Here is a 55,662-nt window from a genome sequence, read left to right as displayed (position 1 = left end):
ACCATCTATTAGCCCGTATGCATTTAAAATTGGACCGATTGCTGTACATTGGTACGGAATTTTTATGGCTTTATCTATAGCTGCTGGTGCATATTACTTGTACGTTAGGTCGAAAGAGCTTAACTACGATGAAGATTTCTTGTTAAATCTTTTGATGATTGTGGTCATATCCGGAATAGTAGGAGCAAGATTGATGTTTGTATTGGCGAATGACATTGATTGGTTTTACAAAGATCCGATACAGATTCTTAAGATTTATCAAGGTGGACTATCATGGCATGGAGCTGTATTGGGAGGATTTCTTGCAGGCCTTTATTACTGCCGTAAGAAAAACGTCAAGATAAATCCATTGGAAGATTATGCTGTCATAGGATTGGCTATAGGGAATATGCTTGTAAGAATAGGAAATATATTTAACCAAGAGGTTTTGGGAAGGCAGACTGACTTTGCTTTTGGAAGATGGCCTGCACAATTAGTTGGTGTAGCAATGGGACTTATTCTTTTAATACGTTATTTCTACATCGAGAGAAAGCACATGCCGTACGGGTATCAGTTTTGGTCTTTTATATTTTATTATCAGCTTATGAGAGGGCTTATTGAAGAAACTGTAAGGGACAATCCACTGTTTTGGCCAGTTTATCTGAATAAGCACCTTGGAATTGGATTTTTTACTTTGACGCAGATTGCAACTCCTTTCATACTTATATTGGCATATTGGATGATGAGGCGTGTATTAAATGATCCAGAAAATAAGAAAGTAAATTATTGACCTGCTTTACGCGGGTTTTTTATATAATGAAAAATGAGAGAGGGAGATTGTGATGGAGAAAAAAGAATTATTTAAAAGATTGCTTTCGATGATAGAGAAATCATCAAGTGAGATAGATGATTTAAACTATTTTTACCATGAGGTTGTGAAAATATTGGACAGCAATTTGTCTTACTACAATTGGACAGGTTTTTATTTCATGGAAGATGGAATGTTAAAACTTGGTCCATACATAGGAAGGCCCACAGAACATGTGAAGATAAACGTTGGTCAAGGTATATGTGGCAGAGCTGTGGCTGAAAATGCTACAATTGTCGTTGACGATGTGACAAAAGAGGACAATTACTTGGCTTGTAGCATTGAGACAAAGTCTGAGATAGTAGTGCCTATAAGAATTGGTGATGAAATAATCGGCGAAATTGACATAGACAGCGATGAAAAAGCGGCTTTTGACGATGATGATAGAGCATTTTTAGAAGCTGTGGCAGAAATAGTCAGCAAAAAAATAAAAAATGATCATATAATATCAGAGAAAACAGAGAAAGGAGAGACAACATGAAAAGATCTTCTGTTGTGTTGATATCAGTAGCAGCAGTAGTGCTATTAATAGTTGTTTACTTTTTTTCAAGTTATAACGGGCTTGTAAGTCAGCAGGAAAATGTAAATAGCAAGTGGAGTCAAATAGAAAATCAGCTACAAAGGAGGGCTGATTTGATTCCTAATCTCGTTGAGACTGTAAAAGGTTATGCTGCTCATGAACAGTCTGTGTTTGATAGCGTAAATAAAGCCAGAGAGAAGCTTCTTGCTGCAAATACGGTTCAAGAAAAAGCCAACGCCAATGATGAGCTTGGAACAGCTTTAGGAAGGCTTCTGGCCATATCAGAAAACTATCCTAACTTAAAAGCCGATCAAAATTTCAGGCAGTTAAGCGATGAATTGGCAGGTACAGAAAATAGGATCGCTGTTGCCAGAATGGATTACAACAATGCTGTTCAACAGTATAACACCAGCATAAGGCAGTTTCCTAACGTCATCATAGCAAGGATGTTTGGATTTACGGAGAAACAGTATTTTAAAGCACAAGCATCAGCATCAGAAGTTCCAAAAGTCGATTTTTCGAAATAGGGAGGTTATGTGGTGTTAAAATATGCTAAAACATTATTTTTGCTGATATTTTTTCCTATACTAATTTTTGGTCAAATATTTGCTGCTACAATTCCTCCTAAGCCTTCCCAGTACGATTATGTGTACGACTACGCAAAACTTATGAGCCAAAACGATATTGATACAATAAGAAACATAGGGAAAGAGATAGAAAACTTAACTGGTGCTCAGATCATCGTAGTGACGGTTGACGATATAGGAGACTATCAAATATCAGATTATGCATTAAACTTATTTAGAAACTGGGGAATTGGACAGAAAGACAAAAATAATGGCGTACTTCTTTTAGTAGATAAAAAAAGGCTATTGGAGGGATTAAGCGGCAAAGTATTTATATCTGTCGGATATGGATTGGAAGGCGCTATTCCAGATTCTGTAGCAGGAAGGATTTTGGACGATTACGTACTGCCTAAATGGAATGATAAAGATTATTCCGGGGGCATCGTAGAAGGATATAAAGCAATAGCCACATTGGTTGCCAAAGAATACAATGTGGATTTAAAAAATGTTGACCAAAGCCAGTATACTCAGCAAAATGACAGTAGCAGTAAAAAAGCGGAAGGAATAATTTCTGTAATTGCTCTAATAATATTGCTTATCATTTTTTCTAATATACGTGGATGGTGGTGGCGTGGTCCTGGCGGGTTTGGCCCTGGAGGATTCGGTGGCTTTGGCGGATTTGGAACCGGCGGTGGTGGCTTCGGAGGAGGCTTTGGCAGCGGAGGAGGTGGAAGTTTTGGCGGCGGATCCACCGGTGGAGGTGGAGCTGGCCGCTAAACTCTGAACTTTCCCCTTTCATATTGCTTTGGCCATTCTACATCTTCTTTAAGGTCGTGGGCTGCATACAGTGGCCAATACGGATTTCTCAGAAGCTCACGGCCTAACGCTATTAAATCAGCTTTTCCGTCTTTGAGGATTTGTTCAGCCATTTCAGCTTTTGTTATTAAGCCTACTGCCGCTGTTTTAAAACCAAGCTGGCTTTTTATTTTTTCAGAGTATTTGACTTGATAGCCAGGATAAAGATCGATTTTCGCATTTAGAAGTCCACCGCTGCTTGCATCTATCACGTCTACGCCTAAAGGCTTTATGTATGATAAAATTTTTATCATTTCGTCAATGTCGATGCCGCCTTCAATGTAATCGTCGGATGAAACTCTTACAAATATAGGTTTATTTTCTGGCCATACTTTTTTTACAGCTTCTATGACTTCTTTAAGCATTCTCACTCTGTTAGTGACATCACCGCCGTATTCGTCATTTCTCTTGTTTGACAGGGGCGACAGAAATTCGTGTAGCAAATAACCGTGTGCCGCATGTATTTCAATGACATCAAAACCAGCATTCAAGGCTCTTACTGCTGCATCTTTAAACTTTTCTACGATAGCCTTTATTTCTTCTTTTGTGAGTTCATGTGGCAATTTATAATCATCGCTCCAGTTTATTGCTGAAGGCGCAACAGGCGTTTCATCTGCCACTTCTGATTTTCTTCCAGCATGGGCTAATTGTATTCCCATTGTAACACCGTATTTTTTGCACTCATCAACAATTCTTTTGAGTGGTTCTACCTGTTGGTCGTTCCAGATGCCAAGATCGCGATCAGTTATTCGCCCTCGACTTTCTACTGCCGTTGCTTCAACCATTATTAACCCTACACCGCCGACGGCTCTGCTTAAGTAGTGAACAAAGTGCCAACTGTTTGCAAGTCCATCTTTGTCAGCGGAATACTGACACATTGGAGACATCATAATCCTGTTTTTTATAGTAATGTCTTTTATTTTTATGGGTGTAAACAACATAAAAACATCTCCTTTCAAAATATATATTACCACTTAAGCTACAAAAATAAAAATTATTAAATAAAAAGTTATTTTATATGCAAAAACGTATTCATTAAGATTGTTTTATTTCTATTTTCCGCAATTCGTGTTATAATATATGTTGTAGATTTTAAAAAGGAGGGCGTAACGTGAGAGAAAGAGTAGAAGAAGTTTTAAAGCTTTTAAGACCTTCTCTTCAAGCAGATGGCGGAGATGTAGAACTCGTCGACGTTACTGACGATGGCGTAGTTCAGGTAAGGCTTACAGGTGCTTGCGGCGGCTGTCCATTTGCAGTAATGACATTGAAAGAAGGAATAGAGAGAGCAATAAAGGAAGAAATACCTGAAGTAAAGGAAGTTGTTGCTCTTTAAAGATAAAAAATCCGGAATTAACCGGATTTTTTTGTGTTAAAAAAAGGATTTTTTAAAAATACATAGAATACTATATATGGTAATATTTTACTTAATGGAGGTATTCTATGTATGATTAAAAGGATTTTTCTTTTGACTTTGACATTGGTAATGGTATTCAGCTTAAATGCTTTTTCATTTGGTTTCCCCAACGATATTCAAAATCAAGATTACTTAAAATTGTTAAAAGATAAGATGCCATTTATAAGTAATATGTCGGTAGATCAAATCAGAAAAAATAGCGATGGATCTATCCAAATAAACATGAAAAGCGATGGCGACATATATAAAACCCTTGATGCTGTATTAGACAATGGAAATATCAAAAGCGTGGATTATTATGTTGATCAAATGAAATACTTATTTGGCAAAAGCGGTAAATCAAAAATAAGGAAGGACGATGCTGTAATAATAGGCAAAGAACTTTTGGAAAATATTTTTGGAGAAAAATTTGGTTATGTATCTGAGGTTAATGATTCAACGTATATTGATGATGCTTTGGAAAGACCAATAATTTATAAATTTCGTTACAAGAATTTAGTTGACGATATACCTGTGTACAATATAGATGCTTATGTTTACATTGACTCTGAAAGTGGCGATATATTGAAATTAAAAGGACAAAGTATAGGTGTGTCATCTTATAATAAAGACATAAAGACGATTGGCAGTGTTGATGCCTTGAAAGCGTTTAATAGCAAACTTGATCCTACTCTTGTGTATTTGAAAAACAACAACGATGATTTTCCTAAATATCGGCTGTACTATGCTTTAAGCATCGATTATAATCTCGTTGGTATAGACGCAGTAAATGGTGATTTGGTAGATTTTAATGGTAATATGCTATATGATGATGTTTTAAAGATTAAGTGTGATGCCAATGATTTTAAAAAATCGTATAGCATAGTAGCTTACGATGAGGCATTGAAAATAGCAATGAATGAAATGAATAACTTTCACATAAATGATATTAAAGTATTAGACAGCAAGACAATTGAAAGGTATTTTCTCACTGAAAGAGAAACATATACATTTAATATGAACCATACTGATAGAAATTTAATAGCCAATGCAAATATAGCAGTCGACAAAGAGACAGGAAATATAATAAGCGAGAACGTAGATATTTCTGACGATGATGGGTTATTTGATACGTATGGCAATTTGGACAGAATAATCGGTTTTACAAAGGAAATTTTAAGAGGAAAAGATTGCAATTTGGATCTTTTAAAGAAACCTGCCATAGAAGATGATGATTATACATACGTATTTTATCGAGTTTACAATGGTGCAATAGTTCTGGATAATTATGTGAGAATTAAAATAGATAAAAACGGCAAAATAATAAATGTCTCATTAAATTGGGATGAGGCCCATAAACCATCAACAACAGATATTTTGAATGAAAGTATTGCAAAAAATATATTAGTAGGTGAAAAACCATCTCTTTATTATTTATACACAAGTAAATATGAGCTTATGCCAATATATCGTTTGTCTACAATGGATTCAATAGTGGATGCATTAACTGGTCAAAAGGTATCTGTAAATGAATTTGAAAAAGGCTATTAGGAGATGATACTATGGATGAAAAATTAAAGATAGAGGCGGCTAAAGAGTTGGGGCTATTAGATAAGGTACATAAGGTAGGATGGTCGAACTTGACGGCACAAGAAACAGGGAAAATTGGAGCCATTGTGAAAAAGAAAAAATATAAATCGGCCATGTAAAATTTTTGTTGTGGTGGTATACTTGTATTTGAGGTGAGACAAATGGGTCAAGAGGATGTATATGAAAAAGTTGCAAGGTTGATAGAGAATTCTAAAAAGACTGTTGTGCTGACGGGTGCTGGAATATCTACAGAAAGTGGTATTCCTGATTTCAGAAGTCCAGGAACTGGACTTTGGGAAAAGATGGACCCTATGGAAGCACTGTCAACAAGAGTTTTATACAATGACCCTAAAAAGTTTTACGACAATGGTTTTAAGATTTTGTTGTCCATGAAAGATGCAAAGCCAAACAAAGCACACTATATATTGGCGCAACTGGAGCAGGATGGGTTTGTATCATGCGTAATTACCCAAAACATAGATAATTTGCACCAAAAAGCAGGATCGAAGAAAGTATACGAAGTACACGGCCAGACGAGGACAGGAAGTTGCACAAATTGTGGTACAGTGGTACCAATTGATTTATTGGAGGTCAAAGTGTCTAAAGGGGAAATCCCGCCTAAATGCGACAAATGCAATGGGATTTTAAGGCCAGATGTTGTGATGTTTGGAGATCAGATGCCTGAAGATTTTGAAAAGGCATGGCATGAGGCTGAAGACAGCGATTTGATGATAGTCATTGGCTCATCGCTTACCGTATCACCTGTAAACTTTCTTCCGGGACTATCAAAGCATCTTGTCATAATAAATAAGTCAGAGACACCTGAAGATAGAAGGGCCGATGCAATTATAAGAGAATCGGCAGGCGAAGCTTTAAGCAAAATCGTAAGATATTTAAAGACGGCACAACAAGGCTAAAATTCATTTGACAATGTATATGTTTCAGTGCTATTATAAAGAAGTAAATTATTTATCACGTTTGGAGGAAGATATAATGGTAAGAGGTAAAGTAAAATGGTTCAATGCTGAGAAAGGTTATGGCTTCATAGAAAGAGAAGGAGGCTCAGACGTATTCGTTCATTACTCAGCAATTGAACAGGATGGTTTTAAGACGTTAGAAGAAGGACAGGAAGTCGAGTTTGATATAGTGGAGGCCGAAAAAGGGCCACAAGCCGCTAACGTTAAAAAAGTTTCCTAATGGAGAAAATCAACCCTAACAGCAATGTTAGGGTTTTGAAATATATAGCAATATATATTTTACGAGATGCGAAAAAAATTAAAAAAGGATATTGACGAATCGGCATTTTTTATGTATACTAATACTTGTCACGGAAATTGGTCGTATAGCTCAGCTGGGAGAGCACCTGCCTTACAAGCAGGGGGTCATAGGTTCGAGCCCTATTGCGACCACTGTCATGGCCCAATAGCTCAGTTGGTTAGAGCGCCAGCCTGTCACGCTGGAGGTCGAGGGTTCGAGCCCCTTTTGGGTCGCCATAAAATTTAAAAAGCCTCGATAGCTCAGTCGGTAGAGCAAGGGACTGAAAATCCCTGTGTCAGTGGTTCGATTCCACTTCGAGGCACCATTAAGTTAAGCGGACATAGCTCAGTTGGTAGAGCATCACCTTGCCAAGGTGAGGGTCGCGAGTTCGAGTCTCGTTGTCCGCTCCAAAATTTGGCGGCATAGCCAAGTGGTAAGGCAGAGGTCTGCAAAACCTTTATCTCCAGTTCGAATCTGGATGCCGCCTCCATATTTAATCAAGCGATATCAAGCCTTTCATGGCTTTTATTTTTTATTCAATTTCTAAAAATAAATCCGTGACAATCCCATGACAATCCGAGATTTTTATTGCATAATTTCTATTGATTCTATAGCTTGTTTTTGAATATCTGGTAATACATGCGAATACGTATCAAGAGTAATGCTTACATTAGCATGGCCCAATCTTTCGCTTACAATTTTAGGATTTATTCCTTTCTTTAATAACCATGTAGCGTGTGTATGCCTTAAATCATGAAAACGGATAATTTCTATAGGAGCTTTATTGTTCTCTTTGTTATAAGCTTTTTCGTATAACTGAAATCTTTTAGAAATGTACTGTGGAATAAAAGGATCTCCATTTTCATGAGTGCATACAAAATTGTTATCATTATATAATTCACCTAGTAGTAATTTATTTTCAATTTGTTTTTTCCTTTGTGCTTTAAGAGCTTCTATTGTCGTTTTAAATAATACAATTTTGCGCTTGGATTTTTTTGTTTTTGGTTCTTTTAAGGTTAATGTTCCATATAGATATTGCATATTTGATGTAACATATATAACTCCGTTAATTAAATCAACATTTTCCCATTTAAGTGCGGATATTTCGCCTTCACGCATACCTGTTTCTAATGCTATTTTAACCGGGAGATATATTTTTTCATCTTTTATAAAGTCTAAAAAGTTTTTTGCGGTATCTTCATCCCATACCTTCATTTCGTTTTTTACTACTTTAGGTGGTGTAACGGAATCAGATGGGTTGTTATATATCATTTGCCAGCCTACAGCATGTTTTAAGGCTAGATGCAACATTCTATGTATTTTCAATATTGTACTATTAGATAATGTACCTTCATCAACAAGTTTGCTATAGTATTGTTGTATGTGTGCTGGTTTTAAATCTTGAAGTTTTGCAATACCAATATGATTTTTTATATTAGTTGTAAATTCAGTATACCTTTTGTAAGTGCTATCCGTGACATTGACTTTTGCATATGTTTCAAGCCAATAATCGAGATAATCCGCTAAAGTCATGGTTTTGGAATCTACAAATTGTCCAGTTTCCAACTCTCTAATTAATTTGTTCATAGCTTTTTCGCAGTCAGATTGCCTCTTAAATGTTTTTGATTTGTATTTTTTCTTCCCAGTGATAGGATCTTTGCCAATATAAACAACATATTGCCATCCATCTCCATGCTTTCTGATATGGCCACGCATAGATAATACCTCCTTTATTTGTTTTCCCTAAAACCAAAAATTTTTTCTCCACACTCAAAACATATCAATTTTGCGTCTTCGGATTTCTCAAAGGCTTTTACTTCATCAGGCGTTAAAGAAATTTTAAACATTTTCCCGCACATACTGCATTTTGCAATTGATATAATATTGCTGGCTGATTTCTTATCTTTATCAGTCATTTTTATTACTCTCCTTTTGCATCTTCTTCTTCGATATTTTTGATTATTCTTACAATTTGTTTTATACTTTCATGCGACAATTTACTGTTTTTATCACGTAGTGTTACGCCAATTATATTAGGTCTTACAGTAAGATAGAAGTTGAGTAACTCTAGATCGTCTTGCAATGCTTCAACTATTTCCTTTTCATTTGGATAGTAGTCATACATATTATTTCCTCCATTTTTACATGATTTTATATGCTGCTATTTCTTCAGCAACATTAAAAGCATTTATGATTTGTCCGTATGTCATAAAATCTTCATTTGTTGTCTGAATTAATAAATATGTACCAAATAGATTAGCTTCTAATTCTAATCTATTTTCAAAATACGTATATGCTTTCAGAAAAGGGCAATTTTCTCTAGGATGCAGAACAGCATGTCCGAGTTCATGAGAACATACTATAATTTTATTCCTATAATCTAAGTCGCTATTAACATATATTTGTTTGTTACGATGTGTATATTTGTAAAATCCATATATATTTCCTAATGGGAATATAAAAACATCTACATTCAACCATTCTGACAGTTCAAGAGGGTTATTTGTTTTATACTTTTTAGCCAATTTCCTTGCAATTGAAGATATTTGTTCCCGTGAGTACAAAACACTCACCTCTATTTACGATATTTTTTAGGCGTATATTTCTCTTTGTTTTTTATTTTTGCCATACGCAAACCGAATTCTAAAGCCTGTTTTAGCAATTCTCTGTCTTCATCTGTAATCGGTTCATTATAAAACATCAATCCGTCTGCATGTTCCAAATCATTCATCATTTTTTCGAGATCTTTTGCAATATCCTTCTTGTCTTTTTCTGTAAGTTTGTCTTGTACTATTTTCTCTGGATTGCGAATATCAGTGCGCCCTAAAAGATAATCTACGCTAACATTAAAATAATTTGCTAATTTATTTAACGTTTCCTTGTCTGGAGAACGCAATCCTGATTCATATTTTGCTATTGTAGAATAAGAAACATTTAAAAATTTTGCTAGTTCGTAACGGTCTTTTTTGTATTCATTTCGTAAATCTTTTAGTCTATCTTTGAATTCCAAATTGTCCACCTCCTATTATTTTTTTCTTAATTTTAACACAATAAGTCCAAAAAATAAATATTTTTATCCATTTTGGATAAAAAACTATTGACATTGGACTTAAAGTCGCATATAATATAATCAAGACGTGAGACGAAAAGTCCAGTGGAGGTGAGCATATGAAAAACAAAAAAAGAATTAAATTAATAAAAATAAGAAAAGATAATGGTTTAAAGGTAAAAGATATAGCAAATTTGTTAGGAATATCTGTATCACATTATTATAAAATTGAAGAAGGTATTAGAAATCCTAATCTTAAAGTAAGTATGAAACTTTCGAAAATTTTGGGGCATTCAATCGAAGAACTTTTTTTTGATGATAAATTGGACGATTCGTCACACAACACAGAACAATCCGCATAGGAGGTGAGAAGGATGGAAGGGAACAACGGCCTTCATAAGCTGATAATCAAAAACGATGAAATGATGCTGGATGATTTCAAAATAAAAGGATTAATAAGGTATGAGCTAAAGAAAGACTCTGCCGACTTACCAACAGAGCTTCTGATAGTTTTACAAGTTAAAGACCTAACTTTGAATTTATAATTTTAGCTATTACTTCAGATGCAATTTTGGAAAGTGCACTGAGAGAGTAAGAACCAACACTTTTAGCAATTTCTTTGGTTTTGTTCCAGTTATTATCTTGTCTTATATTGGCAAGAAATTCGTGACCTGCTGGGGAGATGTCGTGTATCAAACAATTGCCACCCAGAAAATAAGTTACTTTTGTTAATAAACCAGATAATTCGCATTGTTTGATATGATACATTACTTCTTCATGACTATATTGTTTTAATCGTTCATACTCGGACTCGAGATTGTAGTCCATAAACTTACCGTATCCAGTATGTTCTTCTGCAGTTAGTAAAATATCTCTAATGCAATCAGGGTTTAATCTCAATATTATAACCTCCTCTCAAGAGAATTTTACCACTGGAGAGGAAAAAAAACAAAAAGGGGGTAAAAAGCTTATGGCACTTGTTTATACAACAAAAGAAGCAGCACAGCTTCTAAAAGTAGACATTAAAACAATATACAAATTGAAAGATGAGCATAAACTTCAAGCTGTTAAAGTTGGATCAAAGATTTTGATAACTGAACAAAGCATTAACAACTACTTGGGTATCATTCCTGCTAAAACCGAGAATGAAATCAGGCTTGAAGAAGAGAACAAAAGGTTAAAAGAAAAATTAAGGCAATACGAAAGACATTTATCACAAATAAAAGATGAGATTTTAAAAATTGATATTAAAGCAGTTTAAAGGGATGAAATAGATGTGTTGTAGACAGGCAAATGAAAAAGAAGAGATGATTATACGAACAGTAAAAAATTTAAAGCTTACAGATGACGAATTTAAAGCGATGATGTGGCTGTCAAAATGGGAAGTTGAAACGGTTTGCAATATATGCGCAATTATAAAGAAAGCTAAAGAATACGGGAGACCTTTAGCGGAAATAAGGAGGAATGAGCAATGATACAGGTACTAATGAAAGCTGTTGATACATCAGACAAAGAAGAGATGGAGAGGCAGCTAACATCTTTAGAAAATTCGATAGAATTTAGATTGCAAAGAATAAGAGAATTACAGGAACTTAAGAGACAGGCGGCAAAGGCAGATGTATTGATTGAGAAATTGAGAGATGAGATTGCAGATCTAAATCAAGAACACAAAGAATTGACAAGACTTTACTACAGTCAGATGTGAGATCTCGAAAATGTCATAAGAAGTGTTTCTGAATTCATTATAAACCAGGAAGGAGGAAAAGTGAATGAATAAATATTGCACAAATATTTATAAAGAGGCTAGAAAAAATGCTGGTATGACACAAGATAAAGCAGCGGAGCTTCTACATATCAGTACAAGATCACTTATAGATTATGAAACAAATAGAACAATACCACCTGATGATATTGTATGTGACATGGTAGAAATATACAAAGCACCTTGGCTTGGATACAAACACTTAAAACAATGCACAAAAGTTGGACAAAAATATCTGCCAGACTTAAATTTAACGATTTTACCTGAATCGGTATTGACACTGCAGAGTGAAACAGATGATTTGGAAATTGTTAAAAAAGACATGATTAAGATAGCCGCTGATGGTGTAGTTGATGAAACGGAAAAAGAAAGATGGCAGCGTGTTACAAAAGAAATAAGTGAAATGGCAGGCGCAGCACTTGCGGTTATTTTCGCAAGATGAAAGGGGGATTTAAAGATGTCAGTAAGAATTGCAATACTTTTATATAAATTATTTGGTATAACCTCAACGTTAGAAAACGGACAAGTCAGACACGGAATAGAATTTTGGAAATAAAAAAAGGCCTTTAAAAAAGGCACAAATTAAATCTTTCAATGAGAGTATACCACATTTCTGGTATACTCTCAAGACTAAAAAATGAGAGGGGATAAAAAGATGGGAAACATGGCTTTGATGAATAAGATTTGGAATATCACTAATTCACGCATACTTAAAACAGATGACAAAATTAAAATGCTTGAAGATTTAAAAAATAACACAGATGATAAGGTACTTATAAAGATTATAGAACTTGATATAGAAAATTTAAGGAGTGGAGTGTAATGGATACGCAGGAAATGAAAATAATACATCTCTACGATAAACAGCCAAAGGACATCAGTGTGAAACTTGAAAAAAATACGAAAGGATACAATTGGGAAATAAGCTATGCAGGTGAGGATATAGAAGTAGTTTTGGCGAGGATAAGAGAGGCTAATAAAAAATTGCAAGAAGAATATGGAGGGGAGAAACAATGAGCAATAGCAAGGCAATAGATAATTATCAAAGGATAAAATTTTTGCTTAGTAATGTAAATGTAAAGAAAAGATTTGAGGAAGTTCTTGGACATAGAGCAGCACAATTTATAACATCTGTATCAAACGTAGTAAATGGTAACCCTATGCTTCGCAACTGTGATGCAAACTCTATACTATCTGCCGCAATGGTAGCGGCCACTTTGGATCTTCCTGTGGATCCAAATCTAGGCTTTTCTTATATAATCCCTTATCACACGAAAGAGGGTTGGAAAGCTCAATTTCAAGTAGGATACAAAGGAATTATACAGTTAGCACTTAGAACAGGGCAATATAAGAACATAAATGTAATTGCAATATATGAAGGACAATTAAAAGGATTTAATCCTCTTACGGAAGAGATTGAGTTAAATTTTGAGAACAAGATTTCCAACAAAGTAATAGGTTATGCGGCATACTTCAGGCTGATTAATGGGTTTGAAAAGACCGTATACTGGCCTATAGAGAAGGTAAAAGCACATGCGCAAAGATTCAGTAAGACTTATAATAATGGTCCATGGAGGACTGACTTTGATGAAATGGCCAAAAAGACAGTTATTAAAAATACTTTGAGTAAGTGGGGAATACTCTCGGTAGATATGCAAACAGCTCTAAAATCTGACCAAGCCATAATACACGAAGGTAAACGTGGCGTTGATTATGAATATGTTGATAACCCAGAACCGGATACTGAAGGAAATAATAATGTAATTGATGTAGATACTGGAGAAATTATTGAAGATGATAAAAGTGACAATGATTATGCAATAGAAGAAGGTGAAAACCAACAGATGGAAATAGATGAAGAAAATTTACCAGAATTCTTGCAAGAGGAAGATGAAGAAAAATGAGAAATGAGGCGGGGATTAAACCGCCTTTCTAAAAAACTTTTTGATAGGAGTTGGTAAAGATGAAAATTCGAGTATCATATGCAGAACTTAAATCAGGCCCTGGCTACAACAATAAAAAGGCTGAAGCAGAAATTGAAGTAGATGTTGCTGGCGATATAGATAAGGCTTTCACAAGGGCATGGGACAAGGTTAAGGCTGAAGTTAGGAAACAGCTTGACGATGAGGAAATACCATTTTGAGGTTCGATTAAGAGCCTCTCTCAAAATTATTTTAGACGGAAGGATACTCATTAAGTACTAAATTGGAGGGTGAAGGAAGATGCCAAATAGAATACTTAAAGAAAGCATATGCACAAGTGATACAATTGCACAATTGGATCCAGAGGAAGAAATATTCTTTTATAGATTATTAGTTATGTGCGATGATTATGGTCGCATGGACGCAAGGCCAGCTATCTTAAGAGCAAAAGGATATCCTCTTAAAATAGATAAGGTTAAAGAATCAGATATAAATAAATGGCTTAATAAATTAGTTAAAGTGGGATTAATACATTTATATGAAGTTGACAATAAGCCATATTTATACGTAACAACATGGGAAAAGCATCAGCAAGTGAGAGCAAAGAAAAGCAAGTATCCTTCACCTGATGAAGCACAACAACAATCTGATAGCACATACAATCATATGATATCAGATGATAGCATATGTCCCCGAGAATCCGAATACGAATCCGAATCCAAATCCGAATACGAATCCGAAGATATATTGTCGTCAGAAACTGACGACACAACCTCGCAAACGCAACAAGATAAAGTACCATATCAGGAAATAGCCAATCTTTATAACGATATATGTCAGTCACTGCCTAAAATAAAGCAAATAACTAATAAGCGTAAAAGAAGCATAAAAACCGCATGGCATAATATGCATGAGAATATTTCTGCCTTTGAACAAGCCTTCAGGAAAGCCGAAACAAGCGACTTTTTATCAGGACGCAATGGTAAATGGACCGGTTGCAACTTTGACTGGTTGATTAATAACAACAACCTTGTAAAAGTGCTTGAAGGTACGTATGACAATAGAGCTGCACCTATTAATGATTTACCAGAAAACGTGCGAAATGCTCTTGAATTAGTCAAAAGAACTGAATATCAACAAGGACAAGAAAAAAATATTTGGGAGGTTGATTAAGAATGACGCTAAATGAAACGTCAAGAATATTGTCTATTATAGCAGCCGCATATCCACGCTTTCAGGTTGATAGGGCCGGATTGACGTTACAGGTATGGCACGAGATGCTCGGAGATTTAGATTATAGAATTGTGCAAATGGCGGTACAGAAACTTATACTCGAAAATCCATTTCCACCTGCGATTGCAGATGTTAGGAAGTTGGCATCTGAAATATCGACACCCAAAGAAGAACAGCTGGATCCTGCCGAAGCATGGGGAGAAGTTGAAAAAGCAATACGCTATTTTGGCTCATATCGGGAAGAAGAGGCATTAGCAAGCATGAGCCCGGCTGTAGCAAAGGTTGCAAAATATATGGGGTGGCGTGAGATATGCCTTAGTGAAGAGCCAGGAGTTGTGAGAGGGCAATTTCTCAAGATGTTTAGTCAGGTCCAGGAACGAGAGAAGAAAGAAGCATTGTTACCAGAGAATCTTAAAAACGATATAGCAATGCTTGCAAATAAGCATGATTTTAAGCTTATAGAGGGAGGCAAGAAATGATGAAGGTTGAATTTGAGATGAATCTGAAAAACGGAGATGGCTCTGACAAGAAAAGAAAAAGAGAAATAGTGCGAGGCAAGGGTGAACTTATAAAAGAATACGAACATTTTTACTTAGTGCAGAAAAAAGGATATAGGACATGCATAAATAAAGCGGATATTGTGTGCGGACAGGCAAAAATAAAGTTTTTGGGGGTGTGAGGGATGGAAGAATTGATGGAGATTAAAAAGACTGCAATGGAAATTGTTCCGGCTGTACCTGATGAAATACAAGACAAGCTTTTTAGAATATGCGACTTAGTGGATTGTTTAATGAAACCTAAAGCGACTATAGATACTGAGCTAATAAAAATATATAAAGAAGGGGAATAAGAGGTGAACAGCCTAATGAGTTTTACAAAGAAATCGTTGGATTGGGATAGTGAACAAGTCAAAATAGCATTAGCTAAAGTAGACGAAGTTTTAAAACGGATTAAAAAGCGTAGTAGTGGCATTTATAAAAGACAAGCGATAGAAACAGTGTTTGCAAAATATACAGGCGTTTACAGAAACTATTATTATATCTTGCAACATTTACGTAAAACAAAAAAGAAGGAGGAATTGAAATGATAGGAGATTATGAAATAGCGTCAAAAGAAATTGTAAATATGGCAAATGAAATTATAGAGAGATATCATTCAGACTTGAAAGACGAGAAAATAGCTTATGTAATTAGATACAGCACTTGGACTAAAAACGGAAAACAAGTATTTGGCACTGCTAAGAAATGCTCTGATAAAGAAAAGCTTCTGACTGGATATAGTTTTATAATCACTCTCAGTAATTTAGTTTTGAATATGCCAACTGATACGATTAAAGCAATTATAGATCATGAATTAAGTCATTGTGGCGTAATTAGAGATGAATATGGCAAAGTTACGAGAAGATATATTATTGCACATGACCTTGAAGATTTTGCCCATATAATAAGGCGATATGGCTTATATAGTGATGACGCAAAGCATTTTATGGAACAGACGAAGCAAATATCCTTCTTTGATGATGATAAAAATTTGATGAAATTTCTTGATAACAAATTCAAAGATGGAAATAACGATATGCCTGCATAGGAGGAAGTTACTTTGTACAAAATAGTTATTCCTTTGGTACCAATTACGAAAAAAAATCATCAAGAAATCAGAATAAATAAAAGAACTGGGGCTCGCTTTGTGGCTCCCAGCGTTCAATATAAAAACTATGAAGAGGCTTGCGGCTATTATATAAGATGGCCAAGAGAACCAATAGATTATCCAGTCAATGTAAAAGCATTATTTTATATGGATACACATAGAAAATGTGATTTGACAAATCTAAACGAAGCACTGCATGACATACTTGTAAAATACAAAGTGCTAAAAGATGATAATTATAAAATAATTGCAAGCACTGATGGGAGCAGGGTGCTTTATGATAGGGAAAATCCGAGAACAGAAGTTTATATTGAAAGAGTTAATGTCGAGGAGGTATCGTGATGACCATAAAGCAGGTTCATATTTGCGATGGTTGCGGGAAAATGCTTGAAAAAGCAAAAGATATATATCGTTTATATTTGCAAACAAACGCTTTTTGGGATGGAACTGAAACAACATATTTAGAAGAACGGTTAGAATTCTGCCGAGACTGTGCAAGAAATATTAAAAATGCTTTAGAAAAAATAGCGAAAAGAGAGGTGAATGGAAATGAATAAAATTGAATTTTTAGCAACAATACCGCCAATTCAATCAGGCCTTAAATTTGGTGGCGACGGCGCAAGAGTGCAGTTTGACATTCCTGAAACATATTTATCAGAAGCCGTAAAGCTTGTAACATGTAAAAATAAAGTTTTGAAAGTTACAGTGGAGATTAAAGAGGGGTAGCTAAAGCTATCCCTATACGCATTTAGGAGGGGCGAGCATGGGTATACTAGATAGGCAAATATACAAAGAAATTGAATGGCACTTGTATCACTACTTTGACTTGAAAAGAGAAGTGAAAGAATATAGAGAAAAAGTATTAAATTCAAGTACACCTCTTTTTGGAAAGGTTGGAGAAGGACAATCTTACCATAGTGATAGCACAGCGATAAAAGCATTGATGTTGGCTAAACCACCTAAAGAGATAGAAGAATATGAAAAATGGTTTACGATAATAGAAAAAACAATTCAGAAGTTTAAAAACACAGATAAGGAAAAGTTATTACAATTAATATATTTTGACGAGGAAGGGCGAGAATATATTCAGAAAAGGTTACATATCGAAAGAGCTACGTATTTTCATTGGAAGGATGAGATAATATTATATATTGCGTTATTAGCAGCACAAGAAAATTTGATAAAAGTCTAAATCACTTGACAGAATGTTTGATATCAGCAGTGTTACTTGACAAACTAAGAATAATATGGTAAAATACTTTCATAAGGATTTGTAAAGGAGAGTGGGAAATTGGATTTGGCAAAGTTCAAAACTGCTGATGATATATTAAAAGAGTATGTTTCAGATGTAATGAAAATTGAACTCGGAAGAACAATAAAGAAAGCTTATCAAATTACGCAGCAGATAAAAAGAGATAGAGATCTTTTTGAATCTTTCTTATTTAAAAATATTGAGACTTATTTAAATAGCGTTGTCGTTGAACTACAGATTGAAAAAGCAATTAATGAAGGAAGAATTGGAAATTTAAAATGTGAGATTGTTCCTAATATCATAAAAAGTCATTATCACTTAGAAATAAGAACAATAGATGACAAATGTATATTTACGGTTAGTCAGGTTAGAGATAAGAATCAAATTCCAAGAAGAAATATATTTAGAATGAATTATAGTTATTCGAATCAACTTACAATTGATGATATATTAGGATATGAAAGAAAGCAAGATGAAGTTTACTTAATAATTACACATGGGTATTTTAAAGAGGGGCTCAATTTTATAAACATCGGTATTCCTTCACCTAATTTAAATGATTGGTTCGCAAAGGTTTCTTTGTTAGAAGATCAAAAGATAATGACGGAAATTGAAAAACCTGAATACATAATTGAAGAAATAAATGATGATTTAATTTTAGAAGTAAAACAAGAAATTATAAAAAGGGTGTCGGGAGATGACAAAAAATAAAGAGCATAACATTGTACCTCAAAGGATAAGACAAGCAAGGCTTATTCGTGGTCTAACTATACAGGAATTAGCTAATAAATTATCTGTTACACGGCAGGCTGTTTCACAATATGAATTAGGTCAAACTGCTCCTAGTGCAGCTGTACTCGGAGAAATGGTTAGAATTTTAAATTTTCCACTTTCATTTTTTTATAAGCCAATAGAGTCGGATAATTTATTCAATAGTGATAACGCTTTTTTTAGAAGCTATGCTACTGCAAATAAAAAAGAAAAAGAACAGCAGATACAGAGAGCTAATTTACTAGTAGAAATTTATAAATATCTTTCTGAGTTTATAGAATTTCCAAAAGTTAATTTGGCTAATTTAAGTAGTTTTGATATTGAGAATCTTAATGATGACTTAATAGAAAAAATAGCGATATATGTAAGAAAATCGTGGAAACTTGGTCTTGGGCCTATAAGCAATGTAACTTTGTTAGTTGAAAAAAATGGTTTTATAGTAACAAGAAATGAAACCAATTATCAAGAAATAGATGCTTTTTCTTATTTGTTGCCAGAAGGAAGACCCATTATATTCCTTAGCGCTGACAAAAAAAGTGCTGCTAGAACCCGGCTTGATATTGCGCATGAACTTGGGCATATATTGCTCCATCAAGGTATAGAAAAAGGATTAATCAACGACAAAAAAATATTTGATAAAATAGAAGATGAAGCATACAGGTTTGCTACGGCTTTTCTACTTCCCGAAGAAAGTTTTTTAGAAGATGTGATTTCTACTTCTTTAGACCACTTTATTTTTTTGAAAGAGAGATGGAAGGTTTCTATTAGCATGATGATAAGAAGATGTAAAGATTTAGGAGTATTGTCTGATAGTCAATATACGTATCTCATGAAACAAATATCACGGAGAAAATGGAGGAAAAAGGAGCCATTAGATGATGTATTAGAACCAGAAAATCCGGTTTTATTGAGAAGAGCCGTTGAAAAGCTGTTGGAGGAAGAAATATTAACTCGTGATCAATTGGTTGAAGATTTAAAAATGCCAATTGAGGAGATAGAATCTTTAACTAATCTTGAACCAGGAACTCTTAGTAGGAGAGGACAGGTTATACCAATAAATATAAGGGAATTTAAGAAATAAAATGCTGATATAGTAATTTTTCAAAAAAGTCTAATACTTTTTTCAAAAAAATCTATGCTATAATACATAATAGAATAATAGAAAATTTTACAAAAGAGAAAGCTCAGGTGTTCCCTTCCTGAGCTTAAGTTATTTAAAAATTGTTCGAAGATGTATATAATATATAAATAAAATATAAATAAATGAAAGGGGATTGAAATAATGATAAGTAAAATTTATAAACAAGATAATGATGATGAGTATCTTAAAATGAGAAAAGAGGCATATGATACTTTCCCTGAGGATTATTTCAAGCAATTACAATATATTGCTGAGAAGGGTAATAATAAATTTTATGTTATGCGACTATTAGAAATAGTACAATATTTATATTCGCTGCATGATAATCGCATTAAAGATTATACATTTAATGCTTTTGCAATAGATTGTTTATATCGAGGTTTTTTAGATTCTATTAGACATATGCAAAAAGATTTACCTGATAGTATATATGAGAGTATAAAAAATAACATTCAAGATTTTATAGAACAAAGTATAAAACAACTTAACATTAAAAATATAGATGAAGAATTAAAAACGACGTCAGAAAGGGAATGCCCATATTGCGATAGCATAAATATAGAAGATATGGGTTGTGCCTTTGAAGAAGGAACAGAAAGTTCAAAAGGACCAACAAAAATACTTTATACGTGCAAAGACTGCGGCAAAAAATTTCTATTGCTTAAATGAAAAGAGCTCTAACCAGGGCTCTTTTTATATAAAACTTTTGAATTAAGATAATATATTTTTGCAGGAAAAATCAGATAAATATAGAATATATTATTATATTGCAAATTATGAAAGAAAAGGGGAGGTTAATATGGTATGTAAAAAATGCGGTTCGGAGAATATACAAGTAGTGCAAGGGAGTTCAAAAGTTAAGGATGTAAGTATCTTAAGAACTTTAGGAAGATGGCTTTTGATATTATGTACAGCAGGGTTATGGTTACTAGTACCGAAAAAGAAAGGCACTTTAAAAGCAACCACATTGGCAGTATGCATGAATTGCGGACATAAATGGAAAATATAAAGAGCTTTGACAAGGCTCTTTTTTATTTTGGCAAAAGTAGGCGATAATGATGGAACATAATTTTTATAAGAGTGCAAAATGGAAGCATAAGAGAGAGATAATATTAAAGAGAGATGAGTATTTATGTCAAGAATGCAAGAGGTATGGGAAGACAACACAAGCGACGACGGTACATCATATTATACCTCTTACATGGTGCTTAATATATAATATTGCATTAGCGTTAGCAAATATAAACTTAATTAGTTTATGTGAAAAGTGCCATAATAAAATGCATGATAGAGATAGTGATAAACTTACTTCATTCGGGCTTGCATGGGTTAAGAAGATAGGTAAAATTGGTTTAGATTGGATAGAAAAATATTCAGAGAAATGATAATAAGATTTGACAACGATGAAGAAAGTAATCCCCCCCACCTTGACAACAAGATAAAATATCTTTTGGGTACCGGCACGGGGAACTCTTTCCAATAGAGCGACCATTGAAAAAATTTTTTCAGGAGGTGAGAGGCATGGCGAAGGTACCTTCAAAGGAAACAATTAAGAGAAGAACAATAGAAGATATGAAAACACTCGGAGTCCATAAACCGCAGTATAATCGCCTAATTGAGATATATTCCGAACTAGTTTATCAATATTTAACTTTGAATGATGAATTTGAAAAAGGTGGGTATCAATATGAGGTAGAAACGGACCAGGGAGGTACAAAAAAATCCCCGATTGTTGCAACATTAGAATCATTGAGAAAAGATATTTTGGCATACTCTGATAGACTATGCCTCAATCCGAAATCAATTGAAACTGTAACTACTGAGAAGGGCAATAAATCAAAACTGGCTTCAGTTTTGAGTGAGTTGAAATGACTAAATATAAAAACTATGATACTGTAATAGAATATGCAAAGAGCATAGTTGCAGGTAAGAAAGTTGCTTGTAAAGAATTAATTCAAACCTGTAATAGATTTTTAAAAGATCTTAAAAATTCTAATTATGATTTTAACCCGAAAGATGCCGAATTTGTAATACAAATTATTGAAAAAACATTTGTCCATGATCAGGGAGAAAAATTAGATGGCACACCGCTACGAGGTGAGCCTTTTTTATTGGAGACTTGGCAAAAATTTATTGTTTATAATTTATTAGGATTTTATAATAAAGGGACAAAAATAAGGCGCTTTAAAGAAGCGTTTATTTTTATACCTCGAAAAAATGGGAAGACAAGATTTGTTGCTGCTTTATCTTGGGCTTTGGCATTATTAGAGCGAAGATCAGGAAGTAAAATATATATTACAAGCGCAGTGCTAGATCAATCATTGCAATCTTTTAATTTTATACTTTTCAACCTAAAACAGATGGGTGAAGATGGTAATTTTAGAATTCTTGACAATAATCAGGAACATAGCATAAGTGGCGAATTAAGTGACGGCTTTATATATATTAAAGCTTTGGCTGCTAATCCTGATAAACAAGATAGTTTGAATTGCAATGTTGGCATAGCAGATGAGATCCATGCTTATAAAACGCCGAAACAATATAATATCATAAAAGAAGCTATGAAAGCTTATACGAATAAGTTGATGATAGGTATTACGACGGCGGGAGATAATATGAATTCATTCTGCTATAATAGATTGAAATATTGCCAAAAGATATTAAATGGGACTATTAAAGATGAGGCATATTTTGTATTTATTACAAAAGCAGATGAAGATGAGAATGGAGATGTAGATTATACGAACCCGATAGAACATGAGAAGGCTAATCCTAATTATAGAGTAACCATAAGACCGGAGGATATGATGAATGACGCTCTACAGGCTCAGAATGATCCACAGCAAAGGAAAGATTTTCTTGCGAAGTCATTAAACATTTATACAGCTTCTATGAAAGCCTATTTCAATATAGATGAATTTAGAAATAGTGACAAAAAATATGATTGGACCATTGAGGAATTAGTTAAATTGCCTATTGAATGGTTTGGTGGCGCTGACTTGTCAAAGCTGCATGATCTGACCGCCGCGGCACTGTATGGGACATATTATAACGCATATAAAGATAAAAACGGTAAAATGCATGATGTCGATATTGTTATTACTCATGCATGGTTTCCGATAGTAATGGCACAAAGAAAAGCTGATGAAGATAATATACCTCTATTCGGCTGGAAAGATGATGGTTGGCTTGATATGTGCAATAACCCAACTGTAAATCATGCAGATGTAGTTAATTGGTTTATCAAAATGCGAAAAATGGGATTTAAAATTAAACAGATTGGCCATGATAGAAAATTTTGCAGAGAATATTTTGTCGGCATGAAAACAGCGGGATTTAATATTGTGGACCAGCCGCAATATTTCTATAAAAAGAGCGAAGGTTTCAGGCACATAGAAGCGAAAGTAAAAAACGGCGACTTTTATTATCTTCATTCAGAGGCCTTTGAATATTGTGTTCAGAATGTGAGAGCCATAGAAAAAACAGACGATATGATTCAATACGAAAAAATCGATGGAGATGGAGGAACACAGCGCATTGATATATTTGATGCCGCTGTTTTTGCGTGTGTAAGGAAACTTGAGAACTTAGAAAAGAAAACTTATGCTGAAAGATGGCTCAAAAGCTAATGAAGGGCGGTGAGGTAGTTGAATTTTTTAAAATTTATAAAACATAGAAAGATGAAAACAAGGGCTGATCCTTTAATAGGATGGTTTATAACAGATGGCGCATATGATACATTATGTATTCCCGGTTATACAAGGTTATCTGACAATCCGGAGGTAAAAATAGCGGCACACAAAATCGCGGAGCTTATATCTTCTATGACAATATATCTAATGCAAAATACAGAAAATGGAGATATAAGAATCAAAAATGAATTATCTAGGAAGATAGATATAAATCCATATAGCCTTATGACGCGTAAGGCATGGATGTACAATATAGTTTATACCATGCTTCTAGATGGTAAAGGAAATAGTATTGTATATCCAAAAATAACACAGGATGGGTTGATAGATGAATTAATTCCTTTGAAACCTTCCGAGGTATCGTTTTTAGAAACCGATACAGCTTATAAAATAATTTATAATAATAAAATTTATAACTACGATGAGGTTCTTCATTTTATCATCAATCCTGATCCAGAAAAACCATATATGGGTACTGGTTATAGAGTGGTGCTTAAAGACATTATTAATAATCTTGAACAAGCTATAGTAACTAAAAAGCATTTTATGTCTGATAAATGGAGACCTTCAGTAATTGTATCAGTTGATGCTATGACAGAAGAACTTTCCAGTAAGGAAGGCAGAGAGGCGATACTCGAAAAGTATATTGACGAAACAGAGGAAGGTAAACCTTGGATAATTCCAGCGGATCTTATAAAAGTCGACACAATAAAACCATTATCATTGCAAGACCTCGCAATAAATGACGCGGTACAAATTGATAAAAGGACAGTTGCAGGTATATTTGGTGTGCCTGCTTTTTTCTTGGGTGTAGGAGATTTCAATAAAGACGAGTACAATACATTCATAAACGCAACTATTCTTCCGATAGCCAAAGGAATAGAACAGGAACTGACAAGAAAGCTACTTTACAGTCCTGACTTGTATTTCAAATTCAATCCGCGCAGTTTATATGCTTATGACATTACAGAGCTATCAAATGTGGGATCCAATATGTATGTGAGAGGCATTATGACAGGCAATGAGGTAAGGGATTGGCTTGGCATGTCGCCACTTGACGGGCTTGACGAAAGGGTGATCTTAGAGAATTACATTCCGGCTGGAATGATTGGAGAACAGAAAAAGCTTAAGGGAAATGGAGGTGATGATAATGGATAAAACAATATTTCAGACAAGAAGTTTACAGTCCGATTTAGCAAAATTAAAGGTTAGAGCAGAAGGCGACAGCGATAAATATATTGAAGGTTATTTCATTGTCTACAATCAAGAAACGGAACTATGGCCCGGTTATTTTGAGAAGGTTGCTCCAGAAGCTGTAAATAATACACTTGGAAATGACATAAGGGCGTTGATAAATCATGACACAACTCTTGTGCTTGGCAGAAATAAAGCCGGAACGCTTGAATTAAAAAGCGATGGACATGGGCTTTGGGGCAGTATAAAAATTAACCAAAATGATAGTGATGCTATGAATTTATATGAAAGAGTAAAGCGTGGTGATGTATCACAATGTAGTTTTGGCTTTAATGTATTAGATGAGGAAGATGAGTGGCGCCAAGACGGAACTTTGCATACGACATTAAGAGCGATTGACTTACATGAGGTATCTGTTTGCACATTTCCTGCATATGAAGAAACAGGTGTGCAGGCTCGACATAGAGAAATTGAACAGTATAAACAAAAACAAATTGAAATTAGAAAGAAAAAATTAAAAGAGAGGTTGAGAAATTATGGCATTAAAACAGATAATGTTGAACAAAAAAATTGAGCAGAGAAAAGCAGCTTTGGCGGAACTTCTAAAAACTGAGGAAGATCTCAATAAGAGAGCTTCCGAATTGGAAAAAGCTATTGATGAGGCAAAAACAGATGAAGAAATAGCGGCAATAGAAGAGGAGACTGAAAAACTTGACAAAGATAAAGCTGATTTTGAGGAAAATAAAAGCAAACTTGAAGGCGAGATTGCAGAACTTGAAGGACAGCTTGAAGAACTGAACAGCAAAGAACCTAAAAACAATTCTGAAAGCAAAGCGAATGACAGAAATAAAAATATGGTTGAAGGAGAGGTAAGAATGAGAACAGGGAAATTTTTCAATGGAATGACAAGAGAAGTGGTCAATGCTTTGATTGCAAAAGATGAGGTAAAAGAATTCTTGACACGAACAAGAGAACTGATAGGACAGAAAAGGTCCGTAACTGGCGCAGAGCTGACAATACCTGATGTTATGTTGGACCTCTTAAGAGACAATCTTTATAGATACAGCAAGTTAATAACGAGAGTAAACTTAAAATCAGTAGCAGGTAAAGCGAGACAAAATATTGCCGGAACCATCCCTGAAGGTATATGGACAGAATCAGTCGGAAAGCTCAATGAGTTAGCTCTTAAATTCAATCAGATTGAGGTTGACGGCTATAAGGTTGGTGGATTTATTCCAGTGCCTAATTCAATATTGGAAGATAGTGACTTGAACCTTGCAAATGAGATAATGGATGCACTTGGACAGGCTATAGGTCTCGCAGTTGATAAAGCTATATTATATGGTACTGGCACAAAGATGCCTCTAGGCATTGCGACGAGACTTGCACAAACCCAACAGCCTGCCGACTGGGGAGCAAATGCACCTGCATGGGAGAATTTAACCACGACAAATCTGCTTAAATTAGATGGAACATTAAGCGATGCAAAATTCTTCTCTGCATTAATGCTTGCACTGGGTGCAGCACAACCTAATTATGCAACTGGTGGAACTTTCTGGGCTATGAATAGAAAGACAAGAATGACATTGATATCAAAGGCTGTTACATTTAATGCTGCCGGTGCAATTGTCGCGGGACAAAATAATACAATGCCGGTCGAAGGCGGAGATATCGTTGAATTGCCATTTATACCTGACGGTGATATTATAGGTGGCTACGGTTCCCTCTATCTATTGGCAGAAAGAGCAGGCGCACAGCTCGCAGTATCAGACCAGGTAAGATTTATAGAGGACCAGACAGTATTCAAAGGCACAGCCCGTTATGATGGTGCTCCAGCAATTGGTGCAGGCTTTGTGATAGTGAATATAAATAATGTTGCTCCAACTACAACAATAACCTTTGATGCTGATATTGCTAATGCATAATATATTTAAATAGGAGGAAGTAAAGTGGATATAGGTTTAATCCTCCAACTTGTAAAAGCAAATTTAGGTATGAATACTTCCATTAGAGATATATATTTAACAAAATTAATTGAGGGAATCATAACCGAATTGACCGAAGAAAAAGGAATAGCACTCGATGGAAGTAATTCATACCATCTTATGTTTGTTGTAGATTATGCAGTCTGGAGATTTTTGAGTAAAGACAGTGATGCAGGCATGCCGGAGCATTTGCGGTATCGCTTGAAAAATCTATACATACATGCTGGAGGTGGTGCACCTGTATAAACCGAGTACGTTAATTTTTAATACAATAATTCATATACAAAATCGGAAACAGACAATCATAAATGGAGCTCCTGACATAGACTATGTCGATGCAGATCCAGCGCTCGATTATTGCAATTGGAAAGGTAGGGGCGGTACAGAAAGCATTCAAGCAGGCTCGCTTATAGTTTATGATACGGCTGAATTAACGATGTGGTATAGACCTGATATATCAGAACGAGATAGAGTATTATTAAATGACGATCCAAGCAAGGTATACGAGATAATTAACATTGAGAATGTCGAAATGAGGAATCAATACATGATTCTCAAAGTGCAAAGAGTGGTGAATGCTTAATGTCAACGCCATCTAATTTAACAAAAAATAGAACTATAAGTTTAAAATTATCAGGCATAGAAGAATATCTAAAAAAGATACAAGAAGTTGGAGTCAATGTTGAAGAATCTGTATCAGAGGCTATTGCTGAAAGTGCAAAAACAGTATATGAGGATATAAAAGCGTGGGCAGAAAAGCATAAATTCACAGGAGCTACTTTAAAAGGTGTCGACCTTTCAGAGGTAAAGCAAGAGGGCAATTATTTTTACGTAGATGTTGGCATAAATACGGATAAAAGCGAAAATGCTTGGCACGCTGTATTTGTTGAATATGGGTCTCCACATAATGCTGCAGATCCGGGGATAAGAAATGCTTTCACAAATAACAAAAGCAAAGTTAAAAAAATACAGAGAGATATATTAAAAAAGGCAGGGATGCCTGATGAGTAACATTTATGAGTTAATTTATAATACATTGATATCTTTGGGCTACCCTGTAAGAGAACAAGGAACATTTGGAAATACAGAAATGTTACCTGAAACATTCATAACATATCAAATCATAAATGAGACAAATGACACACATTATGATAATAAGATAGCGAGTACTACAACAAGAGTACAGCTTGCGTTATATTCAAAGAAACCTGCTATAAAGCAGAATGCGGACCAGTTGTTCAGGTCCGTAATGCTTCCGGCAGGTTTTTTACGTGTAAGTGGCAGAGATTTACCCTTCAATAGTAATACAGGACATTATGGTTATACATCAGATTATAACTATTATGAAAGTGAGGTATAAAGAATGAATGAATATGGCGAATTTATAGGTGTTGACAATATATACTTTGCTTTAGTGACACAAGATGATGAAAACGGATATGTGGCTGGAGCACCACAATATTTAGCACCCGTTGCAGAGATAAGTGGAGAAGCAAAAACTGACAGCGTAACGACTTATTATGATAATAAGGCCGCAAATAATTATATAAGTGAAGCTGCAACAGAGTTAAAGATAACAGTACAAAATGTCTCCGCACAGAAAATGGCCATATTACTTGGGAAAAAATATGATGCTACAAGTGGGAGAGTATATGATTCAGGTGAAGCAAATCCGCCAGATATAGCACTTGGATTTCGTTTTAATATGGGACAAAATGGATATAGATATTATTGGTTCTTGAAGGGCACGATGAGCGGCGGGGCAGAAGAAGCATCATCCAAGGCTGATAAGATAGATGTAAAAAATTATGAACTAACTTATACGGCTGTATCTACGAGACACGAATGGACTATAGATGGAGAATCACAATCAATAAAGAGAGTATTTGCTGACACATCAGATCCAGCATTCGATCCGACTGGATGGTTCTCACAAGTACAGACACCCGACAAAGCAGGTTCGCCAGCAGCTATAACATTAGTAAGCAGTACGCCAACTGATGGGGCAACTGATGTAAGCAGTACAGCACCTATCACTCTTACATTTAGCAATCCGATAGAATCTGAAGCAGTTACACTTATAAATTCAACAAATGGAAATATTGTAGCAGTTACAAAATCGCTTGATGTTACAAAGAAGATACTTACAATTACGCCTACAGCAGCACTTTCAGCTACGACAAAGTATATTGTATCTATAGCAGGTGTAGTAGATGCTTACGGACAGGCATTGGCAGCAACAGCAATAGATTTTACTACAGCAGCATAACAGGGAGGTTAAGCCCTCCCTATAATTTTTATGGAGGGATAATATGAGAGCACTTACATTGAAATTAGGCGATAAAACATATTCAACAGTGAAAATAACAGCATTCTTGAGTAAAGAAGCTTTGAAAATACAAAAGGAATCTTTAGAGATAGCAAAAATAGGCAAAGAAATACAAAATGACCTGGAAAATTTAGATACAATTGAAGAACTTTTAGACAAGATGGCAGAACTAAATGATAGAAAGGCAGCTCTAATATGTGAGGTATACGGCAATCAATTTACAATAGATGAATTGCAGAAAAATTTAAGTGATGAAGAAATAAATATTGAAATCAATAAAATAATTTTGGCAGTGTCAGGCGTGATCCAAAAAAACTAAAAAGGGACGTAGAAACGTCCCAAAATGATAGTGAAGATGTTGAAATAGAAGATACTTTGAATAGTCTATATCATTTATTGGTTAAGAATTTTGGTTGGACATTGAAGGATATTGATGATACCAGCCTTGAAACATTGATGGATTTTTTATTTTATAAGCCTAAAAAGAATGACAATATACGAATTAGGAATGGTAAGACATATATAAGAGCAACGAAACCGCCGTCATGGCTATAAGGTGGTGAAATTATGGCAGCGGGAAATGAGAACGATATTGGTGGAAAAGTGTCATTGGATATAACTGATTTTAAAGCCAACATAGCTGAATTAAACAGACAAATTCGAGTGATAGATACAGGGTTTAAGGCTGCAGCAGCAGGAATGGATGACTGGGGCAGCAATGCAGAAGGTTTGCAAGCAAGGATAAAAGCTTTAAATGAAATAACTGAATTGCAGCGCCAAAAAGTCGAAGCTTTAACAAATGAATATAAACGAATAGCAGCAGAAAAAGGCGAAGATAGTAAAGCCGCACAGGATTTGCAAATAAGAATAAATAAAGAAACTGAATCGCTTAACAAGAACCAAAAAGAATTGACCGATTGTACTGCTAAATTAAATAGTTTTGGCAATGAGATGGAGCAAGAATCATCTAAGGCAAGTAAATTTGATGGCGTGTTAAGCAAATTAGGAGATGGCTTAGGCAAAATTGGTACTACAATCGGTAAAGCGGCAATCGCAGGAATAGCAGCAGTTGGTACAGCAGCGGTGGGAGCAGCTACAGGAGTGTGGAAAATGGCAACATCTGCTGCCGACTATGCAGATGAAATACAAAAGGCATCAGATGTTACAGGTCTTACAGCTGAAAGGGTACAAGAATTAAGATATGCTGGAGATAATTTGGGAGTTAGTTTTGACACAATTGCAGGTGCACAAGCGAAATTAACAAAAAGTATGGCCGCAGCAAAAGATGGAACTGGAGCACAAGCTGCAGCATTTAAGGCTTTAGGCATAAGTGTAACAGATTCAAATGGACAGCTTAGAGATAGCAAAATCGTTTTTAGCGAAGCATTAAATGCACTTAATGGCATATCAAATGAAACAGAACGTGATGCTTTAGCAATGCAGATTTTTGGAAAATCAGCTATGGAACTGAATCCGCTCATTAAAGCTGGCGGTGATGAGTTAAATCGATTAACACAAGAGGCGGAAAAGAATGGTGCGGTTTTGTCTGGCGAGCAGATATCTGCATTAGATGCTTTTGGAGATAGTATATCTGCTTTAAAAATGTCATTGCAAGGGTTAGGAGGCAACATAGCATCAGCTGTATTGCCTGCATTACAATCGCTTGTAAGCAATGTACAGAATGTAACTGCAGCTGTAGGACAGGCATTAAAAACTGGAGATTGGTCGCAGGTAGGAACAGCAATCTCGGAAGGATTGAACTCAATAATAAATCAGATTTTAGGCTTTTTACCACAAATATTAACAATTATACCAACAATATTAACAGGCATTGCAAATGCAATTGTTACAGCAATTCCAACAATTTTGCCTCCTTTAATTAATGCGACTATGCAGCTATTAAATTCTTTAATTCAAGTAATAAACTCAAGTGGACCACAATTAATACAAACAGCAGTTCAAGCAATTACAATGTTAGTTACTGGAATATCCCAGGCGTTACCTAACTTGATACAAGCAGCAGTTGCAATAGTAATGGCTCTTATAAATGGCATCACACAGGCATTGCCACAATTAGTTCCTGTGGCATTGCAAATTATATTAGCTTTGGTAAACGGCATTATTCCAGCATTACCAAAACTTATTGAAGCAGCATTACAGATGATACTTGCATTAGTAAAAGGGTTAATGAAAGCTTTACCAAAACTTGTGGATGCTATACCGAAAATAATTGAATCATTCTATGATGCAATTTATTCAAACTTATCAACAATAATTGATTTAGGCACAGAAATATTGACGGCTTTAATAAATGGCATAATTGATACAATTCCTGCTTTGGTGGCTGCATTGCCAAAAGTTATTGATGCTATTTTAAAAACCATATTAACTAATTTGCCTAAAATAATAGAATCAGGCATTCAATTATTACAGGCATTAATAAATGGCTTAGCACGGGCTATTCCTCAGTTAATTAGTTATATTCCAACAATTGTAACAACAATCGTATCTGTAATAATACAGAATTTGCCTATGTTAATATCGGCTGCATTACAAATCATGGTCGCTTTGGCGTTAGGGATAGTACAAAATATACCAGAAGTTGTTGCAGTTATTCCACAAATATTTATTGCAATGGTTAAAGGTTTTGCAAAAATAAACTGGGCACAGCTGGGCATAGATCTTATACGAGGGATTGCAAATGGTGTAGCAGACGCAGCAGTTAGTCTTGCAGAAGGAGTAGTTAGAGCAGCTAAAAACGCACTCAATGCGGCTAAAAATGCTCTTGGTATTCATTCTCCATCTAAATTGTTTAGAGATGAAGTAGGCTTGCAAATTGGTGCAGGCATGGCGGAGGGTATCGCAGATAGTAGCAAAATAGTAAATAAAGCAATGCAAGGATTGAATGAGCAAGTAAATACGGATATAAGTACTAATTTATCAACTAATGTTAGTACAGGGATAAATTACAGAGAACTAGTGAGCGTATTAAAGGATACAATATTTCCACAGATGCAGTTTGGATCTCTTGTAACAGTGGAGAATTTAGTTGTAAGAAATGATAGTGATATCTATAACATATCAAGACAACTAAACAGTCTTATACAATCATCTAATCGCGCAAGGGGCGTGAGATAATGAGCTTCTTTATATTTAATGGGTTATCAAGCAAAAATTTGGGAGTAAATGTGGTAAAAATAAATAGAAATATATCAGAGATTTCGCATCAAAATTCCAGCAAAAAATTTATCTTTACAAGAATTTTTATATTTTACATCTAGTTGAATATATGGTAATAGTAAATCCATTTAGATGCTAAAAAAGTTGTACTTTCCCCTTACCCCATGAATTTTAATAATGAATTTCCAGTTTTGTTTCAAATTATGTCTTCACAAACAGTGGATTACTCCATCCAGTTTCTATGATAAATATCTCATCTTTTATATCTTCAATAATATCTATTTGAAGCATATGCTTTTCCCTAAAATTTCTTATACACCTGAAGAAATATAATTGCATCAAATTAAATGCTATTATTATAAACATTAACACAGTTTCTACACCCTCAGGACTGTGCAGAAAACAGTGATTTAAATGCCATTCTGTTTTTAGTTGATGAAAAGCATTGTTTTCAATTTCCCATCTTTTATGTATTATTTTCCATAGGGTTTCTACTGAAGTAACTTTAGAGGTAGTTATTATCCATGATTCTTTTATTTCTACTTTGCCTGAGCTATGTATTTCTTCTATAAATTTTATAAACCTTACTTCTATGTCGGAATTAGGCATTTGAAAATTGTCTTCGTCCCAGGCCTTTATTTTAATATAATTATTACTTTTTTTCTTAACAGTCCATTCTTTATCTGCTTTTCGACACTTGAATAAACCAAGTGCATCCTTAACTATATTAAGTCTTTCATCTTTAACCCTTACTACTGCATCCATCCCTATTGATAATACTTCTTTAATCCAAGTAGATTTGCAATATAATGCATCAGCTACTATAATGTCTGCAAAATGATGAAATTCTTTATGCAATTTTCTAATTAGACGCTTGCCTGCTGTGATTTCTCCTTCGTCTTTATCTGAAGCATCTCTTTTAGGTTCAAGCATTTCCTGACCTATGATAAGATGTGGATCAGAACCTACAGTTGCACATATTACTGACCTATGAAAGTAATGAGTAATCCCGTCCTTTTGGACTCGTGTAAGACAATTATCACAGCACTTATTAGTGCTTTCAAATAACTCTACACCATCTATTGCAACGACTTTTAGTCCATCTATAGTTCCTTTTCTAAAAACCTTATTTTTTGTACTTGTCTTGATTATACTATTATTAAGTTCATTTAAGCCATCTAAATCAAAATTACTTAAAACACGCCTAATAGTGTCAATACGAGGAATTTTAGTCTTTTTAGGTAATACTTTTTTAAATTTACCTTTTTTAAGCCAATGTTCCAACCTATTAAAACTCCTTATTTGAAGTATAAATCCAAATAATACTACAAAGGTAACTGTTGAAATTTTTACTGAAGATTTTGCTCTTTTATCTTTTAGGGTATTGATTTTTTCTCCAAGATGGTATATCTTAGAGAAGTAGATAAGCATTTGTTTTAAATAACTTTTGTTCATTTTATCAGCATCCTTTCTATTTAGGTTATCGCAAAACATATTATAGAAAGGATGCTTTTATTTTGCAAATTTTTTCTTTCAATTTCCAGTAAAAAACGGAAAATCACATATTTCTAGCTGCTCTTAGTTAAATTTTATAAATCAACGTGTCTATCACTCTAAAAATTTTTAAATGCGAAATCTCTGGAAATATATTTCCTGAAATACAAGACCAGTATGAGAAAATATCAGGTAGAGCAGGTTCTTATTTATTTCCACAACCCTTTGGCGACAGAAAAATTTCTATTGAGTGTGATCTACCGGTATTAAATAAAGATGAATTTATGGCAAAATTTCGAGCAGTTGCAGCATGGCTTAAGACAAATGATAAAGTGCAATTAATATTGAGTGATGAAACGGATAAATATTACATGGCTAAAGTGGCCAATAATATTCAAATACAGCGAGATTTCTTTTATTTAAGCGAATTTACAATTGAATTTATTTGTGATCCATTTGCATATTCCTTGAATGATATAACACAAATATATACAGTTCAAACTGGTACAACGCAAGGCATATATAATAACGGCACTGCAGAAACAAACCCTGTCATATCAATAATAGCTGCTTGGGGTGATGTAAAGAATCCCAAATTAACAATTAATGATACGATATTCTTGTATAACGGAACCATAACAAATAACAGTCAGATTGATATAAACAGTGAAAATTTCACAGTTTACAAGGGTATGGATAGAGATATAGCAACGACCGGTGGATATGATCCAGCAGAGGATAGTATATTAGCTCTTATAGATGGCGAATTCCCGACATTACAGCCGGGACCTAATAGTCTCATATTTAGTTGCGAAAATGGCGTTAATGCAGATATAAAAATACAGTTTAAAGAGAGGTGGATTTAGATGGCACAGCAAAATGCAAGACTTAATACCGATTTGGATAATAAGTTGACCAGCAGCTACTATGATGGTACTGACTGGTATATGCAAACTAAGGCAAAAGATGGAGCCATAGCAACATTAGGTACAACGACAGATGCCGAAGCCACAGGAAACGGTACGCTTATAGGCATAATAAAAAGAATAAGGACCTTATTTGGTGGTGGTTTGCCATCGGCTTTAAGTGCCAGTGGAAACCTTAAAACAGCAATTTCTGAACCACTTCCGGCCGGCTCTAATATCATAGGTCAAGTGCAAGTATCGCAGTTACCTGCAATTCCGGCAGGCAACAACAACATCGGCGATGTGGATGTGGCTTCGACACCTGCAGATGCTACTCCGGGAAGTGCACATCCGGCTAAGGCAATATTGATAGCTGGTAGTGATGGAACGAATGCAAGGCGTATACTTACAGATTCAAATGGTGTAGTGCAAGTCCAACTTGTGCAAACTGCTCAGGAAGTCACAGTGCTTGCATCTGCAGCGAGAACTGCATCCGGCGATACAAGCGCAACGCCAATAGATATGAAGAAATATAAAGAGGCAGTATTTTTCTTGGATATAACAGCAGTGAGTGGAACAACGCCGACTTTAGACATAAAAATAAAAACGAAGGACCCAGTTTCGGGCAAGTGGTTCGATTTAGTGATGTTCACACAAGCGACAGCCGTTACTTCTGAAATGAAGGCTGTGTCAGGTTTAATAGGATCACAAATAGCAGCATTTTATACGATTGCTGGAGATACACCTTCTTTTACATTTTCATTAGGAGCGGTCCTGAAGTCTTAAAGGCGGTGAGGTGATTGATACTTCAAGAATTTAACAAAATTATAACTGGGCAAGAATTTAATAATGGTACTCTTAATAATGTTATTGTTTCAGACGACCATATTGAACTTATAAAGATGGAACAGCAAGGGATAGTACAAAAAACAGAAGATTTCGAGGATGATACACTGCAGTTTGATTTCGTTGGTGATTGGGTTAGAGTAACTACATCGCCGCATTCCGGATCAAGCTGTTTCCGAAACAAAGATATAGGTGATAGCCAAACCTCACAAACTCAAATCACGGTAACTCTCGTTCAAGATGGGTCAGTGTCATTCTGGTATAGAGTAAGTAGTGAAGCAAACTATGATAAACTCTGGTTCTATATCGATGGCGTAGAGAAGTTAGGAGGCAAGTCAGGTAACATAGGGTGGACTCAGGTAACTTATCTTCTCACAGCTGGTACACATACATTGATATGGAAGTATACAAAAGATGGTTCAGTATCTTCTGGAGAAGATAGTGCTTATATCGATGATTTAGTAATTAATGGTTTAGGTGGAACAACATATGCGTACGTTCCGGAAGGTTCGGCCATATATCATATTCAAACAGAAAACTTAACTCAAATAACCGGAAATAAGTTATTTTTGAATATTGAACAACCAGGCAATACAAATATCGAATTTTATATTAGCGAAGATAATATAAATTGGCAGTTTATTAGTAACAATACAAGTATAGATTGGCTTATCAATAGTCAAAAAAGAGATTTTTATATAAAAGTATTGCTGCAAACATTAGATAATTCGATATCGCCTATTGTAAATAGTATTAATTTTAGCGCATGGTATGAAGTTCAGTCATTTTTAAAACGGGAGAAAGAATTTATAAGGCTTTATGACCTGCATGGCAATCTGGTAGCAATATTAGAGAATGCATATGATATAGTTGTTGAAGAAAAACTAAATGATGCTGAAACATTGGAATTTTCGATACCATTTAATGACTCAAAATCGCAATATATTAAGCATGACGAAGAGGTTATTTATGCTAACAAAAGATATATTATTTCTCAAATTGTTGATGGCCGAGACGATTCAGGCAAAGAAATCGTAAATGTGTCATGTGAACTCGCCTATATCGAGCTTCTAAACAGCACGAAACAAGGCGAGTTTCTTATTGATAGAAAGAGTGCTATAGATGGATTAAAGCAGTTGCTAACTGGTACAAGATGGACAGTCGGAACTATAGAAGCAGATTCTGATGGTATATATAGCTTGAAAGAAGTGGATAAAACTGTCCTTTGGTTAGTAAGGCAATGGGCAAAAATAGTAGGATTAGAGATACAGTGGGATAGTATAAACAGAAAAATAAATATGCTGCAGCAGATAGGTAGCAATAGAGGTGCTGGATTTCGATATAAGAAGAATTTAAAATCAATAAAGCGAACTGTAAAGCCACCTGAAGCAACGGTGTTATATGCATATGGAAAGAATGGCCTTAGTATCGCAGATTTTAATGATGGCAAGGAATATCTTGAGGATTATAGCTGGTATACATCGCAAGGTCTTACACTTACGGAGGCAAAAGCAAAGTTTAGGAAGGAATATATCTGGCAAGACGATAGATTTATTCTCACTCAAAATTTGCTGGATGCTGCAAAAAAGAAGTTAGCTGAATTGTCACAACCAATTATCAGTTATGAATGCAATGTTCTTGACTTATCTTCGATAACAGGGTTAAGCGAGGACAAATTTTTTATCGGTGATACAGTTAGAGTTTATGACAGCGAACTAAAAATTGATGTAATGACAAGAATATTGCGGTTGAAGCGGTATCCCCAAGAGCCTTGGAAAAATGAAGTAGAGTTAAGTTATATTATTCCAGGGCTACAGGATACTGAAGAACAATCTATATCATCAGATATTGCTGCAGCACAGCCAAGTATGCTTTTTGCGACTAATAATCAACAATTGACTATTACGACGACGCAGCAATATCCGGTTTCGCTCTCTATTACGAATTTTAGTAGTACGAATGCCCAAATAGGGTTGATGATAGTAGGGCAAGCAAGTGCAGCATTGGTTCTGACGGTCAAATTTTTCCTTGCAGGTACGCAAATAGGACCTACGATACAGCAACAGTGTCAAGCAGGATATAACACTATAGGAGTACCATTTGTTTTAGCACAAATACAACAAGGATCTGCAATGTTGGGTGTGCAGATGTATACAAGCACTGGTACATTTACAATAGCAGCACAACATTTGCAATTCTATGTTTATGCCACAAACTTGCTTGGTGGAGTTGGCTCTGAAGCTCCAAGAGTCAACTGGGAGGAAAACATTGATGTTAAAGTATTACAGCTTAATATGGTAGCTTCGGCTGAAACACAATTACCTATTACAATAGGCAATGAGGAAGTCATAAAACTAGAACAAATTGCAACAAGTGCAATTGTTACACTTAGTTAGGAGGTGCTAAATTGCTATCTAAAAGTTATGTGAAAGATTATAGGAAAAACATTGAAGTTGTATCTTTTAAAGAAAAATTTTCAAAAATTCGAGGGCTTGTAACTGTTGAATTGTTTGACGCAGCGACAAAAAAGAAAGTTCTTGAGGCGAAGACAGAAAACCTTATTACAAGCATAGGATATAATTTTTTAAGATGGGCAATACAAGATAGAATTATACAAAACTCTTCGGCTTCAAAGCCGAGTTTTAGCAATGTATTTAATCAAATTCAACTCTATTCAACATCGCAAATTGAATCAGATGACTTATATCCGGAAACGGGTAATCTGATAGGCTGGGCAGATCAAACAGCGTACGCAGGTTCAGACACATTGAGAGGTAGTTTAAATGTTACAGAAAGTAATTTCAATTTTGATAGATATATGAGAATGCATTTTGTATTTGATTGGCCAACTAATGCTGCAAATGGAACATTTCAAACTATTATATGGGCATATTCGAATCCATTACAATTTGCGTGGTATAGCTTTTCAAGTCCAGATAGTTGGCCATATGGCTTAGCATGGGATGGAACGAATTTGTGGTTAACGGGATTTAATACTCAAAAGATATACAAGTTAAACCCATCAACAGGAGCAGTCATAAGCAGCTTTTCAAGTCCAGACAGTTGGCCATATGGTTTAGCATGGGATGGCACGAATTTGTGGTTAGCAGGAGTTAATACTCAAAAGATATACAAGTTAAACCCATCAACAGGAGCAGTCATAAGCAGCTTTTCAAGTCCAGATAGTTCACCATATGGTCTTGCATGGGATGGAACGAATTTGTGGTTAGCAGGAGTTAATACTAAAAAGATATATAAGTTAAACCCATCAACAGGAGCAGTCATAAGCAGCTTTTCAAGTCCAGACAGTTCACCACATGGTCTTGCATGGGATGGAACGAATTTGTGGTTAGCAGGATATAATACTCAAAGGATATATAAGTTAAATCAAGCTCTATACGGTGCACGAACACTGCTTGCGTCACCGGTCACCAAAACATCAACTAATACTATGAAAATTCAGTATGATTTTGTATTTCAAGAATAGAGAGGAAGTGTGAAAATGAAGTATGAAAATATATTTAAGACAATAACAGCATTTGGAGGCGCTCTTGCCTCCTATCTTTTTGGGGGGTGGAGCGCATTGCTTGGAATTTTGCTTGTATTTGTTATATTTGATTACATTACAGGTGTTATTGCGGCAGGGATGGAAGGAAAACTCAATTCGTCAATAGGCTGGAAAGGGATATCAAGAAAAGTGATGATATTCGTATTGGTTGCTATGGCACATTTGGTTGATACGACTCTGGGTGATTCAAATGTATTTAGAGATGCCACAATATTTTTCTACCTTGCGAATGAGCTTTTAAGCATCATAGAAAATACCGGCCGTATTGGATTACCTGTACCTGATGCGATACAGAAGGCTGTAGCAATATTAAAGGGGAAGGGAGAAGTGAAACAATGATAGTTTGTATTGATCCGGGCCATGGTGGAACAGATCCGGGAGGATGTTCAAATGGATTACGAGAGAAAGATTTAACACTTGATATTTCATTGAGGTTAAATAACTTGTTGAAAAACTATGAAGTAGATATAATACTAACGAGAGATAAAGACATAGATGTAGGACTTTTACAGCGTGCCAATATGGCTAATTCAGCAAATGTGGACTTTTTTATTTCCATACATATTAATGCTGGAGGTGGTTCTGGTTTTGAGAGTTATCGCCATCCTGCAGCAAGCGATAAAACGGCTTCTATACAAGCTATCATTCATAGAACAATTGCAAATTTATATGAGTCAAATAACTTCATTGACCGTGGTGAAAAAACAAAAAATTTGGCAGTGCTCAGGGAAACAAAAATGCCTGCAATCTTAGTCGAAAATTTGTTTATAGACTCAGTAAAGGACGCTAACTTTCTAAGAGAAGAAAATAATAGACAGGCAATAGCTCAGTCGATATGCAACGGAATCGTTCAGGCATTTGGGTTGAAACAAAAAACGAAATATAATCCATTGGACACTGTTATAGATGCCTTTGTAAAAGCTGGTATAATTACAAGTCAAGAATACTGGAAACAGAATGCAGTGGAAGGCAAGCAATGTGATGGTGGATATGTAGCTGTGTTGCTGCAGAGAATCTATGAAAAGTATATGAAAGCATAAAGGCCCTTCGGGGCCTATTTTTTTATGGTAAGAGTTAATTAATTTGTGCTATAATATTAATAAAATGTAATAATAGATAAATATTACAAGGAGGGCTATATGGGCCAGGTATATAATATATATTGTGACGAGAGTTGTCATTTAGAACATGATGACAGTAAAGTAATGGTCATTGGGGGAATTTGGTGCTCTAAAAATAAAATAAAATATATTTCAGACAAGATAAAAGATCTAAAGATCAAGCATGGTATTAAACCAAATTTTGAAGTTAAATGGGTAAAAGTATCTCCTAATAAGATAGAATTTTATTCTGATATGATAAAGTTATTTTTAAAAGAAACAGATTTACATTTTAGATGCTTAATAGTATCAGACAAAACAAAATTAAGGCATTTTGATTTTAACCAAGACCATAATACTTTTTATGATAAAATGTATTATCTTATGTTATGTAATATTATCGATACATCAAATTCGTACAATATTTATATCGATATTAAAGATACTCATACTAACGAAAAAAGTAAAATTCTTGCTAAATATTTGAGAAACAAATATTATGACTATAATTGTAATATAATACAAAAAATACAACCAGTTAATTCATCAGAAATTCAACTTATGCAGCTTGTAGACATTCTTATTGGAGCAGTTTCATATATAAATAGAGATCTAAAAAGCAGTGAGGCAAAGCTGCGTATAACGAAAGAACTAAAGGAGCAATCAGGTTTAGCCTTAAACCATTCAACTAGCTTTTTTTCAAAGAAAATTAATATCTTTGTATGGGATCCATCTTAGGAGAAGATACTAAAATGGACGATGAGCAACTGCTATGTAAGTGGCTTCCTCCTTTAGTTCAATTAAGTGAGTTTGATGGTAACTGGGATAATTATGATAACTTTTTATACGAAATTTTTAAGAAAGATTTTATAGAAAGTAGACCAATTTTTAAATTTAAAGAAGTCAGAATTAGAAAATATCCTATGGTAGCAAATAAAGAACAGGCATATTTCCATGTAACTTCTGTAGATTCCTCAAAAACTTCAAATGATCTAAACGATAGGATACCTGATTTAAGGAGATGTGAAAGAATAGCCTGGATAAGAAAAATAATTGAAAATTATAATTGTGGAGAAAATTGTAATGGGTGTAATAAGATAAAATATTGGCCAGAACCTTATAAAAAGTATAAGAGATGGCATTTTCTTTTTGAAAATTTTAGATTTCTTGTTGTTCTTGAAGAAAGGGAAAATTATAATCTATTAATTTCGGCTTTTTATATTGAACATGAACATACTTTGCAAAAGAAAATTAAACAATACGAAAAATATAAAGCAGAAGACGCTTAAACTATAGTTTAGGCGTCTTCAGGAACTCCTCCTACTACTTGGTAGTTGAGCTACTTTAAATATAATCTATTTCATCTAAAATGTCAACAATTATATTTTCCTGCAGGTAATATTATTATATGCATTATAGGCAAATATTATACAAATATCTAATTTAAAAATATTTTAAGATGAAACGTTGAAAATAATTTTTTTGTTAGGCCCATCAAAATAGAGAGCAACTCGTCTATAATTAAGCCGGAGCACCTACTTTGTTGTAATTCCTAATGAACCGCTGTATATCGAACGGTACGTACGGTGGTGTGAGAGGACGCTGAATAAAATAATTATTCAGCTCCTACTCAATTATGATTGGAATAATTTGAAATACGAATAGCTTTTACTAAATATGCTTTATTTGTACAAGAATATGCGATTAATATTGTTTTTTGCAAAAGCAAAATCAAACTAAATTATACAACAATTAATAAAACATGAAGTATTTTTAACATTAGAGAAACTAGATAAGTAATTTTTTATTTTTTTTGAAGATTTATATCAAAATAAGAAGGAAAATGTAATTTTATAAAGAATAATGAATTAGTGGTTGCTATTTTATTTTTATTAATTTAATAATTAACTTAGATTTTCTACTAAAACATTTAGAAATGGGGGAAAAAAATGATACATAGTATTAAAATTAATGATTTTAGAATTTTTAAGAATATTTCAATGAATTTAGGAAAATATTTAACTGTTATTTCAGGTAAAAATGCTTTGGGAAAATCAACATTACTCGGTATGATTGGGAATACATGTGAATTGAAAACTAGTGAAGGTAGACCAATAATACAGAAGCAATTTAGAACTGAATTTAGTGAAATATTTAAAGGCTCCGAAAAATTTGATTTAAGTGGTTCTAACAAATATACTGTTTATTTCTCAGATATAAAAAATCCTGATAAAATAGTTGATTACAGAACTTGTAGGATAACTTGGCCAACAACTAAAATAAAAACCACTAAAGGTGATATAAAGTATAAAAAAAGATTTCGTGTTATACCAGAAAAAACAGTTAGTAAAAGAAAATCAAGTAAAAAATATAACTATCCAGTTTTGTATCTTGGTTTATCGAGGCTATATCCTATAGGTGAGTCAAATGAAGAAACACTTTCAGTAAAAAATATAAAATTAGAAGAAGATGAACGAAAAAGGTTTTTAACAAGTTATAAAGAAATATTGTCAATAGTAAATGATGAAGAAATCAGTATTGATTGTATAAATATTGGAGAAACTGACAGAAAAAAGGGGATAGGAATATCTACGACCGAATATGATTCTTTAACAAACTCAGCTGGTCAAGATAATATTGGGCAGATACTTTTAGCAGTTTTATCTTTTTATAGATTAAAAAGAAATAATCCAGATAAATATAAAGGTGGTTTATTATTAATAGATGAATTAGAAGCAACTCTTCATCCTTATGCTCAATTGGAGCTATTAAGACACTTAATTAAATATTGCAGGGAATTAGACTTACAAATAGTTTTTACAACACATAGTTTAACTATACTTCAATTAATTTGTGAAAAGATAAAATATAATAAAAAAGATGGGAATATAAACGATATTGAATTATTATATATTACTAAAGCAAATGGTACCTTAGAAATAAAACAAAATATAGAATATGCTACTATATACAATGATTTAAATATTCAGTCAATAAAAGAAAATCCATCAAAAATTATAGTATATTCTGAAGATGATGAAACTAGATGGTTTGCACAAAAATTGCTAAGTAAATATATTCATAGATTAGAGCTAGTAAATATAACTATGGGATTTTCTAATTTATTAAAATTAAACAAAGCCGATCCAAAATATTTTTCTAATATAATCTTTATAGTTGATGGAGATGTTAAAGATGAAGATATTGAAAAATATAAACTTCCTAATATTAATAATATTATCAAACTACCAGGAGGTAAAAGGCCTGAAGAAATTTTATATTTATATTTAACGAATATACCAGCAGAACATGAATTAAGGGAACAGATCACTAAATATAATTTTACAAAAGAATATTTCCAAACACATTCTCCTGAAAAAGAGTATAAAGAAAAAGTAAAAGATAGAGAACGGTATAAAAAATGGTTTAATGATTATTTAGGCATTCTTATAGAACCATTTAATGTATTCGATTTTTGGTATAAAGATAATAAAGAAGATTGTGATAAATTTATACAAACTTTTATTAATATTTTTAACTCAATTGCAGATAGACTTCTGATGCCAAGAATTGACTAGCCTTAATATAATATAAATTGCTTAAATGATTATGGCCAGAAACAATAATTTATGATATAATATATTTATTAGGAGAAGTGAAAATCATGTCTAGTAGGAGAACTTATACGCCTTTACGATATCCTGGTGGTAAAAATAAATTAACAGGATATGTAAAAAAAATATTAATAGCTAATAATCTTAAAGGATGCATATACATTGAACCTTTTGCTGGTGGTGCAGCTATTGCATTAGCATTATTAATAGATGGCTATGCTTCTGAAATTATTATAAATGATATTGACAGGTCGATATATGCATTTTGGTATTCAGTTTTAAATCATACAGATGAATTGTGTTATTTAATTGAAAATACACCAATTAATATAGACCAATGGCATAAACAAAAAGATATTCAAAGACATAAGAATAGTGCTAATTTGTTAGAACTAGGCTTTTCAACGTTCTTTTTAAATAGAACTAATAGATCTGGAATATTAAAGGCTGGTGTGATTGGTGGTTTAGAACAGAATGGAAAATATAAGATGGATTGTCGGTTTAATAAAAAACAACTAATAGACAAAATTAGATATATATCAAAATATAAAAACAATATAAAAATTTTTAATATGGATACTATTCAGTTATTAGATATAGTATTGCCTAAAATTGAAACTAAAAGCTTTATTTTTTTTGATCCTCCTTATTATAATAAAGGATCTACACTTTATGTAAATTATTATAATCATGAGGACCACCTAAAATTGAGTAAAAAAATAGGGCAAATTAAAGAACATTATTGGATAGTTACTTATGATTATGTAAAAGCAATCAGTGAAATGTATAGTCAATATTTTCAAACAACCTATAAATTAAATTATACTGCACAAAGAAAATATACTGGATATGAAATAATGATTTACAGTAATAATCTTAATGTTCCTAAAGAATGCAAAAATGTGATTTGAGTATAAGAGTTGAATATAATTATACTTTTTTCTTTTATTACTATGTAACAATGTACATTTCCAGAAGAAATAAAAGTTCCTGAAGGTGTTTTTTTAAATCTTATTGAGGTTTACATGCCTTCTGTTCGTGATGAAATGGCCAATAAAAGTGTAAATAAAACAGTAACAATTCCACGATGGTTAAATGAGGCGGCAGAAAAAAGCAAAATAAATTTTTCGCAGGTGCTTCAAGAAGCTCTTAAAGAAAAATTGGGAATTAGAGAATATCAATAGGCACTCTAAAATGGGTGCTTTTTTCGTGACAATCCAGTGACAATCCGAGACAATCTTTTTTATATATTTCGATACTTTTATCAAATTCAGCATATCTTTTATAATATGCATAAATACTAGGTTCTCAAGATATAAAAGATAAAAAAGGATTGTCATGGATTTCGCTTGGAAGGTCTGCAAAACCTTTATCTCCAGTTCGAATCTGGATGCCGCCTCCATATTTAATCAAGCGATATCAAGCCTTTCATGGCTTTTATTTTTTTTTAAAAATAATTTAATTTCTGCCTATTCCCAAATGCAAACAAAAAAATTAATAAAGCAAGAAGGATTTTTTTTAATGTGTCGAATAATTCATAAAGTAGTAATAATTAACTACAATTTTGTTATGTTGAAAGGGGTAAAAAATATGAAAAAAATAGGAGTATTGTTGTTAAGTGTAATGTTATTTTTAGCGAGTTTTGTAGGTTTTGCACAAGCCGATACGTATGACGATATGTTTAAATATGCTCAAGATTTTAATAAACTAGATTTCAATTTTATACCTGATCATATAAAAATATCATCTTACGATTGGAAGTACTCGAGTGATATGCAAAATGTAACATTTGATGGAAAAATCATAAGAAACATATATAGTGCTGATGTAATAACTGATAATTATACTAATAATAGATTAATACATATAGACAATTTATTTGGAGAGTATTGTTTTGGAGAATTTAGTAGTAGTGAAGTATATAATGAATTAACATCTAAAAATTTATTTATAGGCTCTAAATATTTTTTAAAAATACCATCATTTCCAACAGACGAGCCATTATATTTAGATATGTTCGGAAATAACGGTAATCCTATTACTTGGTATAATTCAACAGATACATTAAAAACATTTTTTATAGATAGATTTAACGATATTATAAATGAACAAGTGTATGATTACGGTTTAAGTCAAGATACTATGAAGAACTTAGAAAAGAATTATATAGCAAATCCGGAAGCGTATACAGGATATGCTGGAGTAATAGTATATAAGAACATATCTCCAGAAGAAGCTAAAAAACAATATGATATAAACAATACATTAGTAGCAATAAAATTAGATGATGCTTATAATTCTAAAGAACAATTTACAAATTTTCCTTTAAAAAATACATATATAGAAGCATGGCGAGATGCAATATTTATATATTTTAAAAACTTAGACACATTTAAGCAAGCTTTAAAATCTGGAGATTTAATAAATAATGAAAACAGTATTTTTAGTATAAAAATAAATTTAAAACCTAACGATAAAAGAATACTTTTAAACGGACAGATACCGACTCCAATTATAGGAGGTATAAACGAACCAGTAGTAAAAGAACTTCCAATAGCACCAGTATTAAAAGATGGGACAACATACGTTCCAGTAAAAGGTTTATTTGAGGAATTGGGAGCACAAGTTTCCTATGACGACAGTACAAATACCGCTATAATCACAAAAGGTAATTTAACAATAAAATTGAAATTAGGTTCAAATGTAGTAGATGTGAATGGAAATAAGCAACAATTATCAGACACGATTCCTGTAGTCGATGGCCATGTATTAATTCCATTAAGGTTTGTATCAGAAACATTAGGATACACAGTAAAATGGGATGGAAATACACAAATAATTACAATAGAAGCTTTAGATATGTAAGTTATTTCCATAAAAAGGAGAGGAGGATAGGGAATAACACTTAAATAACAGTTGTTCCAATTGATATGAAAAAAATCCTACAAATTATTGTACTTTTGATTTTGGGTTTTATATCTACTTCACACGTTTACGCTGATACATACTACAATGGTTTTTTGTATACATATCAAAATAATAGTTATATGATGGTGCCTGCCAGAGGTGTATTTCAGAGCATGGGGGCGGATGTGAAATGGTATGGTGATACTCAGACGGTTAAAATTACAAAAGACAGCCTTCAAATCGTTATTAAGATTAACAGTACAAATGCAGTTGTCAATGGAGAAGTTAAAGATATGCCAGTGCCTGCCATAATAAAAGACGGTTCAACTTTTTTGCCGCTTCGATTTTTGGCTGAATTGATTGGTGATAATCAAGTTAAATGGGATGAAGATGCGCAAACTGCTGCTATCCCTTTTAATAATTCATATATTTATGTTAAAGCGGTTGATTATAGCTTAGACGCCACAAGCTTTACTCAGAAAGTTGATGGAGTTGTTGTGACAGGTGTGAGAATACCTCACAACTCGCCATATAAACCTGCGGTTATTTTGGCGAATAATCAGATAGGTTCTACGCAGAGCCTATATGACATGGCTAAATACTACAATGCAGATGTTGCAATAAACGGTACGTTTTTTAATGCTTATGGTGGAGATCCAGTACCGTGGAATACTATAATCAAAGATGGCAAAGTTGTGCATGTAGTTAATGTAGGATCTGTCTTTGGCTTTACGGCTGACGGGCAGGTGAAGATGGATAAGCTGAGGATAAGTATTGTAGGTGGGACTAATGGCTCTTATAGCTGGCCAAATAATTGGTATGCTTATGGTTTCAATCACATACCTTCTACAAACTCGGTATATATATTTACATCTGAGTGGGGCAGTCACCTTGGCTTCAACTATGGAATAAATATTGTGGTGGAAAATGGCATCGTTAAAGATATTGAAGAAAACCAGGATGTAAATATTCCTGCAGACGGATATGTCATAAATCTCAATGGTAGCGAGGAATACTTGGCTAAAGTATTTAATGTAGGCAAGACAGTTGAGTATAAAATCAACTTTACAGATGATGGCGGAAATCCAGTTGATTGGTCTGATGTCACTGAGGCTGTAGGAGCAGGTCCTACCCTCGTTAAAGATGGTGTGGTCAGTGTAGATCCTATAGGAGAGGGTTTTACAGAGGATAAAATCGTAAGCTTATCATACGCAAGAAGCGCTATTGGAGTAACTGCACAAGGCGACATTCTTCTTGTGACTACACCAGAGATTACGGTGTATCAATTGGCACAGATAATGAAAGATTTAGGTGCATACGATGCAATGAATCTTGATGGCGGTGCTTCTTCTGGGCTTTATTTTAAAGGTGAATATTTAACAAAGCCAGGTAGAGATTTAAGCAATGCACTTATATTCTACAAATAATGGTGTGATATAATATATTTTAGTGACTGCATAAAAAACACGATAATATAAGGATGATGTGATAAATGGCTAAAAAGAACAACAATTTCATGCTTTATGTACCCATTCATTCAAAAAAACTTATGTGGGAAGAGAATGATAACATAGTCAAGCTTTTGTTTAGACACGATAAAATCGTCGAGCGGTTGGCGAGGCTTATCATCAAAAGGCCAAGGATAACGACGATAGAGCTTGATGAAATCGGCAGCACCGTTTGGAAACTTATTGACGGCAAAAGAACTGTTTATGACATAGGCATTAAGCTTAAAGAAGTCTATGGCGATAAGGTTGAGCCTACGTACGATAGACTAAACAAATATTTACGCTATTTGCATCAAAATGGATGGATTAGATGGAAAGTTCAATAATTTATTGTTTTTGCGTTTGGCTTTCCAAAAGCTTTAATATTTTTTCTTGATTTTCGATGATTTTATCTGCTTTTGTATGTAGGTCTTCTATTATTAGCTCTGCTTTTAAATTTACTTCGTAGTCATTTTGCGCTCTTAATCTATCTTTTGCTTCTTGCCTGTTTTGGCTCATCATGATTATTGGAGCTTGTATTGCAGCAAGGCATGATAAAACCAAATTCAAGAGTATAAATGGATACGGGTCAAAGTGCTTTATAAGAGCGACGCTGTTTATAACCATCCAAACGATAAGCAGAAAGCCAAACGTAAATATAAATGACCAACTGCCAGCGTAGTCTGCCAATTTATCTGCCATTCTATCGCCAAATGTCAGCGAATCTTTGTGTTCTTCATTGATATTTTTGGAGACTTTTTTGTCAATATATGAATGTATCAGTTTTTCTTTATTATCCATATTTTTGTTCACCTCTACTATATGATTTTTAATACAGTGAGAAGCTTAAATTTCTTTAAAGCTTCTCACTTTTTAACGGCTATTTGTTTTTGAAAGCAGAAATATACGAAGCTAATATTGTATTTCCAGATGCGAAGTATGCGATTCTAATTGCTTCTTTTATTTCTTCCTCGCTTACCCCCATATTTCGCAGTTGATTTGATATGTTTTCTACTCCAAGGTTAGCGCCGTGCAACGCATCAATAGCCAGTGCGATTAACAATTTTGTCTTTTGGTCTAATGCGCCTGGTTCCATTGCATAAGAATAGACTTTTTCTATTGCAGATGCAAATTCAGGATCATTTTTATCAAGCGATGACAAAAATGGCGGTAATGGCATCTAAATCCCTCCTTGTATATTTTTACATAATATATTATATCACCATTGAAAATTAAATTTTAATATTAAGGCAAGATATATAAAAATTTTTCGCTTTGTGGTAAAATACTTTATATGTTAGATTTAAAAATAATTTCGGAGGGCAAAGATGATGGAGAAATTATATGCAGTTGACGATATAAAGAAATTTTTGAATGATGAAGAAATGGCGCTATTGTATTTTTCAACAAATGATTGTGGTATATGCACTACATTGCTTCCAAAACTTGAAGTGATGCTCTTAAATTATGACAAGATATCCAGTGGTCATGTTTCTATAGACGAATTGCCTACTGCATCATCGGAGTTTTCGGTTTTTACTGTGCCTACAGTGCTTCTTTTTGTGGAAGGAAAAGAAGTCGTAAGAGAGGCGAGATTTATAAGCATGGATATCTTAGAAGAGAAGATACAGAAGTATTATGATCTATTTTTTTCATAAGTTACAATAGCTATTAATGTGAAAAAATTATTTTTAGTTGATAAAACACTTCAATTTTGAAATTGCTGTGTATTGCCTAAAAGCCGTTTACGATGTAAAATATAAAATTGTTATGGAGCTTAAAATTACTGTTAAGAAAAATTACGAGTTAGATTGGAGATCGTATGAGTAATAAGAAACTGTTTAAGTCGGCAAGCATTGTTGCATTTATAACGATTTTAGGGAAATTTGCTGGACTTTTGAAAAATACTGTGCAGGGTAAGGTGTTTGGTACCACATGGGCTACCGATGCATATACGGTGTCATTAAATATTCCTACAGTGCTTTACTCTATAATAGGTGTTGCTGTATCCACAGCTTTTATACCCCTTTTAAATGAGACGTATGCTAAGCGTGGCAAAGATGAGATGTTTGACTTTGCTAACAATATAATGAACATTTTATTTTTGTTTTCATTTGCTATATTCGTCATAGCATGGATTTTTTCGCCATACTTGGTAAGATTGATGGCGTCGAATTTTACAGGTGAAAAGTTTCAACTTGCAGTAAATTTGACCAAAATAAGCATTGTAAACATGCTGTTTTTAAGCATGTCAGCAGGTTTTACTGCTATTCTTCAAACTCTTAATGACTTTACTGCACCTGCTTTAAATGGTATTTTGATAGACATTCCACCTATTGTGTTTATGCTGTTTTTTGCAAAGGACGGTGGCATAGTAGGCCTTACTATCTACACTACAGTCGCATTTGGACTTCAGGTGGTAAACCAGATACCATGGCTTATTAAGAACAAGTACAGGTACAGTCTAAAAATTGATTTTAAAGATCCTCGCATAGTAAGGATGCTTAAGCTTATTAGCCCTGTCATTGTGGGATTATCTGTAAATCAGATAAACATAATCATAAATACGAGGCTTGCTTCAGGATTGCCAAATGGAAACATCACAGCTTTTAGCTATGCCAGCTTGTTGACAGGTGCTTTTTACGGGACATTTGCTACATCGGTTGTCACGGTCATATTTCCTACTTTGTCAAGGGAAGGGAGTACCGGCGATTATAAAGGCATGAAATCTCACATGATAAAGGCTATAAACAATATTAATATGATCATGATTCCCGTTACTTTAGGCATCATGATTTTAAGGTATCACATAATAGATATATTGTTTAAACACGGCAGATTTAATGATTACAGTGTTGAGATTACGGCTATTGCGCTTTTGTACCTTTCAATAGGAATGATTTTTTATGGCATAAGAGATGTGTTTAATGTATCATTTTACTCCACAAATGACACGAGGACGCCTATGATAAACAGTATTTTAGGCATAGCAGTAAATATATTGATAAGCATAATATTGGTAAAATATATAGGTATCGCAGGTCTTGCCATAGGGTCGTCTGCATCTGCTGCAATTTGTGCCATATTATTGATGAAGGATTTTAGGAAGAAGATGGGTGCTTTTGGTGGACGTGATATTTTAAATACCGGCGGTAAATTAGTTTTATCTTCTGTTACCATGGGTGCAGTGGTATTTTTAATGAATAATTTTCTTTCAAGATACATGGTTGGGTTTAAGATGGAATTGTTGCTTACAAGTTTGATCGTCATTATTGGTGGTGCTATATACGCTGGTATGATGCTTCTTTTAAAAGTAAAAGAGTTTAAGTACTTATTTGGCATTGTCGCAAACAGAATAACTAATTTTCAGAATTAATTAAAGCTCGGCTAAAAACCGAGCTTTTTGCATATATTTTACTTTGTCAGAGCTTGCTTAGGTAATTGTGAAGTGACAATATCATGTCATATGAATCTTCCCATTTTACGTATTTTGTATCTTTCATCTTTTGATATGCTGTATCAGATATTAGTCCTTTTTCATGTGCTAAATCGCATAAACTACCACTATATTTATTAGCTTCATTTCTGTATCCAGCATACGTCAATAGTATATCCGCAGCTTCTTCTTTCGTAAGAGGCTTGTCAACAATGTATTTTTGCAGATACTTATAATCATCATCTATAAGCTGTGATTTATCTGGTATTGACCTTTTAATCATGTTTGTTGCCATATAGTAAAATGATATGCTTTTTATGCTTTCATTAAGCTTAAAATCATTTGTGTATCCAGGCACTATAAGCCCCCAATGAAGGGCAAATTTTAGCCCGTCAAAGGCCCAACTTTTTTCTACAGCTTCTTCTACTTTAAACGGTTTAAGGTACGCTCCTTGGCTTACTAATATAGACTGTATGTTCTTTATATCTTCTTCACTTTTTGCAATGTCTTCAAATGATTTGTCTTTGGCTATGGAGTAGGCTGACGCTACGCCTGCTGCATCTCCTTCTGCCATGCCTATCGGTATCGTTCTGGCAGAGCCTGCTGCTAAGTGGCTGTAGGATGCTGACCGCCCTACTACAAGTAGGTTCTCTACCTTCTCAGGCACTATGCACCTAAATGGCACTGCATACTCTACAGGCTTCCCGTACACATACCCTGTGTCTTCAGGTGATGTGGCTTGTACATCTACTGGATATGAGCCTATGGCTATCCTGTCGTAAAAGTCCCTATTGAATACAACATCATTTATGTCAAGTGTGTAGTATCCTTTTATGTGCCTCGTTTCTCTTACGTACAGTTCGTCTGCTGTGCCGTCAAGCTGCACTTTCTCAAATCCGGGGATGTTTTCTCTAAAAAACTGCACTATCCTTGGAAGCTCTTTCTTTGCCAGTTCCATTCCTCTTTCTATTGATGATTGATTAAGTCCGTCTACGCCGTATATCAAAAGGGCGTTTACTAATACTGTGCCATCATCTTGCCTGCCGAGATTAAGACCTCTTAGCCTAAGCATAGGCGTTGAAGGCTTGTAGTTTTTTGTGATAGATAGAAACCCGTTTGCAGATGTGTCGTTTATATACGTTGCTGGTATCTTTTTTTCGTATTTTATTATTTTTATTAGGTTGTCCCAGTCTATGCCTTTCAATCTAAATACAAGTGTCGATGCTTGTACTTTGCCTTTTACACCCATGTCTTCTGCTCCGATTGTGTAAGGCACACCTGCAGATGCTGCAACTGAAGCATCCTGTGTTGCGTCGATTATCCTTTTGCCGTAGTAGTTTACTTCTTTTCCGTCCTTTAATGCTGTTATGCCTATTATCTTGTTTCCATCCATTATAGGCTTTTCAAATACAGTGTTGTACGATTGGGTAATGTTTGGAAGGCTCAAAAGCTTTGAGAATACTTCTTTTGCCTTTTTCACATCAAAGGAGTTTTTAGAGCCTATGCCTTTAAAAAACTCTTTAAATGTGCCTTGTGTAAGCAATGTGCCGTCAGGACCTTTGCTCATATCTATGGTATTTAACATTCCGTACGTCATGAGGCCGCCAGGGCCATCGTGCTTGTCAATTATTAATACTTTAGCGTCGTTTTTTGCGGCAGACCTTGCAGCAGCAACGCCTTCCGGCTCTGCTCCTACTACTATGACATCGTACTGACTTCCGTCTTTAGGAAGGTTAAGCTTTATAGGGTTAGGCAAATTTGAATTTTCCTCTATAACTTTAGCTTTAGTCTCCTGTGATGATTTTTTGTACTTTTCTACATAAAAATACCCGCCTACTGCTGTGATTATTAACACTGATATGATGAAAAGCGATATCACTGCCTTTAAATATTTCTTTTGCAAATTAGTCACCTCTATTCATGAAAACAGGCTATGCTTGCTTAGATATCTTGTACAAATTCCAAGGAATCTTATCGATAAGTCTTCCTTTATATATTGAGTCAGAACCCATGAATATATAGCGCAAGTCCTGTTTTTGTGGGATATTCAATTTTATCCACAATATATTTTTGTCTATTATTGGTCTTGATGCTATAGATTTGAGAAGCGAATTATTGGCTTTTCTGTACTGATAGAGCTTGTCATTTACCAGTCCTAAATCGATCCTCTTTATGCTGTTATTGTAAAACAGCCTCATTTCGATGTTGTATCTTACATTTTTAGATATAGGCGACAGTGTTTGAACACCTATATACAAGTGATTATCATAGTAGAAGGAAGCAAGCTTTGTAAGATCAGCGCTTTTATAGATTTCTTGATCCAGAATTCCACCTGCCGGTATGCTTAAAAGCGAGAAAGGCATGTTTTTGTCGTATAAGTTTGGCTTTGTTTCAACTTCTGGAATCGTAATGACAGGCTTTGTCCCGAAAAGCTCATTTTTCCTTACAAACGCCAATAAAAATGGCTCCATCACTTTTATCTGTGATGTATACTGCTTAATGGCTTCTTCTTTTTTAGCTTCTTCTTCCTTTGATAGAGGAATACTATGCCATACAGTGTTGCTGTCTTTCATATCTGTTGGTGGCAAAAGGGAATCATTTGGCATCAGTAACCATGGCACAGGCCATTGCGGATGATGAACTAAAAACATGTGCTCTTTTACGTTTAGATTAAGTGCGACTATTGCATACCTTGTGAAGTTGCTTACGGCCCAATGATCGGGATGTACGTCATCTGCTAAAGGATAGTAAATATCTGTAGGCTTAAATGACTTCATGATGTCCTGCAGCTCATTTTCTAAATTTTCACCTGTATATGCAACACCAGGTTTGTACACATCTTTATATGGAGAATATGCTACATTTGTTCCACCGCTAATCCTGGGTTTTCCGTTATCCCAAAAATCGCTCCATAGAAATCTTGTACTGCCATCAGCAAAGCCTAAAAATATCACATCATCTTTTGGAAGGCCAAGTACAGACATTGCAGCTAAACTTTCGCTGTGCCTTTGAAGTCCAAGTTTATAAAAGTCTGCTGGCGTTGGATTGATGTCACCTGTAAAGACTTGAGCAGCTTTTTTATAGCTTTCACCATCTGTTACAATTACTACTTTTATGGGTCTTTTCAATTCGATAGCTTTTTGTATGACACCTGCCATTCCCAATGATTCATCATCAGGGTGTGGTACGACTACAAGTATTCTTTGTCCCGGATCGTCGTTATTTGGAACAGGCTTTTTTTCTGTTAGATTGGCAAAAGTAGTTTTTAAATTCATGACAGATGCGATAATAATGGCAATTATTAGCCCAAAAGTTATAAATATATACTTCCATTTGAATAGTTTCTTATTCAACTTTAATTCCCCCTCGTATTTGTGTCATAATTGTAAGAAAATAATATCAAAACTTTATGAATAAATTGTTAACAGAAGATTAAAAAAAGATAAAATGGTGTTGCTGAGCAAAATATGATAAAATATTGTAAAAGCTGTTTTCCTCCGCCTCAAAACCAACAAGTTGGACACATGGCAGTTGGAATAGCATTTAACGATAATGAACTTCCGCTCTACCGAGATTACGATTTTACATATTACAGCGTTGGTGGTACAAAATATTACTTTGCAGAGACAACGAGTCCTGGATGGCTTATAGGGCAATTAAGCGACGACTCATTAGAGCAGACAGCTTATATTTATGCTGTATCATAAATAAATTGTAAGATAAATCGACATTTAATAAAATAAAGAAATTTTCAGGAGTGATACAATGAGCGATAGTTTTAAAAGACTTACTCCAGAAGAGGCATTGGAGATAGCCAATAAAAGTCAAAGAGGCAAGTTGAAGATATTTTTAGGATATGCGCCTGGTGTAGGAAAGACGTATGCCATGCTTGATGAGGCAAACAGAAGATTAAAAAGAGGTCAAGATGTTGTCATCGGTGTTGTAGAAACGTATGGAAGAAAAGAAACTGAGGCGATGATTGGTGATTTAGAAATAATACCTAAAAAAGAAATCATATATAAAGGTACTGTACAGTATGAGATGGATCTTGACGCTATATTAAAGAGAAAACCGCAAGTCGTTTTGGTAGATGAGTTGGCACATACGAATGTCCCGGGCA

Annotated in this window: 77 protein-coding genes, 5 tRNA genes and 1 pseudogene (2 of these 83 running past the window's edge); 71 read left to right on the top strand and 12 right to left on the bottom strand. The window is 34.2% G+C overall.

Annotated features, from left to right (window positions below; translation table 11 throughout):
- The 4 genes in view from JJQ93_RS06440 to JJQ93_RS06425 are tightly spaced (at most 52 nt apart) and all read left to right on the top strand, a layout consistent with a single transcriptional unit that may run on beyond the window.
- Window positions 1–769: the 3' portion of a prolipoprotein diacylglyceryl transferase gene (locus tag JJQ93_RS06440; protein ID WP_085111541.1), read on the top strand. Its footprint begins 8 nt before the window's first position; only the last 769 of its 777 coding nucleotides appear in the window; its start codon lies beyond the left edge, outside the window; its stop codon occupies window positions 767–769.
- Between the two features lie 52 nt (window positions 770–821).
- A complete protein-coding gene (locus tag JJQ93_RS06435) occupies window positions 822–1,328 on the top strand; it encodes a GAF domain-containing protein (RefSeq protein WP_274893155.1) in 507 nt (168 codons plus the stop codon).
- Complete coding sequence (locus JJQ93_RS06430; RefSeq protein WP_013787624.1) at window positions 1,325–1,894, top strand: LemA family protein; 570 nt, start codon at window positions 1,325–1,327, stop codon at window positions 1,892–1,894. Before JJQ93_RS06435 ends, JJQ93_RS06430 begins: the two co-directional genes overlap by 4 nt.
- Window positions 1,895–1,906: 12 nt before the next feature.
- Window positions 1,907–2,710, top strand: a complete 804-nt coding sequence (locus tag JJQ93_RS06425; RefSeq protein WP_274893153.1) for a TPM domain-containing protein — start codon at window positions 1,907–1,909, stop codon at window positions 2,708–2,710.
- Here JJQ93_RS06425 and namA read toward each other — a convergent pair.
- Entirely contained in the window at window positions 2,707–3,729 is a 1,023-nt protein-coding gene (namA, locus tag JJQ93_RS06420) for an NADPH dehydrogenase NamA (protein WP_274894072.1), read from the bottom strand. The genes JJQ93_RS06425 and namA overlap by 4 nt on opposite strands.
- A gap of 170 nt (window positions 3,730–3,899) precedes the next feature.
- On the opposite strand from namA, the gene JJQ93_RS06415 reads away from it, so the two are divergent.
- The 10 genes from JJQ93_RS06415 to JJQ93_RS06370 all read left to right on the top strand — a co-directional run bounded on the left by JJQ93_RS06415 (window position 3,900) and on the right by JJQ93_RS06370 (window position 7,518).
- Entirely contained in the window at window positions 3,900–4,121 is a 222-nt protein-coding gene (locus tag JJQ93_RS06415) for a NifU family protein (RefSeq protein ID WP_013787627.1), read from the top strand.
- A gap of 111 nt (window positions 4,122–4,232) precedes the next feature.
- Window positions 4,233–5,732 carry a peptidase propeptide domain-containing protein gene (locus JJQ93_RS06410; protein WP_274893152.1) on the top strand — a complete coding sequence of 500 codons (1,500 nt, stop codon included), beginning with the start codon at window positions 4,233–4,235 and terminating at the stop codon, window positions 5,730–5,732.
- A gap of 11 nt (window positions 5,733–5,743) precedes the next feature.
- A complete protein-coding gene (locus tag JJQ93_RS06405; RefSeq protein ID WP_014759292.1) occupies window positions 5,744–5,890 on the top strand; it encodes an alpha/beta-type small acid-soluble spore protein in 147 nt (48 codons plus the stop codon).
- Between the two features lie 42 nt (window positions 5,891–5,932).
- Window positions 5,933–6,688, top strand: a complete 756-nt coding sequence (locus JJQ93_RS06400; RefSeq protein ID WP_085111536.1) for an SIR2 family NAD-dependent protein deacylase — start codon at window positions 5,933–5,935, stop codon at window positions 6,686–6,688.
- A 76-nt stretch (window positions 6,689–6,764) separates the two neighbouring features.
- Entirely contained in the window at window positions 6,765–6,968 is a 204-nt protein-coding gene (locus JJQ93_RS06395) for a cold-shock protein (RefSeq protein WP_013298441.1), read from the top strand.
- Between the two features lie 139 nt (window positions 6,969–7,107).
- Window positions 7,108–7,180: transfer RNA gene (locus tag JJQ93_RS06390), tRNA-Val, on the top strand.
- A 7-nt stretch (window positions 7,181–7,187) separates the two neighbouring features.
- Window positions 7,188–7,264, top strand: a tRNA-Asp gene (locus JJQ93_RS06385).
- A gap of 13 nt (window positions 7,265–7,277) precedes the next feature.
- Window positions 7,278–7,353 (top strand) — tRNA-Phe (locus tag JJQ93_RS06380).
- Between the two features lie 9 nt (window positions 7,354–7,362).
- Window positions 7,363–7,438: transfer RNA gene (locus JJQ93_RS06375), tRNA-Gly, on the top strand.
- A 6-nt stretch (window positions 7,439–7,444) separates the two neighbouring features.
- Window positions 7,445–7,518: transfer RNA gene (locus JJQ93_RS06370), tRNA-Cys, on the top strand.
- Between the two features lie 95 nt (window positions 7,519–7,613).
- On the opposite strand, the gene JJQ93_RS06365 is transcribed toward JJQ93_RS06370, so the two are convergent.
- From JJQ93_RS06365 to JJQ93_RS06345, 5 genes are read right to left on the bottom strand one after another with little or no spacing between them, the layout of a single operon-like run.
- Entirely contained in the window at window positions 7,614–8,744 is a 1,131-nt protein-coding gene (locus tag JJQ93_RS06365) for a site-specific integrase (protein WP_274893150.1), read from the bottom strand.
- A 14-nt stretch (window positions 8,745–8,758) separates the two neighbouring features.
- Window positions 8,759–8,944, bottom strand: a complete 186-nt coding sequence (locus tag JJQ93_RS06360) for a hypothetical protein (RefSeq protein WP_274893149.1) — start codon at window positions 8,942–8,944, stop codon at window positions 8,759–8,761.
- A gap of 5 nt (window positions 8,945–8,949) precedes the next feature.
- Complete coding sequence (locus JJQ93_RS06355) at window positions 8,950–9,153, bottom strand: hypothetical protein (protein ID WP_274893148.1); 204 nt, start codon at window positions 9,151–9,153, stop codon at window positions 8,950–8,952.
- 16 nt (window positions 9,154–9,169) lie between these two features.
- Window positions 9,170–9,553: an ImmA/IrrE family metallo-endopeptidase gene (locus tag JJQ93_RS06350; protein WP_274893147.1), complete on the bottom strand. Its 384-nt coding sequence runs from the start codon at window positions 9,551–9,553 to the stop codon at window positions 9,170–9,172.
- A gap of 50 nt (window positions 9,554–9,603) precedes the next feature.
- Window positions 9,604–10,038, bottom strand: coding sequence for a helix-turn-helix domain-containing protein (locus JJQ93_RS06345; RefSeq protein WP_274893146.1), 435 nt, complete (start codon window positions 10,036–10,038; stop codon window positions 9,604–9,606).
- 158 nt (window positions 10,039–10,196) lie between these two features.
- Between JJQ93_RS06345 and JJQ93_RS06340 the strand changes: the two genes are divergently transcribed.
- The gene (locus JJQ93_RS06340) at window positions 10,197–10,439 is read left to right on the top strand and encodes a helix-turn-helix transcriptional regulator (RefSeq protein ID WP_274893145.1); all 243 of its coding nucleotides are present in this window, start codon (window positions 10,197–10,199) and stop codon (window positions 10,437–10,439) included.
- 12 nt (window positions 10,440–10,451) lie between these two features.
- Window positions 10,452–10,622: a hypothetical protein gene (locus JJQ93_RS06335; RefSeq protein WP_274893144.1), complete on the top strand. Its 171-nt coding sequence runs from the start codon at window positions 10,452–10,454 to the stop codon at window positions 10,620–10,622.
- Here the strand turns inward: JJQ93_RS06335 and JJQ93_RS06330 are convergent.
- Window positions 10,597–10,977, bottom strand: coding sequence for a DUF2513 domain-containing protein (locus JJQ93_RS06330; RefSeq protein ID WP_274893143.1), 381 nt, complete (start codon window positions 10,975–10,977; stop codon window positions 10,597–10,599). The two genes, JJQ93_RS06335 and JJQ93_RS06330, sit on opposite strands and share 26 nt — an antisense overlap.
- Window positions 10,978–11,047: 70 nt before the next feature.
- On the opposite strand from JJQ93_RS06330, the gene JJQ93_RS06325 reads away from it, so the two are divergent.
- From JJQ93_RS06325 to JJQ93_RS06150, 36 genes are all read left to right on the top strand, one after another.
- Window positions 11,048–11,338 carry a helix-turn-helix domain-containing protein gene (locus tag JJQ93_RS06325; protein WP_274893142.1) on the top strand — a complete coding sequence of 97 codons (291 nt, stop codon included), beginning with the start codon at window positions 11,048–11,050 and terminating at the stop codon, window positions 11,336–11,338.
- 13 nt (window positions 11,339–11,351) lie between these two features.
- Window positions 11,352–11,552, top strand: a complete 201-nt coding sequence (locus JJQ93_RS06320; protein ID WP_274893141.1) for a hypothetical protein — start codon at window positions 11,352–11,354, stop codon at window positions 11,550–11,552.
- Window positions 11,549–11,782 (top strand): hypothetical protein, encoded by a 234-nt coding sequence (locus tag JJQ93_RS06315; protein WP_274893140.1) that lies wholly within the window; start codon window positions 11,549–11,551, stop codon window positions 11,780–11,782. Before JJQ93_RS06320 ends, JJQ93_RS06315 begins: the two co-directional genes overlap by 4 nt.
- A gap of 64 nt (window positions 11,783–11,846) precedes the next feature.
- Entirely contained in the window at window positions 11,847–12,281 is a 435-nt protein-coding gene (locus JJQ93_RS06310) for a helix-turn-helix transcriptional regulator (protein WP_274893139.1), read from the top strand.
- Between the two features lie 213 nt (window positions 12,282–12,494).
- Window positions 12,495–12,662, top strand: coding sequence for a hypothetical protein (locus JJQ93_RS06305; protein WP_274893138.1), 168 nt, complete (start codon window positions 12,495–12,497; stop codon window positions 12,660–12,662).
- A complete protein-coding gene (locus tag JJQ93_RS06300) occupies window positions 12,662–12,856 on the top strand; it encodes a hypothetical protein (protein WP_274893137.1) in 195 nt (64 codons plus the stop codon). The genes JJQ93_RS06305 and JJQ93_RS06300 overlap by 1 nt, the downstream gene beginning before the upstream one ends.
- Window positions 12,853–13,743 (top strand): recombinase RecT, encoded by an 891-nt coding sequence (locus JJQ93_RS06295; protein WP_274893136.1) that lies wholly within the window; start codon window positions 12,853–12,855, stop codon window positions 13,741–13,743. The genes JJQ93_RS06300 and JJQ93_RS06295 overlap by 4 nt, the downstream gene beginning before the upstream one ends.
- Window positions 13,744–13,802: 59 nt before the next feature.
- Window positions 13,803–13,982: a hypothetical protein gene (locus tag JJQ93_RS06290; protein WP_274893135.1), complete on the top strand. Its 180-nt coding sequence runs from the start codon at window positions 13,803–13,805 to the stop codon at window positions 13,980–13,982.
- A 79-nt stretch (window positions 13,983–14,061) separates the two neighbouring features.
- The gene (locus tag JJQ93_RS06285; protein WP_274893134.1) at window positions 14,062–14,934 is read left to right on the top strand and encodes a hypothetical protein; all 873 of its coding nucleotides are present in this window, start codon (window positions 14,062–14,064) and stop codon (window positions 14,932–14,934) included.
- A gap of 2 nt (window positions 14,935–14,936) precedes the next feature.
- Complete coding sequence (locus tag JJQ93_RS06280) at window positions 14,937–15,473, top strand: replicative helicase loader/inhibitor (RefSeq protein WP_274893133.1); 537 nt, start codon at window positions 14,937–14,939, stop codon at window positions 15,471–15,473.
- On the top strand, window positions 15,470–15,673 hold the full coding sequence (locus tag JJQ93_RS06275; RefSeq protein WP_274893132.1) for a hypothetical protein: 204 nt from the start codon (window positions 15,470–15,472) through the stop codon (window positions 15,671–15,673). Before JJQ93_RS06280 ends, JJQ93_RS06275 begins: the two co-directional genes overlap by 4 nt.
- Window positions 15,674–15,676: 3 nt before the next feature.
- On the top strand, window positions 15,677–15,844 hold the full coding sequence (locus JJQ93_RS06270) for a hypothetical protein (RefSeq protein ID WP_274893131.1): 168 nt from the start codon (window positions 15,677–15,679) through the stop codon (window positions 15,842–15,844).
- A gap of 3 nt (window positions 15,845–15,847) precedes the next feature.
- Window positions 15,848–16,081: a hypothetical protein gene (locus JJQ93_RS06265; protein WP_274893130.1), complete on the top strand. Its 234-nt coding sequence runs from the start codon at window positions 15,848–15,850 to the stop codon at window positions 16,079–16,081.
- Window positions 16,078–16,581 (top strand): putative metallopeptidase, encoded by a 504-nt coding sequence (locus tag JJQ93_RS06260; RefSeq protein ID WP_274893129.1) that lies wholly within the window; start codon window positions 16,078–16,080, stop codon window positions 16,579–16,581. The genes JJQ93_RS06265 and JJQ93_RS06260 overlap by 4 nt, the downstream gene beginning before the upstream one ends.
- Before the next feature lie 12 nt (window positions 16,582–16,593).
- Window positions 16,594–16,983 carry a RusA family crossover junction endodeoxyribonuclease gene (locus JJQ93_RS06255; RefSeq protein WP_274893128.1) on the top strand — a complete coding sequence of 130 codons (390 nt, stop codon included), beginning with the start codon at window positions 16,594–16,596 and terminating at the stop codon, window positions 16,981–16,983.
- Window positions 16,983–17,198: a hypothetical protein gene (locus tag JJQ93_RS06250; protein WP_274893127.1), complete on the top strand. Its 216-nt coding sequence runs from the start codon at window positions 16,983–16,985 to the stop codon at window positions 17,196–17,198. The genes JJQ93_RS06255 and JJQ93_RS06250 overlap by 1 nt, the downstream gene beginning before the upstream one ends.
- Entirely contained in the window at window positions 17,191–17,367 is a 177-nt protein-coding gene (locus JJQ93_RS06245; RefSeq protein ID WP_274893126.1) for a hypothetical protein, read from the top strand. The genes JJQ93_RS06250 and JJQ93_RS06245 overlap by 8 nt, the downstream gene beginning before the upstream one ends.
- 37 nt (window positions 17,368–17,404) lie before the next feature.
- Window positions 17,405–17,833, top strand: a complete 429-nt coding sequence (locus JJQ93_RS06240; protein ID WP_274893125.1) for a DUF1492 domain-containing protein — start codon at window positions 17,405–17,407, stop codon at window positions 17,831–17,833.
- A 99-nt stretch (window positions 17,834–17,932) separates the two neighbouring features.
- The gene (locus JJQ93_RS06235; RefSeq protein ID WP_274893124.1) at window positions 17,933–18,604 is read left to right on the top strand and encodes a hypothetical protein; all 672 of its coding nucleotides are present in this window, start codon (window positions 17,933–17,935) and stop codon (window positions 18,602–18,604) included.
- Complete coding sequence (locus tag JJQ93_RS06230; protein ID WP_085113765.1) at window positions 18,591–19,745, top strand: XRE family transcriptional regulator; 1,155 nt, start codon at window positions 18,591–18,593, stop codon at window positions 19,743–19,745. Before JJQ93_RS06235 ends, JJQ93_RS06230 begins: the two co-directional genes overlap by 14 nt.
- A 201-nt stretch (window positions 19,746–19,946) precedes the next feature.
- Window positions 19,947–20,474, top strand: coding sequence for a hypothetical protein (locus JJQ93_RS06225; protein ID WP_274893122.1), 528 nt, complete (start codon window positions 19,947–19,949; stop codon window positions 20,472–20,474).
- Window positions 20,475–20,532: 58 nt separating this feature from the next.
- Window positions 20,533–20,814, top strand: coding sequence for a hypothetical protein (locus JJQ93_RS06220; protein ID WP_274893121.1), 282 nt, complete (start codon window positions 20,533–20,535; stop codon window positions 20,812–20,814).
- 49 nt (window positions 20,815–20,863) lie between these two features.
- On the top strand, window positions 20,864–21,190 hold the full coding sequence (locus JJQ93_RS06215; protein WP_274893119.1) for an HNH endonuclease: 327 nt from the start codon (window positions 20,864–20,866) through the stop codon (window positions 21,188–21,190).
- Window positions 21,191–21,326: 136 nt separating this feature from the next.
- Complete coding sequence (locus JJQ93_RS06210) at window positions 21,327–21,677, top strand: P27 family phage terminase small subunit (protein WP_274893118.1); 351 nt, start codon at window positions 21,327–21,329, stop codon at window positions 21,675–21,677.
- Window positions 21,674–23,434: a terminase large subunit gene (locus tag JJQ93_RS06205; RefSeq protein WP_085113633.1), complete on the top strand. Its 1,761-nt coding sequence runs from the start codon at window positions 21,674–21,676 to the stop codon at window positions 23,432–23,434. Before JJQ93_RS06210 ends, JJQ93_RS06205 begins: the two co-directional genes overlap by 4 nt.
- 51 nt (window positions 23,435–23,485) lie before the next feature.
- Window positions 23,486–24,655 (top strand): phage portal protein, encoded by a 1,170-nt coding sequence (locus JJQ93_RS06200; protein ID WP_274893117.1) that lies wholly within the window; start codon window positions 23,486–23,488, stop codon window positions 24,653–24,655.
- Entirely contained in the window at window positions 24,648–25,265 is a 618-nt protein-coding gene (locus tag JJQ93_RS06195; RefSeq protein ID WP_274893116.1) for an HK97 family phage prohead protease, read from the top strand. Before JJQ93_RS06200 ends, JJQ93_RS06195 begins: the two co-directional genes overlap by 8 nt.
- Complete coding sequence (locus tag JJQ93_RS06190; RefSeq protein ID WP_085113631.1) at window positions 25,228–26,616, top strand: phage major capsid protein; 1,389 nt, start codon at window positions 25,228–25,230, stop codon at window positions 26,614–26,616. The genes JJQ93_RS06195 and JJQ93_RS06190 overlap by 38 nt, the downstream gene beginning before the upstream one ends.
- A gap of 24 nt (window positions 26,617–26,640) precedes the next feature.
- Entirely contained in the window at window positions 26,641–26,922 is a 282-nt protein-coding gene (locus JJQ93_RS06185; RefSeq protein ID WP_274893115.1) for a hypothetical protein, read from the top strand.
- Window positions 26,909–27,259 carry a head-tail adaptor protein gene (locus JJQ93_RS06180; RefSeq protein ID WP_274893114.1) on the top strand — a complete coding sequence of 117 codons (351 nt, stop codon included), beginning with the start codon at window positions 26,909–26,911 and terminating at the stop codon, window positions 27,257–27,259. The genes JJQ93_RS06185 and JJQ93_RS06180 overlap by 14 nt, the downstream gene beginning before the upstream one ends.
- Window positions 27,259–27,687, top strand: a complete 429-nt coding sequence (locus tag JJQ93_RS06175; protein ID WP_274893113.1) for an HK97-gp10 family putative phage morphogenesis protein — start codon at window positions 27,259–27,261, stop codon at window positions 27,685–27,687. The genes JJQ93_RS06180 and JJQ93_RS06175 overlap by 1 nt, the downstream gene beginning before the upstream one ends.
- 34 nt (window positions 27,688–27,721) lie before the next feature.
- On the top strand, window positions 27,722–28,036 hold the full coding sequence (locus JJQ93_RS06170) for a hypothetical protein (protein ID WP_274893112.1): 315 nt from the start codon (window positions 27,722–27,724) through the stop codon (window positions 28,034–28,036).
- Between the two features lie 3 nt (window positions 28,037–28,039).
- Window positions 28,040–28,945 (top strand): major tail protein, encoded by a 906-nt coding sequence (locus JJQ93_RS06165; protein ID WP_274893111.1) that lies wholly within the window; start codon window positions 28,040–28,042, stop codon window positions 28,943–28,945.
- A gap of 43 nt (window positions 28,946–28,988) precedes the next feature.
- Complete coding sequence (gene gpG / locus JJQ93_RS06160) at window positions 28,989–29,324, top strand: phage tail assembly chaperone G (protein WP_274893110.1); 336 nt, start codon at window positions 28,989–28,991, stop codon at window positions 29,322–29,324.
- Window positions 29,325–29,401: 77 nt separating this feature from the next.
- Complete coding sequence (locus JJQ93_RS06155) at window positions 29,402–29,560, top strand: hypothetical protein (protein WP_274893109.1); 159 nt, start codon at window positions 29,402–29,404, stop codon at window positions 29,558–29,560.
- Window positions 29,561–29,572: 12 nt separating this feature from the next.
- Window positions 29,573–32,143 (top strand): phage tail protein, encoded by a 2,571-nt coding sequence (locus tag JJQ93_RS06150; protein ID WP_274893108.1) that lies wholly within the window; start codon window positions 29,573–29,575, stop codon window positions 32,141–32,143.
- A gap of 243 nt (window positions 32,144–32,386) precedes the next feature.
- Here JJQ93_RS06150 and JJQ93_RS06145 read toward each other — a convergent pair whose 3' ends face one another.
- Window positions 32,387–33,640: a transposase gene (locus JJQ93_RS06145; RefSeq protein ID WP_150201018.1), complete on the bottom strand. Its 1,254-nt coding sequence runs from the start codon at window positions 33,638–33,640 to the stop codon at window positions 32,387–32,389.
- Between the two features lie 146 nt (window positions 33,641–33,786).
- Here JJQ93_RS06145 and JJQ93_RS06140 point away from each other — a divergent pair, with 146 nt between their 5' ends.
- From JJQ93_RS06140 to JJQ93_RS06075, 14 genes are all read left to right on the top strand, one after another.
- A complete protein-coding gene (locus JJQ93_RS06140) occupies window positions 33,787–34,545 on the top strand; it encodes a distal tail protein Dit (protein ID WP_274893107.1) in 759 nt (252 codons plus the stop codon).
- Window positions 34,546–35,370: a hypothetical protein gene (locus JJQ93_RS06135; RefSeq protein ID WP_274893106.1), complete on the top strand. Its 825-nt coding sequence runs from the start codon at window positions 34,546–34,548 to the stop codon at window positions 35,368–35,370.
- Between the two features lie 308 nt (window positions 35,371–35,678).
- Entirely contained in the window at window positions 35,679–37,826 is a 2,148-nt protein-coding gene (locus tag JJQ93_RS06130) for a phage tail spike protein (protein ID WP_274893105.1), read from the top strand.
- 11 nt (window positions 37,827–37,837) lie between these two features.
- A complete protein-coding gene (locus JJQ93_RS06125) occupies window positions 37,838–38,917 on the top strand; it encodes a Vgb family protein (RefSeq protein WP_274893104.1) in 1,080 nt (359 codons plus the stop codon).
- Window positions 38,918–38,932: 15 nt separating this feature from the next.
- On the top strand, window positions 38,933–39,337 hold the full coding sequence (locus JJQ93_RS06120) for a phage holin family protein (protein WP_274893103.1): 405 nt from the start codon (window positions 38,933–38,935) through the stop codon (window positions 39,335–39,337).
- Window positions 39,334–40,038, top strand: a complete 705-nt coding sequence (locus JJQ93_RS06115; protein WP_274893102.1) for an N-acetylmuramoyl-L-alanine amidase family protein — start codon at window positions 39,334–39,336, stop codon at window positions 40,036–40,038. The genes JJQ93_RS06120 and JJQ93_RS06115 overlap by 4 nt, the downstream gene beginning before the upstream one ends.
- A gap of 99 nt (window positions 40,039–40,137) precedes the next feature.
- Window positions 40,138–40,836, top strand: coding sequence for a DUF3800 domain-containing protein (locus JJQ93_RS06110; RefSeq protein WP_274893101.1), 699 nt, complete (start codon window positions 40,138–40,140; stop codon window positions 40,834–40,836).
- A 14-nt stretch (window positions 40,837–40,850) separates the two neighbouring features.
- Window positions 40,851–41,387: a hypothetical protein gene (locus JJQ93_RS06105; RefSeq protein WP_274893100.1), complete on the top strand. Its 537-nt coding sequence runs from the start codon at window positions 40,851–40,853 to the stop codon at window positions 41,385–41,387.
- Between the two features lie 660 nt (window positions 41,388–42,047).
- Window positions 42,048–43,676, top strand: coding sequence for an AAA family ATPase (locus JJQ93_RS06100; RefSeq protein WP_274893099.1), 1,629 nt, complete (start codon window positions 42,048–42,050; stop codon window positions 43,674–43,676).
- Between the two features lie 86 nt (window positions 43,677–43,762).
- The gene (locus tag JJQ93_RS06095; protein ID WP_274894071.1) at window positions 43,763–44,623 is read left to right on the top strand and encodes a DNA adenine methylase; all 861 of its coding nucleotides are present in this window, start codon (window positions 43,763–43,765) and stop codon (window positions 44,621–44,623) included.
- A 114-nt stretch (window positions 44,624–44,737) separates the two neighbouring features.
- Window positions 44,738–44,896, top strand: coding sequence for a hypothetical protein (locus JJQ93_RS06090; RefSeq protein WP_503010062.1), 159 nt, complete (start codon window positions 44,738–44,740; stop codon window positions 44,894–44,896).
- A 406-nt stretch (window positions 44,897–45,302) separates the two neighbouring features.
- Entirely contained in the window at window positions 45,303–46,577 is a 1,275-nt protein-coding gene (locus tag JJQ93_RS06085) for a stalk domain-containing protein (protein WP_274893098.1), read from the top strand.
- A gap of 65 nt (window positions 46,578–46,642) precedes the next feature.
- A complete protein-coding gene (locus JJQ93_RS06080) occupies window positions 46,643–48,046 on the top strand; it encodes a phosphodiester glycosidase family protein (protein ID WP_274893097.1) in 1,404 nt (467 codons plus the stop codon).
- Window positions 48,047–48,111: 65 nt separating this feature from the next.
- Window positions 48,112–48,453: a PqqD family protein gene (locus JJQ93_RS06075; RefSeq protein WP_274893096.1), complete on the top strand. Its 342-nt coding sequence runs from the start codon at window positions 48,112–48,114 to the stop codon at window positions 48,451–48,453.
- Between the two features lies 1 nt (window position 48,454).
- Here JJQ93_RS06075 and JJQ93_RS06070 read toward each other — a convergent pair whose 3' ends face one another.
- Window positions 48,455–48,907, bottom strand: a complete 453-nt coding sequence (locus JJQ93_RS06070) for a DUF1003 domain-containing protein (RefSeq protein WP_274893095.1) — start codon at window positions 48,905–48,907, stop codon at window positions 48,455–48,457.
- 79 nt (window positions 48,908–48,986) lie between these two features.
- Window positions 48,987–49,286 carry a carboxymuconolactone decarboxylase family protein gene (locus tag JJQ93_RS06065; RefSeq protein WP_274893094.1) on the bottom strand — a complete coding sequence of 100 codons (300 nt, stop codon included), beginning with the start codon at window positions 49,284–49,286 and terminating at the stop codon, window positions 48,987–48,989.
- A gap of 151 nt (window positions 49,287–49,437) precedes the next feature.
- On the opposite strand from JJQ93_RS06065, the gene JJQ93_RS06060 reads away from it, so the two are divergent.
- Genes JJQ93_RS06060 through murJ form a run of 3 tightly spaced genes read left to right on the top strand, consistent with a single transcriptional unit; the run spans window position 49,438 to window position 51,482 of the window.
- Window positions 49,438–49,764, top strand: coding sequence for a thioredoxin family protein (locus JJQ93_RS06060; RefSeq protein ID WP_274894070.1), 327 nt, complete (start codon window positions 49,438–49,440; stop codon window positions 49,762–49,764).
- 37 nt (window positions 49,765–49,801) lie between these two features.
- Window positions 49,802–49,936 (top strand): hypothetical protein, encoded by a 135-nt coding sequence (locus JJQ93_RS06055; RefSeq protein WP_274893093.1) that lies wholly within the window; start codon window positions 49,802–49,804, stop codon window positions 49,934–49,936.
- Window positions 49,929–51,482, top strand: a complete 1,554-nt coding sequence (gene murJ, locus JJQ93_RS06050; RefSeq protein WP_274893092.1) for a murein biosynthesis integral membrane protein MurJ — start codon at window positions 49,929–49,931, stop codon at window positions 51,480–51,482. The genes JJQ93_RS06055 and murJ overlap by 8 nt, the downstream gene beginning before the upstream one ends.
- Before the next feature lie 46 nt (window positions 51,483–51,528).
- Here the strand turns inward: murJ and JJQ93_RS06045 are convergent, their stop codons facing one another.
- Window positions 51,529–53,445 (bottom strand): FAD-dependent oxidoreductase, encoded by a 1,917-nt coding sequence (locus JJQ93_RS06045; RefSeq protein ID WP_274893091.1) that lies wholly within the window; start codon window positions 53,443–53,445, stop codon window positions 51,529–51,531.
- A gap of 28 nt (window positions 53,446–53,473) precedes the next feature.
- Window positions 53,474–54,895, bottom strand: a complete 1,422-nt coding sequence (locus JJQ93_RS06040; protein WP_274893090.1) for a PIG-L deacetylase family protein — start codon at window positions 54,893–54,895, stop codon at window positions 53,474–53,476.
- A 114-nt stretch (window positions 54,896–55,009) separates the two neighbouring features.
- Here JJQ93_RS06040 and JJQ93_RS06035 point away from each other — a divergent pair, with 114 nt between their 5' ends.
- Entirely contained in the window at window positions 55,010–55,249 is a 240-nt protein-coding gene (locus JJQ93_RS06035; protein WP_085113732.1) for a hypothetical protein, read from the top strand.
- A 58-nt stretch (window positions 55,250–55,307) separates the two neighbouring features.
- Window positions 55,308–55,662, top strand: a pseudogene (locus tag JJQ93_RS13090) (histidine kinase) (its annotated part continues 323 nt past the right edge of the window); the annotation flags it as partial.

The sequence above is a fragment of the Thermoanaerobacterium sp. R66 genome, from assembly GCF_028895185.1.
GTDB lineage: Bacteria > Bacillota > Thermoanaerobacteria > Thermoanaerobacterales > Thermoanaerobacteraceae > Thermoanaerobacterium.
This window is presented reverse-complemented; position numbering and strand designations above follow the sequence as displayed.

Coding starts and splice junctions, on each gene's coding strand:
- JJQ93_RS06300 (WP_274893137.1), top strand. CDS start 12,662: ATGGATACGCAGGAAATGAAAATAATACATCTCTACGATAAACAGCCA.
- JJQ93_RS06260 (WP_274893129.1), top strand. CDS start 16,078: ATGATAGGAGATTATGAAATAGCGTCAAAAGAAATTGTAAATATGGCA.
- JJQ93_RS06250 (WP_274893127.1), top strand. CDS start 16,983: ATGACCATAAAGCAGGTTCATATTTGCGATGGTTGCGGGAAAATGCTT.
- JJQ93_RS06335 (WP_274893144.1), top strand. CDS start 10,452: ATGGAAGGGAACAACGGCCTTCATAAGCTGATAATCAAAAACGATGAA.
- namA (WP_274894072.1), bottom strand. CDS start 3,729: ATGTTGTTTACACCCATAAAAATAAAAGACATTACTATAAAAAACAGG.
- JJQ93_RS06230 (WP_085113765.1), top strand. CDS start 18,591: ATGACAAAAAATAAAGAGCATAACATTGTACCTCAAAGGATAAGACAA.
- JJQ93_RS06285 (WP_274893134.1), top strand. CDS start 14,062: ATGCCAAATAGAATACTTAAAGAAAGCATATGCACAAGTGATACAATT.
- JJQ93_RS06085 (WP_274893098.1), top strand. CDS start 45,303: ATGAAAAAAATAGGAGTATTGTTGTTAAGTGTAATGTTATTTTTAGCG.
- JJQ93_RS06325 (WP_274893142.1), top strand. CDS start 11,048: ATGGCACTTGTTTATACAACAAAAGAAGCAGCACAGCTTCTAAAAGTA.
- JJQ93_RS06340 (WP_274893145.1), top strand. CDS start 10,197: ATGAAAAACAAAAAAAGAATTAAATTAATAAAAATAAGAAAAGATAAT.
- JJQ93_RS06355 (WP_274893148.1), bottom strand. CDS start 9,153: ATGTATGACTACTATCCAAATGAAAAGGAAATAGTTGAAGCATTGCAA.
- murJ (WP_274893092.1), top strand. CDS start 49,929: ATGAGTAATAAGAAACTGTTTAAGTCGGCAAGCATTGTTGCATTTATA.
- JJQ93_RS06080 (WP_274893097.1), top strand. CDS start 46,643: ATGAAAAAAATCCTACAAATTATTGTACTTTTGATTTTGGGTTTTATA.
- JJQ93_RS06035 (WP_085113732.1), top strand. CDS start 55,010: ATGATAAAATATTGTAAAAGCTGTTTTCCTCCGCCTCAAAACCAACAA.
- JJQ93_RS06295 (WP_274893136.1), top strand. CDS start 12,853: ATGAGCAATAGCAAGGCAATAGATAATTATCAAAGGATAAAATTTTTG.
- JJQ93_RS06205 (WP_085113633.1), top strand. CDS start 21,674: ATGACTAAATATAAAAACTATGATACTGTAATAGAATATGCAAAGAGC.
- JJQ93_RS06410 (WP_274893152.1), top strand. CDS start 4,233: ATGATTAAAAGGATTTTTCTTTTGACTTTGACATTGGTAATGGTATTC.
- JJQ93_RS06280 (WP_274893133.1), top strand. CDS start 14,937: ATGACGCTAAATGAAACGTCAAGAATATTGTCTATTATAGCAGCCGCA.
- JJQ93_RS06245 (WP_274893126.1), top strand. CDS start 17,191: ATGAATAAAATTGAATTTTTAGCAACAATACCGCCAATTCAATCAGGC.
- JJQ93_RS06405 (WP_014759292.1), top strand. CDS start 5,744: ATGGATGAAAAATTAAAGATAGAGGCGGCTAAAGAGTTGGGGCTATTA.
- JJQ93_RS06225 (WP_274893122.1), top strand. CDS start 19,947: ATGATAAGTAAAATTTATAAACAAGATAATGATGATGAGTATCTTAAA.
- JJQ93_RS06400 (WP_085111536.1), top strand. CDS start 5,933: ATGGGTCAAGAGGATGTATATGAAAAAGTTGCAAGGTTGATAGAGAAT.
- JJQ93_RS06165 (WP_274893111.1), top strand. CDS start 28,040: ATGAATGAATATGGCGAATTTATAGGTGTTGACAATATATACTTTGCT.
- JJQ93_RS06315 (WP_274893140.1), top strand. CDS start 11,549: ATGATACAGGTACTAATGAAAGCTGTTGATACATCAGACAAAGAAGAG.
- JJQ93_RS06435 (WP_274893155.1), top strand. CDS start 822: ATGGAGAAAAAAGAATTATTTAAAAGATTGCTTTCGATGATAGAGAAA.
- JJQ93_RS06115 (WP_274893102.1), top strand. CDS start 39,334: ATGATAGTTTGTATTGATCCGGGCCATGGTGGAACAGATCCGGGAGGA.
- JJQ93_RS06305 (WP_274893138.1), top strand. CDS start 12,495: ATGGGAAACATGGCTTTGATGAATAAGATTTGGAATATCACTAATTCA.
- JJQ93_RS06105 (WP_274893100.1), top strand. CDS start 40,851: ATGGACGATGAGCAACTGCTATGTAAGTGGCTTCCTCCTTTAGTTCAA.
- JJQ93_RS06090 (WP_503010062.1), top strand. CDS start 44,738: ATGCCTTCTGTTCGTGATGAAATGGCCAATAAAAGTGTAAATAAAACA.
- JJQ93_RS06135 (WP_274893106.1), top strand. CDS start 34,546: ATGGCACAGCAAAATGCAAGACTTAATACCGATTTGGATAATAAGTTG.
- JJQ93_RS06110 (WP_274893101.1), top strand. CDS start 40,138: ATGGGCCAGGTATATAATATATATTGTGACGAGAGTTGTCATTTAGAA.
- JJQ93_RS06100 (WP_274893099.1), top strand. CDS start 42,048: ATGATACATAGTATTAAAATTAATGATTTTAGAATTTTTAAGAATATT.
- JJQ93_RS06065 (WP_274893094.1), bottom strand. CDS start 49,286: ATGCCATTACCGCCATTTTTGTCATCGCTTGATAAAAATGATCCTGAA.
- JJQ93_RS06360 (WP_274893149.1), bottom strand. CDS start 8,944: ATGACTGATAAAGATAAGAAATCAGCCAGCAATATTATATCAATTGCA.
- JJQ93_RS06120 (WP_274893103.1), top strand. CDS start 38,933: ATGAAGTATGAAAATATATTTAAGACAATAACAGCATTTGGAGGCGCT.
- JJQ93_RS06200 (WP_274893117.1), top strand. CDS start 23,486: ATGAAAACAAGGGCTGATCCTTTAATAGGATGGTTTATAACAGATGGC.
- JJQ93_RS06275 (WP_274893132.1), top strand. CDS start 15,470: ATGATGAAGGTTGAATTTGAGATGAATCTGAAAAACGGAGATGGCTCT.
- JJQ93_RS06060 (WP_274894070.1), top strand. CDS start 49,438: ATGGAGAAATTATATGCAGTTGACGATATAAAGAAATTTTTGAATGAT.
- JJQ93_RS06145 (WP_150201018.1), bottom strand. CDS start 33,640: ATGAACAAAAGTTATTTAAAACAAATGCTTATCTACTTCTCTAAGATA.
- JJQ93_RS06290 (WP_274893135.1), top strand. CDS start 13,803: ATGAAAATTCGAGTATCATATGCAGAACTTAAATCAGGCCCTGGCTAC.
- JJQ93_RS06195 (WP_274893116.1), top strand. CDS start 24,648: ATGGATAAAACAATATTTCAGACAAGAAGTTTACAGTCCGATTTAGCA.
- JJQ93_RS06070 (WP_274893095.1), bottom strand. CDS start 48,907: ATGGATAATAAAGAAAAACTGATACATTCATATATTGACAAAAAAGTC.
- gpG (WP_274893110.1), top strand. CDS start 28,989: ATGAGAGCACTTACATTGAAATTAGGCGATAAAACATATTCAACAGTG.
- JJQ93_RS06175 (WP_274893113.1), top strand. CDS start 27,259: ATGTCAACGCCATCTAATTTAACAAAAAATAGAACTATAAGTTTAAAA.
- JJQ93_RS06150 (WP_274893108.1), top strand. CDS start 29,573: ATGGCAGCGGGAAATGAGAACGATATTGGTGGAAAAGTGTCATTGGAT.
- JJQ93_RS06395 (WP_013298441.1), top strand. CDS start 6,765: ATGGTAAGAGGTAAAGTAAAATGGTTCAATGCTGAGAAAGGTTATGGC.
- JJQ93_RS06095 (WP_274894071.1), top strand. CDS start 43,763: ATGTCTAGTAGGAGAACTTATACGCCTTTACGATATCCTGGTGGTAAA.
- JJQ93_RS06365 (WP_274893150.1), bottom strand. CDS start 8,744: ATGCGTGGCCATATCAGAAAGCATGGAGATGGATGGCAATATGTTGTT.
- JJQ93_RS06215 (WP_274893119.1), top strand. CDS start 20,864: ATGGAACATAATTTTTATAAGAGTGCAAAATGGAAGCATAAGAGAGAG.
- JJQ93_RS06075 (WP_274893096.1), top strand. CDS start 48,112: ATGGCTAAAAAGAACAACAATTTCATGCTTTATGTACCCATTCATTCA.
- JJQ93_RS06320 (WP_274893141.1), top strand. CDS start 11,352: ATGTGTTGTAGACAGGCAAATGAAAAAGAAGAGATGATTATACGAACA.
- JJQ93_RS06270 (WP_274893131.1), top strand. CDS start 15,677: ATGGAAGAATTGATGGAGATTAAAAAGACTGCAATGGAAATTGTTCCG.
- JJQ93_RS06210 (WP_274893118.1), top strand. CDS start 21,327: ATGGCGAAGGTACCTTCAAAGGAAACAATTAAGAGAAGAACAATAGAA.
- JJQ93_RS06430 (WP_013787624.1), top strand. CDS start 1,325: ATGAAAAGATCTTCTGTTGTGTTGATATCAGTAGCAGCAGTAGTGCTA.
- JJQ93_RS06190 (WP_085113631.1), top strand. CDS start 25,228: ATGGCATTAAAACAGATAATGTTGAACAAAAAAATTGAGCAGAGAAAA.
- JJQ93_RS06240 (WP_274893125.1), top strand. CDS start 17,405: ATGGGTATACTAGATAGGCAAATATACAAAGAAATTGAATGGCACTTG.
- JJQ93_RS06310 (WP_274893139.1), top strand. CDS start 11,847: ATGAATAAATATTGCACAAATATTTATAAAGAGGCTAGAAAAAATGCT.